Source organism: Ruegeria hyattellae (genome assembly GCF_041537925.1).
Taxonomy (GTDB): domain Bacteria; phylum Pseudomonadota; class Alphaproteobacteria; order Rhodobacterales; family Rhodobacteraceae; genus Ruegeria_C.
In genome coordinates this window covers 228,547-283,103 of the sequence record NZ_JBGOSH010000002.1, presented here as the reverse complement: position 1 = coordinate 283,103, position 54,557 = coordinate 228,547, and the positions used below count along the sequence as shown (strand labels likewise).

At 60.7% G+C, this 54,557-nt stretch carries 62 protein-coding genes (2 of these 62 only partly in view); 18 read left to right on the top strand and 44 right to left on the bottom strand.

The annotated features are described in order from the left end of the window. The 4 genes from AB1E33_RS05320 to AB1E33_RS05305 all read right to left on the bottom strand — a co-directional run. Window positions 1–691 carry the 5' portion of an FCSD flavin-binding domain-containing protein gene (locus AB1E33_RS05320; protein WP_372576221.1) on the bottom strand. The gene continues 578 nt to the left of window position 1, outside the view, so only the first 691 of its 1,269 coding nucleotides appear in the window; its start codon is at window positions 689–691; its stop codon lies beyond the left edge, outside the window. A 25-nt stretch (window positions 692–716) separates the two neighbouring features. Continuing rightward, the gene (locus AB1E33_RS05315) at window positions 717–1,058 is read right to left on the bottom strand and encodes a c-type cytochrome (protein ID WP_372576220.1); all 342 of its coding nucleotides are present in this window, start codon (window positions 1,056–1,058) and stop codon (window positions 717–719) included. Window positions 1,059–1,135: 77 nt separating this feature from the next. After that, window positions 1,136–1,465, bottom strand: a complete 330-nt coding sequence (soxZ, locus tag AB1E33_RS05310) for a thiosulfate oxidation carrier complex protein SoxZ (RefSeq protein ID WP_372576219.1) — start codon at window positions 1,463–1,465, stop codon at window positions 1,136–1,138. 15 nt (window positions 1,466–1,480) lie between these two features. Beyond that, entirely contained in the window at window positions 1,481–1,912 is a 432-nt protein-coding gene (locus AB1E33_RS05305) for a thiosulfate oxidation carrier protein SoxY (protein ID WP_372576218.1), read from the bottom strand. A 203-nt stretch (window positions 1,913–2,115) separates the two neighbouring features. On the opposite strand from AB1E33_RS05305, the gene pedB reads away from it, so the two are divergent. The 9 genes from pedB to pqqE all read left to right on the top strand — a co-directional run bounded on the left by pedB (window position 2,116) and on the right by pqqE (window position 9,217). Continuing rightward, window positions 2,116–2,862 carry a lanthanide ABC transporter ATP-binding protein PedB/LutE gene (gene pedB / locus AB1E33_RS05300; RefSeq protein WP_372576217.1) on the top strand — a complete coding sequence of 249 codons (747 nt, stop codon included), beginning with the start codon at window positions 2,116–2,118 and terminating at the stop codon, window positions 2,860–2,862. Next, entirely contained in the window at window positions 2,859–3,650 is a 792-nt protein-coding gene (pedC, locus tag AB1E33_RS05295; protein WP_372576216.1) for a lanthanide ABC transporter permease protein PedC, read from the top strand. The genes pedB and pedC overlap by 4 nt, the downstream gene beginning before the upstream one ends. Before the next feature lie 5 nt (window positions 3,651–3,655). Then, the gene (locus AB1E33_RS05290; RefSeq protein ID WP_372576215.1) at window positions 3,656–5,260 is read left to right on the top strand and encodes a sensor histidine kinase; all 1,605 of its coding nucleotides are present in this window, start codon (window positions 3,656–3,658) and stop codon (window positions 5,258–5,260) included. A 9-nt stretch (window positions 5,261–5,269) separates the two neighbouring features. After that, on the top strand, window positions 5,270–5,953 hold the full coding sequence (locus tag AB1E33_RS05285) for a response regulator transcription factor (protein ID WP_372576214.1): 684 nt from the start codon (window positions 5,270–5,272) through the stop codon (window positions 5,951–5,953). 104 nt (window positions 5,954–6,057) lie between these two features. Continuing rightward, the gene (gene pqqA / locus AB1E33_RS05280; RefSeq protein WP_372576213.1) at window positions 6,058–6,156 is read left to right on the top strand and encodes a pyrroloquinoline quinone precursor peptide PqqA; all 99 of its coding nucleotides are present in this window, start codon (window positions 6,058–6,060) and stop codon (window positions 6,154–6,156) included. A gap of 25 nt (window positions 6,157–6,181) precedes the next feature. Beyond that, window positions 6,182–7,078, top strand: a complete 897-nt coding sequence (gene pqqB, locus AB1E33_RS05275; RefSeq protein ID WP_372576212.1) for a pyrroloquinoline quinone biosynthesis protein PqqB — start codon at window positions 6,182–6,184, stop codon at window positions 7,076–7,078. Then, a complete protein-coding gene (gene pqqC, locus AB1E33_RS05270; protein ID WP_372576211.1) occupies window positions 7,075–7,836 on the top strand; it encodes a pyrroloquinoline-quinone synthase PqqC in 762 nt (253 codons plus the stop codon). The genes pqqB and pqqC overlap by 4 nt, the downstream gene beginning before the upstream one ends. Next, window positions 7,836–8,111: a pyrroloquinoline quinone biosynthesis peptide chaperone PqqD gene (pqqD, locus tag AB1E33_RS05265; RefSeq protein WP_372576619.1), complete on the top strand. Its 276-nt coding sequence runs from the start codon at window positions 7,836–7,838 to the stop codon at window positions 8,109–8,111. The genes pqqC and pqqD overlap by 1 nt, the downstream gene beginning before the upstream one ends. Beyond that, complete coding sequence (gene pqqE, locus AB1E33_RS05260) at window positions 8,108–9,217, top strand: pyrroloquinoline quinone biosynthesis protein PqqE (RefSeq protein ID WP_372576210.1); 1,110 nt, start codon at window positions 8,108–8,110, stop codon at window positions 9,215–9,217. The genes pqqD and pqqE overlap by 4 nt, the downstream gene beginning before the upstream one ends. 4 nt (window positions 9,218–9,221) lie before the next feature. Here pqqE and AB1E33_RS05255 read toward each other — a convergent pair whose 3' ends face one another. Genes AB1E33_RS05255 through pedA1 form a run of 7 tightly spaced genes read right to left on the bottom strand, consistent with a single transcriptional unit; the run spans window position 9,222 to window position 14,457 of the window. Beyond that, window positions 9,222–9,818, bottom strand: a complete 597-nt coding sequence (locus AB1E33_RS05255; RefSeq protein ID WP_372576209.1) for an ABC transporter ATP-binding protein — start codon at window positions 9,816–9,818, stop codon at window positions 9,222–9,224. Beyond that, a complete protein-coding gene (locus AB1E33_RS05250; protein ID WP_372576208.1) occupies window positions 9,815–10,564 on the bottom strand; it encodes an ABC transporter permease in 750 nt (249 codons plus the stop codon). The genes AB1E33_RS05255 and AB1E33_RS05250 overlap by 4 nt, the downstream gene beginning before the upstream one ends. A gap of 6 nt (window positions 10,565–10,570) precedes the next feature. After that, window positions 10,571–11,536 carry an ABC transporter substrate-binding protein gene (locus AB1E33_RS05245; RefSeq protein WP_372576207.1) on the bottom strand — a complete coding sequence of 322 codons (966 nt, stop codon included), beginning with the start codon at window positions 11,534–11,536 and terminating at the stop codon, window positions 10,571–10,573. A 26-nt stretch (window positions 11,537–11,562) separates the two neighbouring features. Continuing rightward, complete coding sequence (locus AB1E33_RS05240; RefSeq protein WP_372576206.1) at window positions 11,563–11,814, bottom strand: PepSY domain-containing protein; 252 nt, start codon at window positions 11,812–11,814, stop codon at window positions 11,563–11,565. Window positions 11,815–11,828: 14 nt separating this feature from the next. Further along, window positions 11,829–12,266, bottom strand: a complete 438-nt coding sequence (locus AB1E33_RS05235) for a cupredoxin domain-containing protein (RefSeq protein ID WP_372576205.1) — start codon at window positions 12,264–12,266, stop codon at window positions 11,829–11,831. 19 nt (window positions 12,267–12,285) lie between these two features. Beyond that, entirely contained in the window at window positions 12,286–13,257 is a 972-nt protein-coding gene (locus AB1E33_RS05230; protein WP_372576204.1) for a YVTN family beta-propeller repeat protein, read from the bottom strand. Window positions 13,258–13,269: 12 nt separating this feature from the next. Continuing rightward, a complete protein-coding gene (gene pedA1 / locus AB1E33_RS05225) occupies window positions 13,270–14,457 on the bottom strand; it encodes a lanthanide ABC transporter ABC transporter substrate-binding protein PedA1 (RefSeq protein WP_510762299.1) in 1,188 nt (395 codons plus the stop codon). 286 nt (window positions 14,458–14,743) lie between these two features. Here pedA1 and AB1E33_RS05220 point away from each other — a divergent pair, with 286 nt between their 5' ends. Genes AB1E33_RS05220 through AB1E33_RS05210 form a run of 3 tightly spaced genes read left to right on the top strand, consistent with a single transcriptional unit; the run spans window position 14,744 to window position 17,032 of the window. After that, window positions 14,744–15,286: an SRPBCC family protein gene (locus AB1E33_RS05220; RefSeq protein ID WP_372576203.1), complete on the top strand. Its 543-nt coding sequence runs from the start codon at window positions 14,744–14,746 to the stop codon at window positions 15,284–15,286. Then, a complete protein-coding gene (locus AB1E33_RS05215) occupies window positions 15,249–16,220 on the top strand; it encodes a YVTN family beta-propeller repeat protein (protein WP_372576202.1) in 972 nt (323 codons plus the stop codon). Before AB1E33_RS05220 ends, AB1E33_RS05215 begins: the two co-directional genes overlap by 38 nt. Next, a complete protein-coding gene (locus AB1E33_RS05210) occupies window positions 16,217–17,032 on the top strand; it encodes a quinoprotein dehydrogenase-associated SoxYZ-like carrier (protein ID WP_372576201.1) in 816 nt (271 codons plus the stop codon). Before AB1E33_RS05215 ends, AB1E33_RS05210 begins: the two co-directional genes overlap by 4 nt. A gap of 12 nt (window positions 17,033–17,044) precedes the next feature. Here the strand turns inward: AB1E33_RS05210 and AB1E33_RS05205 are convergent, their stop codons facing one another. The 7 genes from AB1E33_RS05205 to AB1E33_RS05175 form a co-directional block, all read right to left on the bottom strand. After that, a complete protein-coding gene (locus tag AB1E33_RS05205; RefSeq protein WP_372576200.1) occupies window positions 17,045–17,596 on the bottom strand; it encodes a PQQ-dependent catabolism-associated CXXCW motif protein in 552 nt (183 codons plus the stop codon). Further along, window positions 17,593–18,435 carry a substrate-binding domain-containing protein gene (locus tag AB1E33_RS05200; protein WP_372576199.1) on the bottom strand — a complete coding sequence of 281 codons (843 nt, stop codon included), beginning with the start codon at window positions 18,433–18,435 and terminating at the stop codon, window positions 17,593–17,595. Before AB1E33_RS05200 ends, AB1E33_RS05205 begins: the two co-directional genes overlap by 4 nt. After that, window positions 18,419–18,922, bottom strand: coding sequence for a c-type cytochrome, methanol metabolism-related (locus tag AB1E33_RS05195; RefSeq protein WP_372576198.1), 504 nt, complete (start codon window positions 18,920–18,922; stop codon window positions 18,419–18,421). The genes AB1E33_RS05200 and AB1E33_RS05195 overlap by 17 nt, the downstream gene beginning before the upstream one ends. 61 nt (window positions 18,923–18,983) lie before the next feature. Beyond that, window positions 18,984–20,786: a lanthanide-dependent methanol dehydrogenase XoxF5 gene (xoxF5, locus tag AB1E33_RS05190; protein WP_372576197.1), complete on the bottom strand. Its 1,803-nt coding sequence runs from the start codon at window positions 20,784–20,786 to the stop codon at window positions 18,984–18,986. 124 nt (window positions 20,787–20,910) lie between these two features. After that, window positions 20,911–21,312 carry a c-type cytochrome gene (locus AB1E33_RS05185; RefSeq protein ID WP_372576196.1) on the bottom strand — a complete coding sequence of 134 codons (402 nt, stop codon included), beginning with the start codon at window positions 21,310–21,312 and terminating at the stop codon, window positions 20,911–20,913. A 25-nt stretch (window positions 21,313–21,337) separates the two neighbouring features. After that, a complete protein-coding gene (gene fghA / locus AB1E33_RS05180) occupies window positions 21,338–22,168 on the bottom strand; it encodes an S-formylglutathione hydrolase (protein ID WP_372576195.1) in 831 nt (276 codons plus the stop codon). 2 nt (window positions 22,169–22,170) lie between these two features. After that, complete coding sequence (locus AB1E33_RS05175) at window positions 22,171–23,283, bottom strand: S-(hydroxymethyl)glutathione dehydrogenase/class III alcohol dehydrogenase (RefSeq protein WP_372576194.1); 1,113 nt, start codon at window positions 23,281–23,283, stop codon at window positions 22,171–22,173. 162 nt (window positions 23,284–23,445) lie between these two features. Here AB1E33_RS05175 and AB1E33_RS05170 point away from each other — a divergent pair, with 162 nt between their 5' ends. Both AB1E33_RS05170 and AB1E33_RS05165 read left to right on the top strand, forming a co-directional pair. Next, complete coding sequence (locus AB1E33_RS05170; RefSeq protein WP_372576193.1) at window positions 23,446–24,069, top strand: hypothetical protein; 624 nt, start codon at window positions 23,446–23,448, stop codon at window positions 24,067–24,069. Window positions 24,070–24,155: 86 nt separating this feature from the next. After that, window positions 24,156–24,947, top strand: a complete 792-nt coding sequence (locus AB1E33_RS05165; RefSeq protein ID WP_372576192.1) for a pentapeptide repeat-containing protein — start codon at window positions 24,156–24,158, stop codon at window positions 24,945–24,947. Window positions 24,948–24,951: 4 nt separating this feature from the next. On the opposite strand, the gene rpiB is transcribed toward AB1E33_RS05165, so the two are convergent. Both rpiB and AB1E33_RS05155 read right to left on the bottom strand, forming a co-directional pair. After that, window positions 24,952–25,401 carry a ribose 5-phosphate isomerase B gene (gene rpiB, locus AB1E33_RS05160; RefSeq protein ID WP_372576191.1) on the bottom strand — a complete coding sequence of 150 codons (450 nt, stop codon included), beginning with the start codon at window positions 25,399–25,401 and terminating at the stop codon, window positions 24,952–24,954. Window positions 25,402–25,557: 156 nt separating this feature from the next. Beyond that, window positions 25,558–26,595 carry a quinoprotein relay system zinc metallohydrolase 2 gene (locus AB1E33_RS05155; protein WP_372576190.1) on the bottom strand — a complete coding sequence of 346 codons (1,038 nt, stop codon included), beginning with the start codon at window positions 26,593–26,595 and terminating at the stop codon, window positions 25,558–25,560. Window positions 26,596–26,718: 123 nt separating this feature from the next. On the opposite strand from AB1E33_RS05155, the gene AB1E33_RS05150 reads away from it, so the two are divergent. Then, window positions 26,719–27,531 carry a quinoprotein dehydrogenase-associated SoxYZ-like carrier gene (locus AB1E33_RS05150; protein ID WP_372576189.1) on the top strand — a complete coding sequence of 271 codons (813 nt, stop codon included), beginning with the start codon at window positions 26,719–26,721 and terminating at the stop codon, window positions 27,529–27,531. A gap of 63 nt (window positions 27,532–27,594) precedes the next feature. Here the strand turns inward: AB1E33_RS05150 and AB1E33_RS05145 are convergent, their stop codons facing one another. From AB1E33_RS05145 to gap, 15 genes are all read right to left on the bottom strand, one after another. After that, a complete protein-coding gene (locus AB1E33_RS05145; protein WP_372576188.1) occupies window positions 27,595–27,948 on the bottom strand; it encodes a hypothetical protein in 354 nt (117 codons plus the stop codon). Next, on the bottom strand, window positions 27,945–28,619 hold the full coding sequence (locus tag AB1E33_RS05140) for a hypothetical protein (protein WP_372576187.1): 675 nt from the start codon (window positions 28,617–28,619) through the stop codon (window positions 27,945–27,947). The genes AB1E33_RS05145 and AB1E33_RS05140 overlap by 4 nt, the downstream gene beginning before the upstream one ends. 30 nt (window positions 28,620–28,649) lie before the next feature. Continuing rightward, the gene (locus tag AB1E33_RS05135) at window positions 28,650–30,929 is read right to left on the bottom strand and encodes a hybrid sensor histidine kinase/response regulator (RefSeq protein ID WP_372576186.1); all 2,280 of its coding nucleotides are present in this window, start codon (window positions 30,927–30,929) and stop codon (window positions 28,650–28,652) included. After that, complete coding sequence (locus AB1E33_RS05130; protein WP_372576185.1) at window positions 30,929–32,089, bottom strand: FIST N-terminal domain-containing protein; 1,161 nt, start codon at window positions 32,087–32,089, stop codon at window positions 30,929–30,931. The genes AB1E33_RS05135 and AB1E33_RS05130 overlap by 1 nt, the downstream gene beginning before the upstream one ends. A gap of 6 nt (window positions 32,090–32,095) precedes the next feature. Then, a complete protein-coding gene (locus AB1E33_RS05125) occupies window positions 32,096–32,815 on the bottom strand; it encodes a response regulator (RefSeq protein ID WP_372576184.1) in 720 nt (239 codons plus the stop codon). A gap of 132 nt (window positions 32,816–32,947) precedes the next feature. Then, window positions 32,948–34,171 carry a hypothetical protein gene (locus AB1E33_RS05120; protein ID WP_372576183.1) on the bottom strand — a complete coding sequence of 408 codons (1,224 nt, stop codon included), beginning with the start codon at window positions 34,169–34,171 and terminating at the stop codon, window positions 32,948–32,950. Further along, a complete protein-coding gene (locus tag AB1E33_RS05115) occupies window positions 34,168–34,842 on the bottom strand; it encodes a hypothetical protein (RefSeq protein ID WP_372576182.1) in 675 nt (224 codons plus the stop codon). The genes AB1E33_RS05120 and AB1E33_RS05115 overlap by 4 nt, the downstream gene beginning before the upstream one ends. Continuing rightward, window positions 34,839–35,738, bottom strand: coding sequence for a VWA domain-containing protein (locus AB1E33_RS05110; protein WP_372576181.1), 900 nt, complete (start codon window positions 35,736–35,738; stop codon window positions 34,839–34,841). The genes AB1E33_RS05115 and AB1E33_RS05110 overlap by 4 nt, the downstream gene beginning before the upstream one ends. After that, window positions 35,735–36,697, bottom strand: coding sequence for a VWA domain-containing protein (locus tag AB1E33_RS05105; protein WP_372576180.1), 963 nt, complete (start codon window positions 36,695–36,697; stop codon window positions 35,735–35,737). The genes AB1E33_RS05110 and AB1E33_RS05105 overlap by 4 nt, the downstream gene beginning before the upstream one ends. After that, window positions 36,690–37,061, bottom strand: coding sequence for a hypothetical protein (locus tag AB1E33_RS05100; protein ID WP_372576179.1), 372 nt, complete (start codon window positions 37,059–37,061; stop codon window positions 36,690–36,692). Before AB1E33_RS05100 ends, AB1E33_RS05105 begins: the two co-directional genes overlap by 8 nt. Further along, the gene (locus AB1E33_RS05095) at window positions 37,058–37,963 is read right to left on the bottom strand and encodes a DUF58 domain-containing protein (RefSeq protein ID WP_372576178.1); all 906 of its coding nucleotides are present in this window, start codon (window positions 37,961–37,963) and stop codon (window positions 37,058–37,060) included. The genes AB1E33_RS05100 and AB1E33_RS05095 overlap by 4 nt, the downstream gene beginning before the upstream one ends. Then, window positions 37,960–38,916 carry an AAA family ATPase gene (locus AB1E33_RS05090; protein ID WP_372576177.1) on the bottom strand — a complete coding sequence of 319 codons (957 nt, stop codon included), beginning with the start codon at window positions 38,914–38,916 and terminating at the stop codon, window positions 37,960–37,962. The genes AB1E33_RS05095 and AB1E33_RS05090 overlap by 4 nt, the downstream gene beginning before the upstream one ends. Before the next feature lie 103 nt (window positions 38,917–39,019). Continuing rightward, window positions 39,020–39,925: a hypothetical protein gene (locus AB1E33_RS05085; protein ID WP_372576176.1), complete on the bottom strand. Its 906-nt coding sequence runs from the start codon at window positions 39,923–39,925 to the stop codon at window positions 39,020–39,022. Between the two features lie 126 nt (window positions 39,926–40,051). After that, window positions 40,052–41,329, bottom strand: coding sequence for a phosphopyruvate hydratase (eno, locus tag AB1E33_RS05080; protein WP_372576175.1), 1,278 nt, complete (start codon window positions 41,327–41,329; stop codon window positions 40,052–40,054). A 10-nt stretch (window positions 41,330–41,339) separates the two neighbouring features. Next, a complete protein-coding gene (gap, locus tag AB1E33_RS05075; RefSeq protein ID WP_372576174.1) occupies window positions 41,340–42,341 on the bottom strand; it encodes a type I glyceraldehyde-3-phosphate dehydrogenase in 1,002 nt (333 codons plus the stop codon). Between the two features lie 252 nt (window positions 42,342–42,593). On the opposite strand from gap, the gene AB1E33_RS05070 reads away from it, so the two are divergent. From AB1E33_RS05070 to AB1E33_RS05060, 3 genes are all read left to right on the top strand, one after another. Continuing rightward, on the top strand, window positions 42,594–43,529 hold the full coding sequence (locus AB1E33_RS05070; RefSeq protein WP_372576173.1) for a LysR substrate-binding domain-containing protein: 936 nt from the start codon (window positions 42,594–42,596) through the stop codon (window positions 43,527–43,529). Window positions 43,530–43,593: 64 nt separating this feature from the next. Next, window positions 43,594–44,751, top strand: a complete 1,158-nt coding sequence (locus AB1E33_RS05065) for an aromatic ring-hydroxylating oxygenase subunit alpha (RefSeq protein WP_372576172.1) — start codon at window positions 43,594–43,596, stop codon at window positions 44,749–44,751. Next, window positions 44,748–44,987, top strand: a complete 240-nt coding sequence (locus tag AB1E33_RS05060; RefSeq protein WP_372576171.1) for a hypothetical protein — start codon at window positions 44,748–44,750, stop codon at window positions 44,985–44,987. Before AB1E33_RS05065 ends, AB1E33_RS05060 begins: the two co-directional genes overlap by 4 nt. Window positions 44,988–44,991: 4 nt before the next feature. On the opposite strand, the gene hpaH is transcribed toward AB1E33_RS05060, so the two are convergent. The 9 genes from hpaH to deoC form a co-directional block, all read right to left on the bottom strand. Next, window positions 44,992–45,789: a 2-oxo-hept-4-ene-1,7-dioate hydratase gene (gene hpaH / locus AB1E33_RS05055; protein WP_372576170.1), complete on the bottom strand. Its 798-nt coding sequence runs from the start codon at window positions 45,787–45,789 to the stop codon at window positions 44,992–44,994. Beyond that, window positions 45,786–46,637, bottom strand: coding sequence for a fumarylacetoacetate hydrolase family protein (locus tag AB1E33_RS05050; protein ID WP_372576169.1), 852 nt, complete (start codon window positions 46,635–46,637; stop codon window positions 45,786–45,788). Before AB1E33_RS05050 ends, hpaH begins: the two co-directional genes overlap by 4 nt. Further along, window positions 46,634–48,031: a pyridoxal phosphate-dependent decarboxylase family protein gene (locus AB1E33_RS05045; RefSeq protein WP_372576168.1), complete on the bottom strand. Its 1,398-nt coding sequence runs from the start codon at window positions 48,029–48,031 to the stop codon at window positions 46,634–46,636. The genes AB1E33_RS05050 and AB1E33_RS05045 overlap by 4 nt, the downstream gene beginning before the upstream one ends. A gap of 8 nt (window positions 48,032–48,039) precedes the next feature. Continuing rightward, complete coding sequence (gene hpaD / locus AB1E33_RS05040) at window positions 48,040–49,023, bottom strand: 3,4-dihydroxyphenylacetate 2,3-dioxygenase (RefSeq protein ID WP_372576167.1); 984 nt, start codon at window positions 49,021–49,023, stop codon at window positions 48,040–48,042. 12 nt (window positions 49,024–49,035) lie between these two features. After that, window positions 49,036–50,544: a 5-carboxymethyl-2-hydroxymuconate semialdehyde dehydrogenase gene (hpaE, locus tag AB1E33_RS05035; RefSeq protein ID WP_372576166.1), complete on the bottom strand. Its 1,509-nt coding sequence runs from the start codon at window positions 50,542–50,544 to the stop codon at window positions 49,036–49,038. Continuing rightward, window positions 50,541–50,930: a 5-carboxymethyl-2-hydroxymuconate isomerase gene (locus AB1E33_RS05030; protein ID WP_372576165.1), complete on the bottom strand. Its 390-nt coding sequence runs from the start codon at window positions 50,928–50,930 to the stop codon at window positions 50,541–50,543. Before AB1E33_RS05030 ends, hpaE begins: the two co-directional genes overlap by 4 nt. 86 nt (window positions 50,931–51,016) lie before the next feature. Then, window positions 51,017–52,024 carry an aldose epimerase family protein gene (locus AB1E33_RS05025; protein WP_372576164.1) on the bottom strand — a complete coding sequence of 336 codons (1,008 nt, stop codon included), beginning with the start codon at window positions 52,022–52,024 and terminating at the stop codon, window positions 51,017–51,019. After that, on the bottom strand, window positions 52,021–54,393 hold the full coding sequence (locus tag AB1E33_RS05020; RefSeq protein WP_372576163.1) for an aldehyde dehydrogenase family protein: 2,373 nt from the start codon (window positions 54,391–54,393) through the stop codon (window positions 52,021–52,023). The genes AB1E33_RS05025 and AB1E33_RS05020 overlap by 4 nt, the downstream gene beginning before the upstream one ends. A 10-nt stretch (window positions 54,394–54,403) precedes the next feature. After that, window positions 54,404–54,557 carry the 3' end of a deoxyribose-phosphate aldolase gene (gene deoC / locus AB1E33_RS05015; RefSeq protein WP_372576617.1) on the bottom strand. Its footprint extends 842 nt past the window's final position, so only the last 154 of its 996 coding nucleotides appear in the window; its start codon lies off the right edge, out of view; the stop codon is at window positions 54,404–54,406.

Here is a 54,557-nt window from a genome sequence, read left to right as displayed (position 1 = left end):
ACAATGCCATTTTCGAGAATTTGGGTTTTGGATCGGCGATGATGATCTTGGCGGCAGGATTCGACGCTTTCAGAACATGAGCCACCATCGAGACCCTCTCATACGGCCCCGGCGGGCAACGATACGGGTTCGGCGGGGCGACCATGGCATAGATGCCGCCTTCGGGCATCGCCGCAATCTGCGCCTTGAGCAGTTCCGATTGCGATCCCGCTTTGTAGGCATGAGGCATCTTGTTTTGAGCGGAGACATCCCAGCCTGTTACCGAACCCTCAACGAAATCAATGCCCGGTGCGAGGATCAACTTGTCAAAGGGCAGTACGGCCCCACCCGCGAGGGTGACGGTCTTGGCCGCGCCATCCACGCCCACCGCCCAGTCATGAACCACGTTGATCCCATGATTGGCAGCAAGTGTGCCATAGGTGTGGCCGATATCGTCGATCGTCCTAAAGCCGCCCAGATAGAGATTGGAAAAGAAGCAGCTGAAATAGGTGCGCGATGGCTCGACCAATGTCACGTCAATCGCGCCGTCACTGTCTTTGGCAATGTAGCGCGCCGCCGTTGCACCGCCTGCGCCGCCGCCGATCACCAGAACCCGTGGTTTTCCGCTGCCCTCGGCCAGCACATATGGCGCTGACAGTGCGCCTGTCGCAGCCGCGCTCGCGCCCAGAAAAGTTCTGCGATTCAGTGCCATGCTGTTTCCTCCCGCATAGTCCCCCTCAGTCGAGGGTATTGAAATAGGCGGCCAGCGCCGCGATTTCTTCTGCGCTCAGGCGCCCCGCCAGCATTTGCATAATGGGATGCACCCGCCGGTTCTGTTTATAGGCGTGCAGGGCCACCACGATATCCTCGGTGTCGCGGCCTGCGATCCTGGGAATGCCGCCCCCTGCATTTCGTGCGCTGTGGCAAGTCACACATTCCCCCGACAGGTATTCACCCCAGGCGACATCGCCCTCGATTGCTAGGATCTCCGGCGGCACCTCCGGTGCGTCCTCTGCCAACGCCATGGAAATCGGCAAGGCAACCGCAACAGCTATGATGGCAAATCCCTGTCTGGACATCCCCGTTCCACAGCAAACCTGCGCCCACTGTCCCCAATTAGCTGCGCGATCTGAACCCACACCTTGGTCGCGCTCCCTCAGATCACCGAGATGGCCCGGCTGTCGGTATAGATCGCGCCATCATCGTCATGCCAAGCAAAGGAAAAAACTCCGGGTCCCGGCACGCGGGCCTGAAACTCGAAAAACGGATTGGTCGAGATGCCGGGCCCGATCTCAAGATCGACAACGGTCTCACCCTCGAATGTGCAATGAAACCGATGAATGATGGCGCGCGGGATCGGGGCGCCCTGCGCATCCAGCCGCTGTCCGGATTCCATCCGATGCGTGATCAGTGTTTTGATCGTGACAACCTCGCCTGCCCGAACCTCCTTGGGCAGTTTGACCCGTGTTTTCACGCCAGCCGCCATGTTCACCTCCTCTGATCAGGCGCAGCCGCCGACAACAACCGATACTGCCCGCGCGACCTGTCCGACGGACCCGTCCGGCTTGCGAGCCAACACCAGAACATCCTGGGTCTGGGCCAAACGCATCCGGGTGGACAGTTTCTGCGACCCTGCCAGCGGCCCAAAGCGCACTTTCAGAACCGCCAGGACCGGGTTGCCCGGCGCGATCAGCATGGCCTCTTCGGCTTGGGGTGCATCGATTGCAACCGGCACTCGGTAGCCATCCTCTGCCACATCCGGCAAGATCAGCGACACGCCGCCCTCTGCAATCGGTGTGCCATCGGTAAAGGCAGCAATGACCTTGTCCAACGTCGCATCCTGCTGCACAGCAAGAAGCTGTTGCGCGCGCGCTGGTACGGTCAGAGCAACCAGTGCCCCGACACTCACCCGCATCGCATCGCGTCGCCGCATTGTGATGGCCGTTCCTCCGATACCGGGATCCTCCGATCTTCGCTCTTGGCCACAGTCTAACCGGCCCCTTGCAAGAGCAAGGCATAACAAATCGGTGAATGTCCGTATACTTAAGTCGCGGCCTCGTCACGCGCTGCGCGGTTGAGAAACCGGGGCCAAGCGGGCAAGCTGACCGAAATCTGGATACTCCGGTGGAGCAAATCGTGCCTGACACGCAAACTGCGGACGAGACAAAACAGGGCCTTACGGTGTGTGATCTGAGCTTTCGCTACGGGTCCAAGACGGCACTGGACGCGATCTCGTTCGAGGTGGCACCGGGCCGGTTCTGCGCGCTGCTCGGGCCAAATGGGGCGGGCAAATCCACGCTGGTGGCGCTGCTGACCCATCTTCTTGTTGCGCCTGAGGGTGATATTCGCATCGCCGGGCATGACCTGCGCCAGCATCCCAGACGCGCGCTGGCTGATCTTGGTGTGGTATTTCAGCAGCCGACGCTCGACCTGAGCCTAACAGTGCGACAGAACATGGCCTATTTCGCGGCCTTGCATGGCCTGCCGCGTCGGCAGACACAGGCACGCATCGATGCCGCGCTTGACCGGTTGGGCATGGGTGAACGGGCAGGCGAAAAGGTCAGGGCATTGAATGGCGGGCATCGAAGGCGGATGGAACTGGCCCGCGCGCTGCTGCATGAGCCCAAGGTTCTGCTGCTGGACGAGCCCACCGTTGGGCTTGATGCCGCTGCCCGCCAGTCGATCACCGACCATGTGCATGATCTGGCCAATCAGGGGCTCTGTGTGCTCTGGGCGACCCATCTGACCGACGAAGTCCGCGACGCCGATCAAATGCTTGTCCTGCATCGTGGCCAGATCCTGGCCACAGGTCAAACCGGCGATCTTCGGGGCGATAGGACCCTGTCTGACTGGTTCCTCACGCAAACCGAGGTGCCCACATGAACGGGTTCTGGGGTGCCGCCCGCGCGATCATGGGTCGCGAGTTTCTGCGCTTCATTCATCAGCGCGAGCGGTTTATCGCGGCCCTTGTGCGACCGATGGTGTGGCTGCTGATCTTTGCCGCAGGTTTTCGCGCCGCACTTGGCCTGTCGATCATCCCGCCCTACCAGACCTACATTACTTACGAGACCTATATCGTGCCGGGCCTTTGCGCGATGGTGTTGCTGTTCAACGGCATGCAAAGTTCGCTCAGCCTTGTCTATGACCGCGAGATGGGCTCGATGCGCCTGCTGCTGACCAGCCCATTTCCGCGCTGGTGGCTGCTCTTTTGCCGCTTGTTGGGCTCAACTGCGATCTCGATCCTGCAGGTCTATACCTTTCTGGCGTTGGCGGGGTTCTTCGGCATCACCATGCCGCCGCTTGGCTATGTGACGGTGCTGCCCGGGCTGGTCCTGGGCGGGCTGATGCTGGGCGCATTAGGCCTGGTTTTATCGAGCTTCATCAAGCAGTTGGAGAACTTCGCGGGCGTGATGAACTTTGTCATCTTCCCGATGTTCTTTCTGTCCTCGGCGCTTTACCCACTATGGAAAATGGCTGAAAGCTCGCCGCTCCTGCGCGATATCTGCGCGCTGAACCCGTTCACCCATGTGGTCGAGCTGATCCGTTTCCTGCTTTATCTGCAGATCAACTGGATCGCGCTTTTATGGGTCGTGATCTGGACAATCCTTCTCTGTGCCGCCGCCGTCTGGGGCTATGATCCCGCACGCGGGTTGATGAAGCGGAAGACCTGAGCGCGATGAAGGGCGATGGTTCAGAAACACCCAGGCGTACCGTTTCGCTGAAAGTCCGGCTGGGGCTCGGCGCGGTGGTCCTGGGTTTTGGGACGCTGCTTATCGCCGCCATTCTCTATCTTGGCATGCAGACCGTCGCCAGCCGGTTGGAGACTGCTCTGGCCTCTGAAACACGGATGGCGCGATATGCGGCCCTGTCGACGCAGGCAGCGACATTTCTGGTTATCGCAACCGAGTCGATACAAACCGACCAGCCACCAGACATCCGCACCGATCGACTGGCCTCCATCAGTGACCGGATACGCGCCACGTTCGGGCGGCTACGCGAGGATGTTGAACATGCCGTTGCGGCAGTCAGAACGCTCGGCCTCGACGAGCAGTCCCGATATGGCACGCAATCTCTGGGTCTGGCGCGGATGGAGGCTTTGCTGGACAATACCCTGCGCGGGCTTGCCAGCGATGAGACTGACCGCGCGCGCCTGCGGGCCCATATTGATGCCTTTGCTTCGGGCTTCGATCCGCTGCTCAGCCAGGCGGTCAATACCGAAATGCTGTTCCGCAACACGATCCTGTCGGGGATCGAAGAGCTGCGCCGCACACTGACTTGGGCTGCGCTGGGATTTGCTGGCTTGGCGGTTCTGACCACCAGCTGGTTCTATTTCGGCTTGATCCGCCCGCAATTCAGGCGGCTGGACCGACTGCACGACGCAGCCCTTCAGATCGGACAGGCCGATTTTGCAATCGCGCTGCCAACATCACGGAACGATGAGATCGGGCGGCTGTATCATGAAACAAACCGCATGGCGGGGGCGCTGTTGGACCGGCAGTCACAAGTAGAGGCAGAGTGGGCGCGATTGAACGAAACTATCGCGCAACGCACCGAGGAGCTGCGCGCTGCCAATAAGACGCTTGCCGAGATTGATGAAAACCGCCGCCGCTTCTTTGCCGATGTTAGCCACGAACTGCGCACACCGCTCACGGTGATCATGATGGAAGCGCAGATCGGTCGGCAGGACGCCCAGAACGCCTCGGACGCGTTTGCCACTATCGAGAGCAGCGCCGCCAAACTGAACCGACGGATCGACGACCTGCTCCGGGTGGCGAGATCTGATAGCGGGCAATTGGCACTGGAACCCGAGACCGTGGCGCTGCATGATCTGATCCGTGTAGTTACCGAAGAGGTGCAGGCCGAGGTCGACAATGCGGGCATGCGGCTGACAGTTGAGGACATTCCCAATATCACAATGCACTGCGACCCCAACTGGATCCGGCAGGTTCTGGCCAGTCTGATCCGAAATGCAATTCGCCATGCACGCGATGGCGTCGAGATCGCCCTGACCGCGCAGCGAAGCGAAGGCATAGTTGAGATATCGCTCACCGATAATGGCCCCGGTATTCCAGCCACCGATCAGGGCCCGATCTTTGACCGTTTTGTTCAAGGCGGTGGCGGAAATACCCAAGGCTTTGGCGTCGGACTTGCGCTGACTCGCTGGGTGATCGAGGCACATGAGGGCCAAATCACGCTGACCAGCCCGGTGCCGCGTGCCCTGGCTTTGGGCCGCGCAGCCGGGACAAATGTCGCCCTTCGCTTCCCCATTGCAGAGGCCTAGAGTGCGGATATGACAGCCCGGTTGCTAATCATCGATGACGACCCAAAGATCACCTCGGCGCTGGTGCGGGGCCTGACGCTGCATGGCTACTCGGCCGAGGCGGAAAACCGGGCAGACAAGGCGCTGGAACGGTTGCGACGTGAAGAATTTGCCGGAGCCATCGTGGATGTGATGCTGGGGGCCGATAGCGGGATTGAACTGGTCAGGGCGGCGCGGGCCAGTGGTGTTGTGCTGCCCATCCTTATGCTCTCGGCGCTCTCTGATGTGCATGATCGCGCCGCAGGATTGGAGGCGGGTGCAGACGACTATGTCGTCAAACCCTTCAGTTTCGACGAGCTGGTCGCGCGGCTGAGGGTGCAAGAACAGCGCGCCCTAACACAGCGGCCCGAACCGGCGCGCCTTGTGACGGAGTCCAGAACCGTCAGCACGGGCGATGTTAGCGTCACGCTCACCGAACGGGAGTTTGCGTTGTTGGCGCTCTTGACCAGCAAAGCCGGGCAACCAATCCCTAGAGGCGATATCTTTGACACGCTCTGGCTGGGCGAGGGCTCAAGTAACGAAAATGTTGTCGATGTCTATATCGGTTACCTGCGCAAGAAGCTCTCAGCAGACGATTTCGGGTTTGAAATCAAAACGCTGCGCAACAAGGGATTCTACCTTGAAGGCCGCGCCCCGGTTCACGACGCCGACTGAATGTAGACCAAAGTCTAAGCCGCTCTTATAAATTAAGATTCGCGTGAACACCCGATAGCTGCCAGTCTGATCGAGAAATTTATGTCAGTCAGGAGGAAACACAAATGGCATGGACTAAGCCGGTAATCCGCGAAATCGAGTGCGGAATGGAAATCAACATGTATGGCCCCGACAGCGACGAAGAGCGCGAAGGTCTGATCTGATCGCAGTTTCGGCGCCAAGTCTGACATGACCTTGCGCGCACGCATCCTTGGGGCCGCCGCCGGTGGTGGATTGCCCCAATGGAATTGCGGTTGCGACAATTGCAAATTGGCGCGCAGCGGAAAAATTCCGTCTCAGACGCAGTCTTCTCTGGCGGTATCCGCGGACGGCCTGAGCTGGGCCGTCTTGAACGCGTCTCCGGATATTCGTGTCCAATTGTCGGATGCCCCATCTCTCTTTCCATCTGGTCTGCGAGAACTTCCCCTGTCCTCGGTTCTTGTCACCAATGGTGATATCGACCATGTGGCGGGGCTGTTGACGCTCAGAGAGATGCAGGCCTTCAAGCTGTTCGCGACAGCAGGCATCCATGAGGTGCTGGCCCAGAACCCGATTTTCGAAGCTTTGAACAGTACGGTTGTAGATCGGGTCTCAATTGCTCTTGACCAGCCGTTTGAGTTGGTGCCCGGTCTGACCGCAACCCTGTTTCCGGTTCCGGGCAAAGTTCCGCTTTATCTGGAAGGCGAGACCGTGCAGACCGATATGATCGGCGAACAGACGGTCGGTGTGGCGCTGCAATCACTGGACAGTGTTGCCTACTACATCCCCGGATGTGCCGCTCTGACGCCGCACTTGCGGGACCGTCTTGAGGGGGCGGAACTGCTCTTTTTCGACGGCACGCTCTGGACAGATGACGAGATGGTACGCGCCGGGTTGAGCCAGAAGACCGGTAAGCGAATGGGTCATATGTCGATGGACGGCCCTGACGGATCAATCGCCGCCTTTGCGGATATCGATATCGCGCGGAAGGTCTTTGTTCACATGAACAACACCAACCCAGTCCTGCGACCCGACAGCGACGAAGGAGCACGGGCGCGTGACGCCGGATGGACCATCGGGCAGGACGGAATGGAGATCACGCTATGACCCAAGCCCAGCCTCTGAGCCGTGACGCATTCGAGGCCCTGCTGCGCCAGATCGGCGCAGAACGCTATCACGACCTGCACCCGTTCCATCACCGGCTGCATGGCGGCGGTTGCACACCTAACGAGGTCCGCGCCTGGGTCATCAATCGCTATTACTATCAACACTCCATCCCGATGAAGGACGCGGCCTTCATGTCACGGGTCGAAGACCCGGCGCTGCGCCGTCAGTGGCGCTCGCGCATCGAAGATCACGACGGCACCGCCGAAAACGAGGGTGGCATCCGGCGTTGGCTGCGTCTGGCCGAGGCGGTGGGTCTTGATCCCGACTATGTCGCCTCCTGCGAAGGCGTGCTGCCGGCGACAAAATTCGCCGTCGACGCCTATGTCCGCTTTGTGCGGGAAAAGACCCTGCTCGAAGCGGTGGCCGCCTCGCTGACCGAACTTTTTGCCCCCAAGATCCACGCCAACCGCATCGAAGGCTTGCTGCAGCATTACGACTTCGCCGATGACAGCTCGCTTTCCTATTTCAGGACCCGATTGAAAGAAGCGCCCAAGGACGTGGCCTTTGGATTGGCCTGGGTGCTGGACCATGCCGACACCACCGAGAAACAGGAGGCCGCCGCAAAGGCGCTGATCTTCAAGACCGATATTCTTTGGTCACAGCTCGATGCGCTTTGGGGGGCCTATGTGGAACCCGCGCGAATCCCGCCGGGTGCATGGCAGCCGGGGACCGGGTTGCTAATGAGGCAGGCCTCGTGATGCTGGTGCAAGAGGTTCCCGCCCTGCCCCGTGGCGTGAGGTTGCATTACGACAAGGTGCGCGAGAAATGGGTCCTGCTGGCGCCGGAACGCGCCGTGACGCTTGACCAGATCGGGCATGCGATCCTAAGTGAAGTGGACGGCGCGCGCAGTTTTGGCCAGATCACCCGCGCCCTCTCCGAGAAATTTGAAGCCCCTGCCGACCAGATCGCTGAGGACAGCTCCGGCTTCCTTGATGCCCTGCGCAACCGGCGGTTTCTGGACGTGACTACATGACGGAAGTTGCCCCTCCGATTGCGATGCTGGCCGAGCTGACCCATCGCTGTCCTCTATCCTGCCCTTACTGTTCCAACCCGATTGAAATGGCCCGCCAAGACGCCGAGTTGGACACAGATACATGGGTCCGTGTGTTCTACGAGGCCGCAGCGCTAGGGGTCTTGCAACTGCATTTGTCGGGAGGAGAACCTGCCGCGCGCCGCGATCTTGTGGCGCTGGTTCAGGCGGCGAGGGATGCCGAACTCTATACCAATCTGATTACCTCCGCCATTGGTCTGACCGAACGAAGACTAGCTGAGCTGGACGCGGCGGGGCTCGATCACGTGCAACTGTCCTTGCAGGGGACGGATGCTGAAATGGCCGACCGCGTAGGCGGCTATCGCGGCGGCTTCAAACGCAAGATGCAGACGGTTGAATGGATCAACCGGATCGGCTTTCCGCTGACCCTGAATTTCGTGCTGCACCGCCACAACGCTCATCAATTGGAGCGCGCGTTGGAGATGGCGCTGGAGATGGGCGCGCGGCGGATCGAAGTGGCAACCGTGCAATTCCACGGTTGGGCGTTAAAAAACCGCGACGCGCTGATGCCGACCCGCGCGCAGGCCCGCGAGGTTACCCGACAGGTCGAGGCCGCCCGCAAGACCCACAAGGGCACGCTGGTCATCGACTATGTTCCGGCGGATTATCACGACGACTATCCCAAACGCTGCATGGGCGGCTGGGGCACGACCGGGTTGAACGTGACCCCGGACGGGCAGGTTCTGCCGTGTCACGCAGCGCAATCCATCCCGCATCTGCGCTTTGATCGGGTGCAGGACAAACCTCTGGCCGAGATTTGGCATAGCAGCTCGGCCTTCAACGCCTATCGCGGTACCGACTGGATGGCTGAACCGTGCCGCAGTTGCGAGCGCAAAACGGTGGATTTCGGCGGTTGCCGGTGTCAGGCAATGGCGATCGTGGGCGATCCCAGCGCGACCGACCCGGTCTGCATCAAATCCCCACACCACAAGGCGCTACAGGCGCAGGCCGATGACCATGCTGCCCAAGGCGATGCTCCCTTTGTTCACCGAACCGCACCAGGCGCGGCGCGCGAACCCGCAGAATAAAACCCTACCCCAGAACCGCGCCCTCCGGTCCTGCGTTCAGACAGAGAATCCGGTCCGCCAGCCGCTCGGCCTCGGCTTGGGCATGGGTCACAAACAGTGTGGCCGGGCGGTGCCGCGCGATCAGGTTTTCGGTCAGAGACAGCATGGATTCAGCCGTGCCCTTGTCGAGCGAGACGAAGGGCTCATCCATGATCAGCAGCTCTGGCTGCCCCGCAAAGGCGCGTGCCAGTGACAACCGGCGTTGCTGGCCAAGCGAAAGCTGACCGGGAAAAAGCGCCTCTTTCCCCGCCAGTCCGACCCGGTCGAGCGCGGCGAGGGCGTCGCTCCGGCTGAGATTGGGATGAACGAGCAATAGATTGTCGAGCGTGGCGCGCCAGGGCAGCAGCGTGGGTTCCTGAAACACGATAGCCTGCCGGTCAGGTCGCGCGATCTGCCCTTCATACTCTGGGTCGATTCCGGCAATTAGACGCAGCAGCGTTGTTTTGCCAATCCCCGACGGGCCGACAAGCGCCACGGTCTCACCTGCGGCGATCTCAAACGCAACGTGGCCCAGTACTGGCGTCTGGCCAAACCGCTTGGCATGTATGTCCACGCTGATCATGCACGCCTCCATCGGCGCGCATGACGTTCCCAGGGCTGCAGGATCAACCACTCGATCAGCAACATCACGCAGATGAACGACAAGGCGTAGACCAGCACCATCGCGACATCAAAGAGCTGGAAATAGAGGTGTATCTGAAATCCAACGCCCGAGGATCGCCCGAGGAACTCGACCACCAGAACGATCTTCCAGATCAACGACAGACCGGATCGTGAAGCCGCAGCGATGAACGGGGCCAGTTGCGGCGCTATCACATGGCGCGCCCGCACCCACGAGGACAGCCGATAGACCTTTGCCATCGCATCCAGATCCGGGTCCAGTGCCCTGCCACCTTCGCGCAGGATGGTGGCCACATTGGGCACCTTGTTGAGGGTAACAGCGGTGATCGCCGCAGCTTCGGTCAACCCGATCCAGAGATAACAAAGCACGATCAGCACAAGCGCGGGCAGGTTTAGAAAGACCACTAGCCAGGGATCGAGCCATTGATTCACCCGCTCCGACCGGCCCATGGCCAGACCGGTCAGGGTGCCAAGCGTCATGGCAAGGACAAAGGCCCAGGCCACGCGGATCAGCGTCGCGCCCAGATTGTGCTGCAACTCGCCCGAGGCCAATTCCTGTCCGAACCTTGGGACAAGGTCCCAGGGCGGCGGCAGGATTTGCGCATCATCTGTCAGCAGCGCGGCAACAATCCAGAGTGACAGCAATCCCGCGATCGACAAGACAGGCGTGAGGCGCGAGTCCTGCATGCGCCCCTATTCCACGGTCGCAAACAGGCCCGTTGGCACAGATGTCGCGTCACCCACAAGATCGGGACCTCCCAATTCGGCCATCAGCGCCAGCATCTTGTCCGCAGCTGCCTGATCCACCGGTCCGCGTGACGGGATGCCCGCGATCCAGTCCGAGCGCAGTTGTTCGAACTGCGCATCAGTCTTGGCGTTCATCCGGGGGCGGATGGCCTCCCATGCCTCTGGTGAGTTGGCCAGCAACTCCTTGGCCTCGCGGCTGGCGTCAAAAAAGCTCTGGGCGAGGTCGGGATGATCGTTCAGGAAAATGTCCTTGAAGTAATAGCCCAATAGCGGAGTCTCCGCGTCCAGCCCAAGCGCGGCGCCCGCTTGCTCGACCGAGATCAGCTCCTTCATACCCGAGGCTTTCATCTTGGCCAGAAAGTGCCAGAAATTGATCGCCCCGGCATATTCGCCACCTTGCGCCGATTTGAAGATCAGTGGTGGCGCGCCAAAGACCTGTTCGGTGTCGGCCTTCAGATCCATTCCATATTCCTGCGCCGCATAGGCCCGTAGGATCAGCCAGGACTTGTCCAGCGGTCCGCCCGCAATGCCGATCTTGCCGCCGGCAAGGTCCCGCAGGTTGGTCGCGGGGCTGTCGCCGGGCACCACTACCCCACCAACCGCCTTGGAATAAGGGATGAATACATAGCCTTTGCCCGCCGATCTCTGCCGTGCGACCCAGATCCAGTCAGCCACGGCCATGTCGGCCTCACCACCCTCGACCGCAATACGGGTCGCACCATTATCGGCAAACGGTTGAACCTCAAGCGTGAAGCCGTGTTTTTTGTCCAGCCCGTTTTCGATGATCGTCGCCAGTTCCCAATTCACCGTCCCGATCTTCAGAACGGCGGCGCGGATCACCGGGTCACTTTGCCCGGCCACTGCCCCGGCCCAAAAGGCCAGAGCGGTGCAAAGGGCGATGAAGGTTTTCATAATGTCGACCCTGTTTCAGATTGCGCTTACTCTGCCCGTCGGCTCACCTCGTTGAGGTCCTTGTCCAGCTTGATGTCGAACTGATCGCCGCCCTTGCAGATGACATCATCCAGATCATAGCCACCCTCTTCGATCTCGATGTCATCGGGGTCCATCTGGCATTCGATCGAGGCAAGATAGGCCTCGATCTTGCCAACGGTTTCCGCATCCGGGCCGTCGCTTGCCAGAGTCGGAGACCCAACAAGGGCGGCAGTTGCCAGAACAATGATCTTTTTCATGATCTTCCCTTTCGTCATTGAATGCTGATGGTCACGCTTTGCGACGCGCCGGTTGAACCCGGAATGCGGATCTCATGGCGGCCGGGCTTGATCGCGATGAAGGATAGTTCCGCCACGCCGGCCTTGTCGAACTCGATACTGTCCACGGCCATTGGGCGAATTTCGATCTTGTTGATGACGATCTCGTTCATCCAGATCGCGCGGAAAAACGACGGGCCTTCAATGGCCAGTTCGGCCGAGCCGTCTGCCGTGATCTCAAGCTTGTAGTAGGCGCCTGACTCCAGCACCGCGTCTTCGCCCAGCGGCTGGCCCGAGGCCAGCGTCAGCTTGATCGACTCACCGCGGTTGCATTTGGCCAGCAGCCCGGCAAAGCCCAGATCGTCGCAAAGCGGCGCTGCTGCCACCGGTCCGCCAAGCATTGCGGCCAGCGCCGCGATCAACAGTCTCTTCATCGCTCTCTCTCCCGGTATATCATTCAATGGTCACCACGCCCCACGGCTGCTGGCCCACCTGCACCGATCTGATCGCCTTTTCGGCCGCCACATCGATCACGGTAATGTCGTTGGAATTGCCGTTAGTCGTCAGCAGGTATTTCTCATCCGGCGTGAAATCGAGCTGCCAGACCCGTTGCCCGACGAGGATATAGTCCAGCACCTCAAGGCTTTGCGCATCCACCACCGCTACCCGATTGGCCGGACCCAAAGCCACGAAAAGCCGCTTGCCGTCCGAGGTCACCTTGGCGCCCACGGGCTGCAGCCACTCAGGCTGCACGCCCGGCACCTCAAAGCTGATCTTACCTGCGACCGTGGGGGCGCCCGCATCGTCGATATCCATCGCTGTAACTGTGCCACCAATCTCGGACGTCACGAACAGACGCGAGCCGTCGGCGGTGTATTGGGCATAGCGGGGGCGCTGGTCGACCAGCACATTGTGTTTAATTTCGTAATCCTCGGTCGAGATGAAATGCGCCATATTTGTCGTCTCGGACGTGTTGACCACAAACTTCGCATCGGGGCTGATGCCCATACCCTCAGGCTCAACGCCCACCGGCACTTCGGCCAGAATTGTGCGGGTTTCGGTATCGGTTACCGTGACCAGATTGTCGTCTTCATTGGCGATGTATAGCCGATTGCCGGAGGGTTCGATCACGAACAACTCGGGGTCGGGACCCGAGGGTAGGCTGGGTAGTTCCTCATAAGTCGAGGTGTCAAAGACCTTCACGATATTGTCGTCAGAGGCGCAGACATAGAGCTTGGTTCCATCCGGGCTGACGGTGATCCCGCGCGGTCGGTTGCCACCGGGAAACTCGGTGATCACCTCCCATGTATCGGTATCGACTACGGTGATTGTGTTGCCGCGCTCGTTCGAGACAAAGGCTTTGCCCGCAAAGACCGGGCCAGTGATCAGCGCGGCCAGAGCGGAGGACAGGAACAGGAATTTCATACGCATCTCCACTTATTCAAAAGCCGTGCATTGGGACTCCGGGCGATCAAGGCCCATCGTGTCCAGCGGCGAAACTTGGTGCAGGAACCCTTCCTGGGGGCTGACGCTGACCGTGATCATCCCATCATAGAGCAGGATCGGTTGGCGCAACTGCCCGTTCCAGTCGCGAAAAGTCACCTTCTGGCCCTTGAAAGCCGCCAGTTCGAACGCATCCGACAGGGTGTAATCGCGCACGCCCTCGGGCTCGGCGGTGTTGGCGCGGATGACCGCCTCGCCGATCACGCGCAGGGCCAGCCAGACGTCGTAGTCTTCGGGCTGCACATAGCGCCCGGTCAGTTCCTCAAAGCGCGTCTGGTACTGCGTCGCGCCCCAGGCCTCATGCGCGCCGTGAAACGAGATGGGGCGCAGACCGCCTGCCCCCATGACCGGGCGCGGATCCCACAGGTGATAGGACAGGTAGCGGGCGAAGTAATCGCTTTCATCAGCGGCAATCACGACGTCGTGGTCGTCGGCATCCTGAGTATCCAGCGGCAATTGACGCTGCACCAGTACGTGACCTGAATCGGTCCGCCGCGATCCGCCGGTATCCTCAAACGTGCGGTCTTCGGTGATTTCTGCGCCAAACTTGGTGGCCGCCCGCCGGAACGCATCGGCCAGCGCGACATCATCAGGGTTCGATCCTGCGACCAAAAACCAGTCGCCCCATTTCTTCCAGACCGCAAACTGCGCCACAGCATCAGCATTCATTGCTCGCGACGGGGTGACATGCAGCAGATTGCGCCGGCATTGATCGTCGCGCAGCGCTATCTCGGGGGCCTGCGCGTTGAAGACCAACGCACCGACCTCGGCCGCTTTGTCCGACAGCCGCAACAGATCCTCGGCATTTGACAAAACAACGATCAACCGGGTGCCATCCGCCAATATCCGCTCCAGCGCCACGTCTGCCTCTTCCGGTGGCACGGCGATATGGGTGGTCTCGTATGTGTGGCCAAGAAAGCTGCCGGTGGTGCCATTGTCCTCATCTGCCAGCATCGCCCCGGCAAAGCCAAGATCCGCCGGTCGCAAGTCATAGCGCGAGATCGGCAGCAGTGTCGGGTAGTCGATCCGAAGCACAGCGGCTTTGACGTCGATTGCGGCGGCAGCGGCAACTGACGCACACCAAAACAGAACCGCAAAAAGCGGCATCAGGCGGTTGTGCACTATCTCCTCCCGTAGCCCGCTCGGAGGTTTGCGGGCTCTTCTTTCATGAGCGAAAGGCGCTCTGAAACGGAACCTATACTTTTGGCCGTGTTGTAAATGGAAGCGTAGCAGCTTCATGATTAAGCTCGATTCTTATTTTTTAAGAATGTGCTTATGCAACTGATCTTGCTTCTGTTTCTCGCGGCACCACTGGTCATCCGGACAAAGTGGCCTATCGGCGCGCCTATGCAAGTCATGGCGTCAGCCACCGTTCGAGCGGCCCAATCATCTTCAGGGAGGAGATAGAATGAAACGACGGACATTCCTTTCAGTGACCGGGCTTGCCCTGATCCCTGCAATAAGCTGGGCGCACGGACCCACCCGGCAAAAGGTCACCCTGACGACCGAGGTCGCGGCCAGCCCCGAAGAGGTCTGGGAGGGGATCGGAAACTTTCAGGACATGTCCTGGCACCCGGCGGTGTTTGCGACCAATGGCGAGGGCGGCAACGAGATCGATGCGACGCGGATTCTGACGCTCGGGCAGGAGGGCGGGCCCATCATTGCCGAAATCCTCTACAAACATAGCCCCGAGAAGATGAGCTATTCCTATCGCATCACCGAGGTTGCAGTCGAGGTACTGCCGGTGACGAACTATTCCTCGCACCTGACGGTCAAGCCCCGCGACGGTGGTGGCTCGATCATCGAATGGCGCGGGGCGTTTTATCGCGGCTATCCCAACAATGAACCGCCAGAGAACCTGAATGACGAAGCCGCGGTTGCGGCTGTTACCGGCGTCTACCAGGCCGGCCTGGATGCGCTTGCGGATCGATTTGGTGCGGCCGGTTCCTGACACCGCGCTTGGCTTGCTGATGTGTCTCGCACCGGTTTCGGTTGCGGGAGACATCGCTTTTGTGACCTGCCAAAACAGCGATGAGTTGAGCGTGATCGACCTTGAACGCGCCGCCGAGGTAGATCGCATCGCCCTGCCCGGCCAACCTGCCGGTGTGGCGGTTGGTGCAGCGGGAGATGTCTTTACCGTCTCGCCCGGCAGCAAGACGATCCGCCGCCTGTCGACGCAATCGCATGAGGTCCTTGCTGAGACCCAACTTGATGGCGGACCAACCGGGATCGCGCTGGACCCGCCGCACGGGCGGCTCTTTGTGTCGGACTGGTACAATGCCCGGCTCTGGGTTCTGGGCAGTGAAACGCTTGAGGTTCTCGGTGAGGTGCCGACGGGTGCCGCCCCTGCGGGTATTGCGATATCGGACGACGGGCGTTTTGTGGCATCCGCCGACAAGGATGCCGATCAGGTTTCGGTCTTTGACGCCACAACCTTTGAGCCGCTGCGCCAAATCACGGTCGGAACCCGCCCCTTTGGCCTGAACTTTGCCCCGGATGGTTTGCTCTTTGTGGGCAATGTGGGCAGCAACGATGTCAGCGTCCTGGATGTGGCAACGGGCAAGACCCGCGCCACGATCCCGGTCGGTGAACGTCCCTATGGGGTGGGTTTTGCGGCAGGGCGCGCCTTTGTGACCGATCAATATGCCAACACAGTAAGCGTCATTGATCTGGAGACGCTGACCCGTGAAGCAACCATAGGCGTGGGCGAATACCCCGAAGGCATCGATGTGACGCTCGACGGGCAATCGGTCGTGGTGGCCAACTGGTTCGACAACTCCGTCAGCGTGATAGACCCAAATGGGCTGTCTGTGCTAAACACGATAAACACCTGCGATGGGCCCAGGGCCTTTGGCAGGTTTCTTCTGGGAGGAGGAAATCAATGATAAAAACGGGCCTTATCGCCGCGATATTATGTGTCACGGCACTGCCTGTCATCGCCTCGAACGACGCCTGGGACAATATCCGAACCCAGCTTTTCGGGGATCGGGCGATGTTGAACGGGGAGGACGTGATAGCCATCGACGCGCCCTATCGGACGCCGGACGATGCGCGCGCAGAACTTGCCGCCCAGATCATTGCGCCCAGGGGCCTCCGGGTCGGCAAAGTCACGCTGGTGCTGGATGAAAACCCGATGCCGGTTTCGGCGGTGTTCGAGCTGGATGAGCCGCAGGTCAGTTTCTATTTCGACGTGACGATGCGGGTGAACGGCCCAACGCCGATGCATGTGATTGCCGAAACCACTGATGGGCGGCTTTGGGTGTCCGAGGCCTTTGTCAAAACCTCGGGCCTTGGCGCGTGTTCCGCCCCTCCGGGCGGCGACCCCGAGATGGCGCTGGCCTCACTGGGACAGATGGATGTTGAAATGGTCGGCAGCGCTCCAGCGCTCAGCACGATGGGCAAATTGTCGAACCTGACGGCACGGGCGAACAAGATGGATGTGGACATCTCGCACCCCTCGCATTCAGGCATGCAGATGGATCAGATCTCGCTGCTGTTCATCCCGATGCGCTATGTCGAGTCGGTGGATATCGATCTGGATGGTGCTGGCTATATCGAGATGACCGGCTCGATCTCGCTGTCAGAAAACCCGCGGGTCGGCATCTCGGTACCCAGCCGGTCGCAATCGGTAGATGTCACGATGACCGATACAGACGGAACGGTCAGCCATCTGCACAAGAAACTCGCCGGATTTTGAGCACGGGGCGGCTTAGCCGCCTTGAACCGGCTGTGGCTCTTGCGGTTTGACGCGCTCAAGCGGGTAGTCCCAGAGCGCCCAGCCATCGGTGCCTTCGGGAAACCAATAGACGCTTGTATAGCCCCATTCGATGGCGCGCCGGGCAGCGTTCCAACTCATCCAGCAATCTTCAAGGCAGAAAAACACCACAGCACGGCTTGTATCACCCTGCGTTGCCGACTCAAGACCGCGCTGGAAATATGCGGCCGTGACATCGGCAATCGCCCCATAGCCTACATTGGGCAGCCAGATCGCACCGGGAATGCTGTTGCGCGGTTTGTCGCGCCAGATCGTGCCTTCTGGAAGATTGGCGGGTTTGGGCGCCTGCGGCAGCACGTCGATGAAGTCCGCGCTGCCCTCCTGCCATAGCTCATGCGCCTCTTCGGGGCCGACCGTGGTGCCCCCGGTCAGCCCGTCGGGCACCGGCGCGCGATAATGGTCCATGCGGTAATCGGGGGGTTCCTGCACGGTCTGGGCCAGCACGGGTAAGGTGATCAGCATTGAGGCCACGAAGGCCCGGATCATTGCGTCGGTTCCAGCACCTCTGTGCCCAGATCATTGACCAGCGGCACACCCGCTTCAAAGAGCAGCGCGTTGATATCATCCTGATTGCGCCGGATCAGCGAGTTCAGTTTGCGCTGCCAGACCTTTTCACCCTGCCGCACACCCATCGTGATGCGAAAAAACAGGCGCGGCGGTAGTTCTTCATTGATCAGAGTGGTCACTTTCATTTCCGGGTAGTCAGCCTTCACAAGCGGCCCGCCGAGCGGCCCCCAGAGGATCGCGGCATCAATCTCGCCCGATTGCAGATCATTCAGCATGTCAACTGCCGGGCTTTCGACGCGCCGATCTACGACCAGGTTATAGGGTTTGGCCTTTCCGATCAGACCGTTGCGCGCCATATGTGCTGCGGGTGGCGTACCCGCCACGATCCCGATGCGCCGGTCCTTTAGCGCGGGATCCGACAAGGAATCCACGCCCGTCAGATCGCCATCTTCCTTCACGATCAGCGCATAGGCCGAGGTGTAGTAATGGTTTGTGTTCTGAACCAGTTCATGGCCCTGAGCATATCCCATAACGATGTCACAGCGCTTGGCCATCAGAGTGTTGCGGATGAAACCGGTGGCCTGCGGGAACCAGACATACTGGACTGGCAGGTCCAGCTCTGCGGCGATCAGTTCGGCCAGCTTGTTCTCATATCCGGTCCCGTCCCTGGTCGAGACCGGATCATTCGCCGGATCTGCGCACACGCGCAGCGCGTTTTGGGACACAAGATCAGAGGTTTGTGCACGACCGGCCTCTGGCAGGAAACCCCCGGCCAGAAATCCAATCAGCGCAAGAAAGGCTTTAGCCCATGCAGGCATCTTCATCCTCGCGGATCACATCCGACTTGGCTTCTTTCTTCGGCGGTCGGCCGCGTGGGATCGCCTCGGAGCCATGTGCCTTCAGATAGACGTAGATATCGTCGAGATAACACATCACGTTGGGGTTCTCGCCAAATCCCGGCATCACCGATTGCTCTGACGCGCTGACCTTCTCGCGGCCATTAGTCACGACATCGACGAAATCGTAATAGTCCATGTCGACGGCGGAATTCTTCAACGCCGGCGCGTAAGACGAGCCCTCGCCATCAGGCCCGTGACAGACATGACATTCCGCATGATAGCGACGGAAGCCCGAAAAGGTCAGCCAGTCGACCGTCCCATCCTCGGCGATGTTGTAGGTCGGAACGTCGTCGTCAGTGAAATAGCGGCCATCCTCGGAATAGGCGGCGGTCAGATTGTCTGCCGACGCTATGAAGGGAAGGCCAGCCAAAAGGCCAATTGCGAAAAGGCTTACTGGGTAGTTCATGAATGTCTCACCTGGTTGCGGATTGTCTGGCGCGACCCGAAGGCCGCGCCAGACTGTGTCATCAGTTCGGCAGTGCGAACACGGTCAACTGACCACCCAGAGCGGTGTAGTCGCTGAGCGCGGCATAACCGCCCACGGCGCCCAGACCGTCATTGGGGTTGGTCAATCCAGCCGCCAGACCAATCCCGGCCCAGCCACCGACACCCGACAGGATACCGATATACTGCTTTCCGCCCTGTTCATACGTCATCACGTTGCCGATGATGCCCGAAGGCGTCTTGAACTTATAGAGCTCCTCACCGGTTTCTGCATGCACGGCCTTCAGATAGCCTTCAAGCGTGCCGTAGAACACCACGTCACCAGCCGTCGCCAGAGCACCGGACCAGACCGAGAACTGCTCGGGCAGCGACCATTTGATCGAACCGTCAGTGTTGTCCCAGGCGATGAAGTTGCCCATGCCGCCATGGCTGCCCGGCGCCGGGTACATCGCCAGCGTCGCACCCACATAGGGCTGACCAGCGGTGTAGGACACGCGGAACGGCTCATAGTCCATGCAGACATGGTTGGTCGGCACATACATCAGCTGCGTTTTCGGCGAATAGGCCGCAGGCTGCTGGTCTTTGGTGCCCAGAGCCGCCGGGCAGATTCCGGTCGAGTTCACGTCCTCGCCATTCTGCTCGGTCGAGTACTGTGCGACCACTGCTGGACGACCATAGGTTTCGCTGTTGGGATCCATGTCGACGCCCGTGGTCCAGTTGACCACCGGATCGAACTTCTCTGCCACCAGCAGCTCACCAGTGACACGGTCCATGGTATAGCCCAGACCGTTCCGGTCGAAATGGGTCAGCAGCTTGCGCTCTGTGCCATCAATTTCCTGCTCCGTCAGGATCATTTCATTGATGCCGTCATAGTCCCATTCGTCATGTGGCGTCATCTGGTAGAACCATTTGGCCACACCAGTATCGATGTCACGCGCCATTACGGTCATGGACCAGCGATTGTCGCCAGGTCGCTGAGCGGGGTTCCAGGTCGACGGGTTCCCGGTGCCATAGTACATCAGGTTTTCGTCCAGATCAGCGGAATACCAGCCCCATGTGGTGCCGCCACCGATCTTCCACTGGTCGCCTTCCCAAGTATTGGTCCCGGAATCCGCGCCAACCGGTTTGCCCAGATGTGTGGTGTTTTCCGGATCAACCAGAATGTCCGAATCCGGACCCATGGAATAGGCGCGCCAGACTTGCTCGCCTGAGTTCATATCATAGGCTGTCACCGACCCGCGCACACCAAACTCACCACCCGAGATACCGACGATGATCTTGTCCTTGACCGGTAACACAGTGGCTGTGTTGGTCTCACCGATTGCCGGGTCACCGTTTTGTGCTTCCCAAGCAACATCGCCTGTCTTGGCGTCGAGCGCCACAACCTTGGTATCCGCCTGATGCAGGAATATCTTGCCTTCCGCGTAAGCCACACCGCGGTTGACGGTGTCACAGCACATGACCGGGATCACATCCGGGTCCTGCTTGGGCTCGTATTTCCAGACGATCTTGCCGTCATTCGCCAGATCCAGCGCATAGACGATGTTGGGGAATGGCGTATGCACATACATCATGTCGCCAATCACCAGCGGCGAGCCTTCATGCCCGCGCAGTACGCCGGTCGAGAAGGTCCAAGCCACCTGCAGATCGCCAACGTTATCTGCGTTGATCTGATCAAGCTGGGAATAGCGCTGGTTCTTGTAGTCACCCGTCTGGATTGCCCATTGTTTCGGGTTGTCCATCTGGGAAACAAGGTCGTCATTCGCGAAGGCCATACCGGCGACACAAACGGCGATCCCGGAAGTCAAAAGCGATAGCTTTCTCATTCGTTCTCCTCCCTTGAGTGCGGCATGAAAGCCGCTGTGATACACCTGACCCGTGATCAGGTCCGGTGTCCTTGCATGTCCGCCCGCTTTGTCTCTCCTTAGACCGGACGAACAATTTGGTGTCTTACGATCCCTCGTTCTCGAAGGTCGCAAGATATGCGATCACGTTCACACGCTCATCTTCCTTGCGCAGACCGGCAAAGGACATCTTGGTGCCCTTTGCGTAGTCGCGTGGCTTGGTCAGGAACGCCGCCAGTTCCTCGGGAGTCCAGACCAAGCCCCCATCGGACAGCGCAACCAGCGTGTCGGAATAGCTGAAACCGTCGACCGTGCCGACCTGGCGGCCCACGATCCCGTTCAGGACCGGCCCCACCTTGTTCTCGGCGCCCTCACCTACCGCATGGCAGGCTTTGCATTTGCGAAACACTTTTTCGCCCTTGGCCGTATCCCCGGGGACATCACCCTCGGCGGTTGCGATCACCGGCAGGGCCATCAGGCATATGGTCGAAATAACAGTTCTGAGCACGTTTGATTTTTCCTTGCTGTCTTGATTAGCTGAGTCGCGCGGCGTGCCAGGCCACATGGTCGCGCGCGAAGGTATTCACGAAGAAATAGGAATGGTCATATCCCCGCTGGATGCGCACCTGACCAGGTTGACGGCGTTTGGCCATCATATCGGCCAGAGCCTCTGGTTTGAGAAGATCCAGAAACTGGTCGCTCGCACCTTGATCCACCAGCAATTCCCCTTTCCAGCCATGTTCCTCAAGCAACAGCGTCGCATCATGCTCGACCCAGGCGCTTTCATCATCGCCCAGATAAGAGCTGAGCTGCTTGCGACCCCAATCGGATTGAGTAGGATGGGCGATCGGCGCAAAGGCCGACAGGGAATCGAACAGGTCGGAATTGCGGATTGCTATGGTGATCGCACCATGCCCGCCCATGGAATGGCCGGTGATACCATGGCGGTCCTGAACCGACAGGTTGTCCACTACGATCGAGCGCAGCTCGTTCACCACATAATCATACATGCGGAAGTTCGACCGCCAGGGATCGCGAGTGGCATTCACATAAAACCCGGCCCCTTGTCCCAGATCATAGGCTTCGTCATCGGCCACACCAGCGCCGCGCGGCGAGGTGTCGGGGAAGACAACCGCCAGACCGTGTTCGGCGGCATGTTCCTGAAACCCGCCCTTGGTCATCGCGTTTTCATGGGTGCAGGTCAGACCGGACAGGTACCATAGGACCGGCACCGGTCCGTTGGCGGCTTGCGGCGGCAGGTAGGTGGCAAAAGTCATCTCGCAGTTGCAGATTTGCGAATCGTGCGTAAAGACGGTCTGGGTTCCCCCAAAACACCGGTTTTCCGCGACGACCTTGAGATCCATGTTCAGTACTCCACCACCGCACGAATCGATTTGCCCTCGTGCATCAGGTCGAACCCGTGATTGATCTGGTCCAATGTCAACTTGTGGGTGATCATCGGATCGATCTCGATCTTGCCGTCCATGTACCAGTCGACGACCATCGGAACGTCGGTCCGCCCACGCGCACCGCCAAAGGCCGTGCCGCGCCAGCTACGCCCGGTAACCAGTTGGAAGGGGCGCGTCGATATTTCCGCCCCTGCTGGGGCAACACCGATGATGATGCTCTCGCCCCAGCCTTTGTGGGCACATTCCAGAGCAGTGCGCATGACGCTCACATTGCCGGTGGCATCAAAGGTGTAATCCGCGCCGCCGCCGGTCAACTCGACCAGATGCGCGACCATGTCGCCTTCAACCTTTGACGGGTTCACGAAATCGGTCATGCCGAACCGTGTTGCCATCTCGGCCTTGTTGTCATTCAAATCGACGCCGACGATCTGATCAGCCCCGGCCAGACGCAGCCCCTGAATCACATTCAGCCCGATGCCGCCAAGCCCGAACACTACGCCGCGCGAGCCAATCTCGACCTTGGCAGTGTTGATCACGGCGCCGATGCCGGTGGTGACGCCACAGCCGATATAGCAGACCTTGTCAAAAGGCGCGTCCTTGCGGATCTTGGCCAGCGCGATTTCCGGCACAACCGTGTGGTTGGCGAAGGTCGAGCAGCCCATATAGTGGTAGATCGGTGTGCCATCGAGCATCTTGAACCGGGTAGTTCCATCCGGCAGAAGCCCCGCACCCTGCGTCGCCCGCACCTTCTGGCACAGGTTGGTCTTGGGGTTCAGGCAATACTCGCATTCGCGACATTCGGGGGTGTAGAGCGGGATCACATGGTCACCAACCGAAAGGCTGGTCACCCCCTCGCCGACCTCGACAACAACACCGGCACCTTCGTGCCCCAGAATTGATGGGAAAATGCCTTCGGGATCCGCACCTGAGCGTGTGAACTCGTCAGTATGGCACAGCCCTGTCGCCTTGATCTCGACCAGAACCTCCCCTTCCTTGGGACCTTCAAGTTCAACCTCCATGACTTCCAGAGGTTGGCCCGCTGCCACAGCAACCGCCGCGCGTGTTCTCATATTCGACTTTCCTCCATTGCGCCGACCTCAGGCAGAAGCCGGGCTTTTACCGGAGTATGGAGGGGGGTCTGTGTTCGGAACAATTGAGACAATGGTGTGTATTGGGGCGAATAGACTTGGTGCGTCCCGTTCGACATAGTGAGACGCGTGGAGGAGTTGCCAATGTCGATCACCAACCCGTTTGCCTTTGCGCTTGCGCTGACCTCCGTGGCGGCATCTGTTCATGCGGCGGATTTTTCCGACCCGACCTGGCCCTGCGTGCAACGCAAAGTGGAGCAGCTCTCGCTGGGTTTGATGTGGCCACATCCGGTGGATACCACCCGCGTCGAGGATAATGACGCCTTGGGTCTTGAGGTGGCCGAACTTGCCGATGCTCTGGCGCTGCGGCGGGTCGAGTTGGATGATCTGCGCCCGCAGGTCGCGGCATTTGCGGACCGGCACAATGGTGATCCCATCGTGCTTGGGCTGGTCTTCGATCGCGTCTTCACCGGATTGTCCAAGCGCCGCACGAGAATAATCTCCGGGATCGGCGAGTTTTCACTGGGCCAGATCGGCCTGGCCGAACAGATCGACCGGGTTCGCGGTGAAATGGATGCGGCGCTCGCTGCCGAACCGCCAGATTACGACAAGGTCGACCAGCTGGAAGAACAGTTGGACTGGGACCAACTGATCTATTCCGACCGCCAGCGCTCGATCACCTATCTGTGCGAAACGCCGCAGATCATCGAACGCCGCCTGTTTGCCATCGCCCAGATGCTGCAAGAGGTGGTTCAGGATCAGGGCTGACCGCCCCGCCTGCGCCCAAGGTCTGAATTGTGACGCCTGCCCGCGGGGTCTATCCTTGCGGCTAAAGGGCCTGGGGGAGGGATCCTATGAGATCGATGTGGACCGCGCTTCTGGTGATGACATTGTCACTTGTGCCGGTGTTGGTGCAGGCGCAATCAGTGATGAGCGGCGTCGACATGTCACTGCCCAAGATGACCGAGGCGCAGATGACACGCGCCGAGGTGAAAATCCGGCTTGAAGCCGCGACAGAGGGCGCACCCGCAGATTTCACCCGGGTCTGGCTGAACGGTCTCGACCTTTCGGGGCTTGATTTTTCCGACGCGATCCTGCGCGCGGCTTCTCTGAACGGTGCCAACCTGTCGGGATCGACTTTCGATGGCGCGACGCTGAGCCAGGCCTGGATGATCGGTGCGGATCTGAGGGGCGCGTCACTGGTCGGATCTGAACTATTCCAGACCCAGCTCGGCCGTGCCAACTTGAGTGGTGCCGATTTCACGGATGCCAGAACCGCCGCCGACTTCACCAAGGCCGACCTGACCGGGGCGATCTTTCGCGGAGCGGATTTTTCCGCCGATATGCGCAACCAGTCGATGGGACTGATGCGCGGCGTGCTGACCTCGGCGCGCGGGACAGGTGTGGATTTCACTGGTGCGCAGATGTCGCGGGCTGATCTGGAATTTGCCAAGCTACCGGGTGCTAATTTCTCCGATGCTGATCTGTCGATGGCCACGCTGGGCGGCGCGGACCTGTCGGATGCGGAATTTGCAGGCGCGAACTTTAAGGATGCCGATCTGACATCGACCCGCCTGACGGGTGCGCGTGGGACCGATCAGACCAACTTGGATGCAGCCAAGAACCTCGACCGTGCCTTTCGTTAAGGACCTACGCTTCTAGCGCGTTGATCATTTCCACTCGTCTGGCATGGCGGCCGCCCTCAAAGCGGGTGTTCAGAAACGCATCCACGATATCCAGCGCGAGCCCTTCGCCCACCACGCGCGCGCCCAAGGACATCATGTTCGCGTCATTGTGCAGGCGGATCATGCGGGCTGAAAACGTGTCGAGGCAGACGCCGCACCTGGTGCCCTTTACCTTGTTTGCCGCCATCATGATGCCCTGACCGGTGCCACACAGGATGATGCCGAACCGGCAATCACCCGAAGCGACCTGTCGAGCCGCCGCTTCACCGTGCACGGGATAATGTGTGCTTTCCGGCGTTGTTGGCCCGATATCGACCACATCCCATCCCTGTCCCGCGATATGGTCTGCGATGGCCCGGCGGAGCGCAATGGCGGCATGATCGCTCGAGAGAACGATGCGGTTGTTGTCTGTCATGAAAAGGTCGTCCTGTTGCCAAGGAAATTTGTCGGTTTGGTCGTTTTGGATCATGTAATTCCGGCCTCGTCAATTTGCCCGTCATCAAATATCGGTAAAGACTGGTGAAACCTCTTGGCGAACCCGAGAGACAAGGATTGCGCCCCACGTCACTGGCTATTCCCACTCCAATTCGGTGAAAGCCACCGTCGCATTGCGCGGGTTATAGGCCTCGAACAGCTCCCAGTGTTCGGCCTCGCCTTCGGCGATCACCTCGACCGCGTCACCCAGCCTTGCGCCTGCATCAATGGCCTTCCTCGTATCTTGTTCGAGTACATCGAGATAGCGCTGCTGATCCGCCGCACCTCCGGGCCAGTCCAAAACCGGACCTCCATGACCGGGCACGACCTGTTTTGCCTCAATTTCCGCCATATCGGTCAGCACCGCTTGCCAGCCCAGCAACTTTCCATCCAGCGCGGGCGTGTGCCGATGAAACACCAAATCACCGGCAAAGAGCGTGCCCGAGCCGCGATCCAGTACGGTCAGATCATTGCCCGTATGTGCCGTTGGCCAAGCCCGCAGCTCCAGCATACGCCCACCAAGGTCGATCTGATGCGTGCTGTCGACCGCCAATTCAACCGGCACCGGCCCGACGCCCACCAACTCCTCCGACCCGATCAAAGTACCAAGGCTTTCGATATAATTGCCCATCCGGTCCACAAGAGCGCGTGTCAGGCCCGCGTGGCTCACGACCCGCGCCCCCGACGCCGCCAGAGGCGCCGTGCCGAACACATGATCGGGATGCATATGGGTGAGGATCACATGGCTGACTGGTTTGTCCGTTTGCGCCCGGATCGCCCGCCATATGCCCTCGCCCATCCAGGGCGCGCTGCCGGTGTCGATTACCGCCACACTGTCCGCTCCGATCACAAAACCGATGTTTGAGGTATCGCCGCGATTGGTCCGGTCCGGTTCTGCGATCTGGCCCAAATGGACAAAGACGCCCGGTGCGATCTCGTGAAATGTCAGACTGTCGCCAACCGGCCTGCAAACCGGCCCCTCCCGGACCATCAAACCCTCCGCCACATCAGGCGGTTTTGCGGTCAGCATCTCCTGACACAAGACCTCGGTCGCGGCCTCGTAGCCCGGCAGAAGCTGGTCGCGGCAGGGCCCGTCAGACAGGGTCAGACACACGGTTACAAAGGCTTCGAACATGGCGGCACCTCCGCCCCGAACTGTGCCACACGGTTTTGTGTAGACCACGCAGCCTTTAGTCGGAGTATATTTTTATGAGCTTTTATGCCATAAGACGCGGCACCGGTTGCCGGAGGAGACAACATGGCCTCACATTTCGTATGTGCATCTGCGATCGTTTCGATGCTGTCGCTGCCCGTTTTTGCGGGCGAGAGCGTCGAAAACCCGATGACCGCAAGCGAAACCTGGAAGGACCTGCAGTATGATGTCGTCGGGGAGGCCCAGATCGGTGCCGCCGACGCGCTTTTGTCGATGGATGCGCCCTATCGCGCCCATGACGCCGCCACCGTTCCGGTTGTGCTAAAACAGCTTGATCCCGACGCACGGATCACCGCCGCAACGGTGGTAATCGACGAAAATCCGGCACCCATCGCGGGAGTCTTCACCTTTTCACCGGCCATGGGTCAGCTGGATTTCGAGATGCGCGTGCGAGTGAACCAGTATTCCAACGTGCGGGTCATCGCGGAAACGCCAGACGGGCTGCATATGACCGGACGGTTTGTCAAAGCATCGGGCGGCTGTTCGGCGCCGGCCACCAAGGACCCCGAAGCGGCGCTGGCCTCGATGGGCAAGATGAAGCTGCGAATGTTCGGCGAGGCAGCACAGATTTCGACACCCCGCCGCGAGGCGCAGATCATGATCCGTCACCCGAACTACTCGGGCCTACAGCGCGATCAGATCACGCAGTTGTTCATCCCGGCGCATTTCATCGATCACCTCGAGGTTTGGCAGGGCGAGGAATTGCTCTTCACCATGGATGGCGGCATCTCGATCTCGGAAAACCCGGCCTTCCGGTTTTCCTATGATGACAACGGCACGACGACGCTGACGGTCAAGGCCACCGATACCGAAGGCAATAGCTTTGAGACCGAACTGCCAAAAGCCGCTTCTGGTTGAGGACTGTTGGAAAGCCGGTAAGCTATAAAGCCACACGGCGCTCTGGGCGCAGATTTTCTTGGGTCAGAAACAGACGACCTCGGCTTCGGCTTGCGCGCGGCGCAGTTTTGCTACCAGGTTTTCGGCCATGGCCGCGCTTTTGAAAAACGACATGCGCTCGCCGCCGACGCGCCGCATCGACAGCACTGTTTCGGCCTGCACATAGGTTTCATAGGGCAGAATGGACGCGATCAGATCGATCGAGCAGGAACACCTGTCCAGCACTTCGCGAGTCTGACCGTTGGTCACCATGCAGGCAAAGACATAATCGGCCCGCGCTGCAGTCGGATAATCGTTCAGCCGGTCGGCAACGCTCTGCGCGATGCCCGCTGCGGGCAGGCAGATGATCAGAAGCGCTGCAGCGGCAACCCGCATCATTGCGCGCCCTCCAGCCGGTCGAACACCATTTCCGATCGGTAGACAGCCTCGCCGCCAGACTTGGGCTGTGCCTCGGCCACCAGTTTCAGATACCACCCTGGCACGCCTTCCGAGACAGTCACGCTCAGCACCAAATCACCAAACCCGCGCATGCGGTCGCGGTTCGGGTCTCCTTCAAACGGGCGCAGCCGGACGGTTTGAGTGGTTACAGCCTCACCATCAATGATCGCCTCGCCAGTTTCCACCTCGGCGGGCTGAATCAGCGCGTCTTTCACGCGATTGCGGATGTAGAACGGGCTGCCACCCGCCGATTCCGCCATGTCTCGTACAGCGCTTTCGTAAAAGACCATGATCATCGGATTGCCAACGCTGGCAGGGAACATGCCCATGGAGCGGTGTTTCTGATCCTGACGAAACTCCAGATGCGCCATTTCGGAGGCCGCATCTCCGAATGTCAGTGCGATCTGCCCCGTATCACGCTCAGCCGCTTCGGGTTTGAGTTGGTTTGAGACCGTCCGCAGGTAGATCAGCGCCGAGTCGCGATCCACGCTGTCGAGCGTTCCGTCGCGAAACAGAAGATCATATGTTTCCTCGCCATCCATCGATGCAGAAAACGCCAGCCCGGCGCTCAACAAGACAGATAACAGCCCGGCCAGCAGCGTTTTGATCATTTTGGTCCTCCGTGGCAGAAGCTTATGGCGTCAGGCGGTCCTGTCACCGCCGACTTTTGTCGGTATCGCAGACTCCGCACGGCGTGTGGGGGGGCGCCAGCGGATTTTCCAGTCGATCAAGGGCCGCAAGCGCGACAGTTTCACCGGCTTGGTCATCACCGAGATATCCTGCCGCAGCGCGGATGCGCGCAAGCTGTCGCTGCGGTTGGCCGTGATCAGGATGGCCGGAACATGAGATTGCGTTATGCCCCTGATCCGGGTGATTGCTGCAATCCCGGTGTCGGCATTGTCAAGCTGGTAATCCGCAAGGATGATATCGGGCGGCATGCCAATATCGGTGATAAATCGCACGGCTTCATCAGTCGATTGCGCGGCCAGAACGCTGGCCCCGCATTGTTCCAGCCATCGCGTGGTGCCAAACAGCACATCCTCGTCATTTTCGATGACCAGCACGATATGATCAAGCGACATGTCCTCGGACTGCGGTAGCAGCTCGACCGGTTCAGGAGCACTGCGATCTGCGGCGCCCCGATCCATCTCGATGCTGAAGACCGACCCCACACCGGGTTTTGAACGCACCGACAGTTTATGTCCCAGCAGCCGGCAGGCTCGGTCGACAACCGAAAGGCCCAGCCCCATGCCCGAGCCAAATGGCACGTTATCAGCACGGGTAAATTCCTCGAACACGCGGGCCTGATCCTTACGCGCGATGCCGATCCCGGTGTCCCAGACCTGAAGGACAATCTTGTCGCCGCGCTTGCGGCAGCCCACCAGAACTCGGCCACCCGGGTCAGTGTACTGAATGGCATTCACCACCAGGTTTTGGATCGACCGCAGAAGATAGACCGGATCGGAATGCACGAACTCTTCGCAGGGCACCATGTCGAGTCGCACGTTCTTTTGTTCCGCAACCAGCGCCTGATCACCATGGATGCCCGCCATTACCGAGGCAAGGCTGACACTTCTGGGTGAAACGGTGTCGGGCTCAGCGCTTTCGAGTCGCGAGATGTCGAGCAGCGAATGCAGCAATTGCTCGGCCGAACCAAATGCACCGTCCAGACGCTCCATCATCAGATAGAGGTCGGTTTTGCGGCTGGTCTCTTTCAGCGTCGAAATCAGCAGTTTGGCGGCATTGATCGGCTGTAACAGGTCATGGCTGGCCGCGGCAAGGAAACGAGTTTTCGACGAAACCGCCGCCTCGGCGCGTTCCTTGGCCACGCGCAACGCCTCTTCTACCTGAGCCTTTTCCTCGTATTCACGGATCAGCTTTTCATTGGCCCGCGTCAGTTCGGCGGTGCGTTCCATAACCCGGTTTTCGAGCATCTCGGTCGTGCGCGCCTCTAGCGTGACATCCTTGAGTTCGACCAGAAAGCCACCATCGGGCAATTGGTTGGCATGAACATCCAGAACCCGGTCTGCGCCATCGCGCACCCGCTTGCGTAACCAGCCCCGGCTTTCAAGCTCACGCTGCCAGGTACCCACCTTCAATTCGTCATCCGCCTTGATAAGCCCACGCGCGCGCATCAGGTCCAGCAACTGCTGGACCGGCATCCCCGATTGCAACATCGCACTGGACAGCCCCAAAACCTCGCGGAACCGCGCATTGTGCATCATCACCTCAGCCTCAGCGGAAAAGGTGCAGATGCCAGAACTCATGTTCTGGAACACCGCCTGCAGGTAGTCTTCCTGACGGTCGATCAGGGTTTCTTTCTCGTCGCGGTTGCGCCGGACGACTGAGGTGATCTCGGTGAGCAGAATGACCACATTGTCATGCGAAGTGGACTGTGCGCTCATCTGATACCAGCGATCATTGCGCAGCTCGATGACCACACTAGTGATCATCCCGTTGTCGCGGCTGCGGTCCAAGGCTTGGGCCACCTGCGACATGCTGAGATCCGACGAAGCAAAATGCGCGCTGCCATAAACCAGCGTAAAAAACCGAACCATGCCAAGCCCCGGCATGACCTTGTCGGATATGTCGGGCAGCAACGCCTGAAACAGATCGTTGCACAGGTTCAGCTGGCCATCGGTGAACAGGGCAAACCCCTCTTCCATCGACGACAAAGCTTCGACAAGACTTTTACGGGTACGCTCGCGTTCGTAGCGGGCGCTTTCCAGCTCGGTTGTGGCGCGTTCCAGATCTCGGCTTTGCGCCATGACCTGCTGCTGAAGCTCGATAGCGGATTGAAACGCCCGAAAGGCCGAGGGTCCCACGTCTTTTTGTCTGTTGGCGCGGCGCATCAGCGCGTCGATGATCTTGGCCTGTTTGGCGACTTGCAGGTCGAGCGGGTCGTTGGGGTTCAGCATCATCAGGTCAGGACCCTGGTTTCGGGTTCAAAAAAAGCGACACCCACGAATGTCTGATTCATATGCACGCCGGATTGCTGTTCGCCATAGGTGTTGAACCCCAGAACCCGCCGGGCCTGCAATATATCTGAGACCTTGCTGCTCAGCTGGTTCTGCTCGATCTCGAGTTTGCGCAGGACGCAATCGAAGCCAAGGATAAAATCTGGCGCCCTGCCAACCCTATCGCGCACATCCAGACCGGTATCCAACGTTTCAAGGATCTCTTTGCCGCGCCCAAGTGTCAGGATCAGACCATCGTCGATTGCCGCCAGAAATGACAGCGCATGCCCTTCGGTCGCATCCCGGATCGCACGCACATAGTAGTTGAGGTTGTGCCGCAGCAGCATTGGATTTTCGGCAAAGACCTGCGGTGACAGCGCGTCGACCGGGCAGCCTACCAACCGCGCATATTCCAGTGCGGCAGGCGCGCCGTTGATCTCATAGACCAGCCGCTCGTCAGGGTCGGCATCGGTGATGATTAGCGGCGAGCCAACCGGCAGAAAATGGTCAAAACCCACGCCCTGAAATTGCAGGTTCGTTTCGATCAACAACAAGACCGCCGCATTGGTATGCGCCTGTCCTTTGTGCAGCACAAAGGTTTTTTCGAACTCCAGACCGTCGCCCGCCGAACCGCCAAAGATCGGCAGATCATCCAACACGGTTTCCAGCGTCGAGACCAGCACGTCCTCTTGTTTCGACAAGCCGTCCGAGAACATCAGCGCCAGCCGGTTCCAACCTGCCGTGTGGCGGAATTTCTCGGTTTGCCGCTGCGCCTGTGTCGCGATCTCAGTCGTGTTCAGCGGGTTGAGATCCTTGAACAGGATCGAGGAACAGCGGAAGTTTGCCTTTGGAAACCCCATCAACAACAGCGCATCGGCCTCATAGCCGTTTGCGGTAATCTGCCCTGCGGTTGTGCAGCCAAAAACCGGCACGCCCCCTAACCTTTCGCCAAGCTCACGCATGACTTCGTCCAGATCAAGCGTGTGCGGAATGAAGGCCAGCACAAAACACGCCGCGTCCGGATCAAGATCGGCGCAGGCCTCGCGGATGGCGGCCTTAGACTCCGACGCCGAAGACCGGCCAACGCGAATGAAAAAGGGTCCGTGGTCCAGGTCTCGCATCATCCACCTTCAATGCTGTAGAAACGCGCGTGCCTCCGGTTCGTTGCCGGTCTGGCGCGCCATCACGGAATCAACCAGCACCGCCGCCTGGGTGCGGTTGCGTACCCCCAGCCGGCGCAGCAAGGCAGTGATATGCGCCTTGACCGTGGCCTCGGCCAGCGACAGCTCATAAGCTATCTGCTTGTTGGGCTTGCCCACGCAGATCAGCTTGAGGATGCGGGTCTGCTGCGGTGTCAGGTTAGACAATTCCGGGCTGGATTGGAACGCGCAGCTATCCCGCGCCGGCACTTCGTCTAGCTGGCGGTATTCCTGTGGCACATAGCCCCGCCCTGCCGCAATCTCACTGATCGCGTGTTTCAGCGTGTTGGCGGACGCGTCCTTGGGCAGAAACCCCATCGCGCCGTTTTCGATCAGCGACTGCACCAACTCGCCCGAGGCCAGCGATGAGATCACAAGCACCCGCGCAGAGGGCCTTCGTTTTCTCAACTCCTGAAAGCCCGAAATGCCCGTCACGTCGGGCAGTTTCAGATCGAACATGATCAGGTCCGGATCAAATCCGCCCTCAAGCACTTCGAAGGTTTCCTGTAGCGTCCGCGCGCGTTGAATACCGCAGCCATCGAAGCTGAGTTCAATTGCGGCGGCAAGCGCGTCGCTGTAGAGCGGATGGTCGTCGACGATCAAGACATTGGACACAGGGCCCGCTGCCTGGGGGTAGCCTATCGTCTGCATTGGTTCTCCTCCCAAAGAGAAGGTAACGAAAGTGTAAATCAATTCAACTGTTTCGGCCTGCGACTCACCTTCAAATCCGCGATTACACCACTGCAATACCTACTTTGGGTGTAGAAACGACCTCTCCCGGTCTCAATACTGGTGCGGTCCGCTGGGATGTTCACTGTTGTGCGTGGCTGAACGCAGAAAACGGCGGGTGAATAAAGTCAGATCAGGCGCCGATGCGGCCGGATCAAAGAAGGCGTGGTCAAAGTCTCGCACCATCTGCACGCGTTCTTGCAACATTCCATCGCGCCGGAGCAGCGCGACAGCCACCCTGCGCGTTTCCGCAGCCCTGCCGGAGCGCGCCAGTCGACTCATTCGACGCGCGAGGGGATCGAAAATCGGAAACCTTTGCAACGCGCGCAGCCCGATCACGCGGCGCCCTGACAAACCCAATACAATGCCCGAAACAAAGATCAACAAAGCAACAACGGCAACAGGCCAGCCCGGCAAGCGTGCGGGCAGTACCGACGTTGATGGCGGAACGGCGGCGCGGTCTCCGGTCACGGACCCATAGGCGACACGTTGCGCCGATATCGTGACCTCGCGCATTTCGCGACCCACCGTGTCGAAGTAATCGAAACTCAACGGCTCAACGATGGTGGATGTGTCGTTGGAGGGACGAATGGTCCAGCGCCAGAACGCGTAGGTCACCGGCCCTTCGGGCGTCAATTCCACCAGACGCTTTTCGGGGTGCGGAAAGACCATGGCTGAAGGCGAGGCCAGATCGGGCATGGGTGGTAACATCTCGGGCGTCACACCCAGGGCTTCGATCCGAACCACCCGTAGCACGCCTTCACCCGGCACTAACTGGTCGGGCGCGTTCGACCATTGATCCGACACTTTTAGATTGCGCACCGGGAACCACCAGCCTTGCGATTGCGGCGCGGGGGCAACTTCGATGCTGAGCGGTTCGGACTGGATCTGATGTTCGAACCAGTCATCGCCTTCATCGGTCAATGTAAGTTTATGGGTGAACGGGCCAATGGTCAGTGTTCCCGACCGCACCGGGTAGATTGCCATGCGCCGGGTGAAGACCTTGAAATTGCGGCCACCGATCCGCTCTTCGCTCCAGCTATCGGGACCCAGCTGCGCCCAGCTGAAACCGTCGAAATCAGGCTGGAGCAGGTCCTCGCGCGTGATGTGACGCCGATAGACGCCCCGGATCGTCAGCAGGATCATCTCGCGCGTGAACGGCGTGCCGATATCCTCGTCGACCGAGATGCTCAACGACAACTCAGATGGCAACACGGTGCGCGACTGCGCCAGGGCAAAAGCAGGCCAGAACAGGCAGATCAGCAGCATCCACCTCATTCCGCACCCTCCGGTTCTGGCGGCGACAGGCCCAGCTTGACGCGGCGTTTATGTTCCTGCGCAATGCGCGCGGCCATGAACTCACCCGGAACATCCGACAGCTGGTTGAGCCAGCGCTCATCCGCCACCATGAACTTGTCGTCGAAAATGCGCCGCACCCCCAACTGCCCCCGGCTGTCCAGCTCGGCCAGACCTAGCATTGTGTTGGCATTGGTGACCTCGCTGCCCGTACCCGCAGCGCGCGCATCCCCGCGTGCGATGAAACTGTCCGCCTGCGGGCCCTCCTTGCGTTCCGGAAAAAGCCCCAAAGCTTCGGGGTCAATCTGCAAGCCGGCATAATAGGCGGCCACCACGTCGAAATTGGCTTGGGCATCCGGATCACCGCGTGTGATTGCAAGATCATAGACCTCCAGCGCCGCGGCGTATCGGCCGCTCCGCGCTTCGGCGTTGCCGAGATTGTAGAGCGCACCAGCCGCCTCAAACGCTTCTGCCGCGTCTTGAAAGTCACCAGCGCGATAAAGCGCCGCGCCCTGCCAACCGGGGTCATCGAAAATCAGCGCGGCAAGGTCGTGCATACCCAGCGCCATGACGACGCGGCCAAAAGGCGCCGTGTTGCCTATCGTGGCCGCCAAGGCCAGTAGAGCGACGGACAAGACCGCAAGCCACCTCATGCAGTCTCCCTCCGAAACAGCAAGAGCAGTGGAAACAGCGCCAGCACCAGCAGGTACCGCCCCATGTCGCGCCAGAACAGCACAGGATAATCGGCCTGTTCCAGCCGCATTCGCGCATCGCTGGTCAGCCAGTCTCGCAACGCATCGGTTTGCTCAAGCGTGAATACCACGCCGCCGCCGACGCTGGCATGTGTCTCCATCCCGGCTGCGGCATCGCCCAGCGACACAAGCGACAGCCTCGCGCCCGCCTCCGCCAAAGCTGCCGCTTCCTGCAACGAGGCAGGCCCCAGGCCCGCCCCGTCGGAAAAGAGTACGACATCGCCTGCCAGCACATCGGCTTCGCGTATCAACTGACCAGCCAGCGCCAAGGCGCGTTCCGGGCGCGAGCCTTTGTCGGGGATCGTCTGCGAGTTGATCAGGGAAAAGGTCTGACCCACCTGCCGGTGATCGGTGGTCATGTCGGTCGCGACATAGGCGTCGCCCGCATAGACGATGATGCCGCCGGGCCGCGCGCCGAGGGCGCTGACGCCAAAGCGGCCCATGGTCAGCATTTGCGGCCAGCGACGGTTATCGGTGACGCTGCTTGACGCATCCACCACGAACAGAACCCCGTCCAGGTTGCGAAAGGATTGTGCATCACGACGCTCGATCGCCGGACCAGCCAGCGCCAAAATAAAGATCGCCACTGCTACAAGTAGCGCGATCAGCGGCTTGCGGTTGGCGCTGCTATCGATCCGCCCAAGCGCGACCATAGCCCGCATTAACACCGGGTTTGCGGCCCGGTCCCATTCACCAAACCCACCGCTACGAGACCATAGCCACCAGCCGAAACCGCCCAGTACCGGTAAAAGCAGCAGCCAGAGCGGCCGCAACAGAGTGATGTCGTGGATACTCACGCCGCCTCCCTCCACAATGCGAAGCATCCCAGCACAACGGCCAGCGCGGCAGGCCAGGGCCAGAAATCGCGATAGATCTCGGCGGCCAGCCCGTCACTGTCGGTGGCCTCCAGCCGATCCAGCGCCTCGGCCACGGCGACCAGATCGTCGGTGGTTTTCACGCGAAAGCTCTCGCCGCCCGAAACCTGCGCAATTGCGCGCAATGTCGTGGCATCCACAACCCCACGCTCACCCGCTTCGGCACTGTCCAGATCTTTCGGCCCCAGAGCGATCGTATGCACCCGCACGCCCATCGCAGCGGCAAGTTCCGCCACCCCGCGCGGATTGGTGGCGCCGGCATTGTTGACCCCATCCGATAGCAGGATGACCACGCGCGACGCGGCTTCGCTGTCAGCCAATCGCTTCAGCGCCAGCCCCAACCCGTCCGAGATATTGGTGGCACGGCCGGAAATGCCGATGCTGGCCTCTTCGATGCGTCGCGCGACCGCTTCGATGTCAAAGGTGAACGGGGTTGCGAAATAGGCCTCGGAGCCGAAGACAATCAGCGCCACCCTGTCACCGCCCCGGCGTCGGGCAAAATCCGCACCCACGGTGGTCACCGCGTCAAGCCGGGTGACCTGGCGGTCATCGAGATAAAAATCGTCCCGCACCATTGAGCCCGACAGATCCAGCGCGATGGCCAGATCGCGGCCCGACACCTTGAGCGCGCTTACCGGTTCCAGATCGCGCGGGCCCGACAACGCCACAAGCGTCAATGCCCAGATCATCCAGAGCAGCGCCTGCCGCAGCGGGATTTGCCGTGCACCCACCTGCGCGCGGCCCGCCTGTAGCATCGCGCCGCCGATGTGATCGGGTACCAGAAGGGCGCGCCCCGAGACCGGTTGCGGGTTGAGCAGCCGCGCGACCAGCAAGGGCAATGGCAGCGCCAGCAACACCCAGGGTTCGGCCAGCTCAAACAAGATGCGCGACCTCCGCCTCCAGTACCTTCAGGTCGAGCCCCCCCTCACGCCGGTAGAGATCGCCCCGGATCGCGGCATATCGCTCTGGCGCATGGATCCGCATAAGGTGCAGCAGCGCGACCCGCCGTTCGGCCTCGGGTTTGTCAGCGAGCGCCGCCATCCGGTCAGTCGGCCCCGGCTCTTGCGCAACCGCGCGGCGATTGCTGAGCAGGCGCAAAAACCCAACAACCAGCACCGCGCCTAGCCCTGCCAGCCCGGCGGCAACGGCCAGTTCGGCGACCATTCCGCCCGGAGCATCGGGCGGCAATCGGATGTCTCGCAAGCTGGCCAGCATCGCCGTCTCGGAAAGCGCGGTGTCTTTCATGCTGCCAGCCTCGTGGGAAAGGAGGCCGAAATTCGGCGGGCGGTCTCTTCAACGCGGTCACTGGCATTCAGAACCAAAGCCGCGCGTTCAGCAACCTGCTGGTACATGCACTCCTCTTCCGCCTCGGCCCGCGCCAGATAAACCCGCTTCTGACGGCCATCTGACAGCCGGATGGGATACCAACCGCGCGGCATTTCGTGAGTCTTTGACTCGGTCATCAGAACCAGCCGCGGGCTGCGGCGATGGGCCAGACGATCCAGCCTGTCGGACAGATCGGGACCGGGGGCGTCGAACCCCGACGCAATGATTATCTCGGCACCGGTGGGGGCCAAGCGTTCTGCGCGGGTCAGCGCCTGGTCCAGTGTCAGAGCATCCTCTCGTCCGGCCAGAACAGCCTCAAATCCGTTGCGATGGGCCTGAACCAGCCCGCCGATCACGTCCAACATACCGCGCGTGCGTCCGCGTGGCGGCACGATCACCGGGGCATCCGGCGTGATCGCCAGCAGCGCCACGCGCCCACCGCTTTCCACCAGATGCCAGCCGATCATCACTAGCGCCTCGGCGGCGGCGACGGACAGAAACGCCCGGCGCAGACCCCAGAACATCGACGCCCGGAAATCCGCGACCAGCAGGCTGACCCGGTCTCGTTCCTCCTGAAACTGCCGCACATGCAGCCGCCCGGTGCGGGCGGTGGTGCCACGATCCAGATGGCGGATATCATCACCCGCCACATATTCGCGCACATCGACAACCTCGATCCCTTGCCCGCGCCGCCGCGTGACGAAGCCGCCCGGCAAGGCGGCCATGGGTGGCGCGGCATAAGAAGACAACGCCACGCGACGCAGGGCGATCAACGGACCCGAGGTCAGGCTGACACCCGCATCTGTCAGCGCTTCGCTCACAGCGGCTCGACCGATTTGAGGATATCGGCGACCACTTCGCGCGGTTTGCGCCCATCCGCCACCGCCCGCCAAGTCAGCACCATCCGATGCGCCAGAGCGTCTGGAGCAACTGCTACAACATCCTCGGGCAGGGCAAAGTCGCGCCCGCGCAAATACGCGCGCGCCCGTGCCGCCGAAGCCAGCGCTAGCGAACCACGGGGCGAGACCGCATGTTCTACGTCCCCAGCCAGATCGCCCTCGCGCGTGGCGGTCACCAGCCGTACGATGTAGTCCCGCAATTCCGGCGCCAGATGCACCGCCCGCACCTGCGCCCTCGCGCTGTCGAGATCCGCCAGCGTCATCTGCCGGGCGATGGGCGCGCCACCCTCGGTCTCCGCAATTACCAGATCCAGGATCTGGCGTTCGGTTTCGGGGTTGGGCAGGCGCAGGACCACATGCAGCAGGAACCGGTCAAGCTGCGCTTCGGGCAGCGGAAAGGTACCGTCATGTTCGATCGGGTTCTGCGTGGCCACCACCAGGAACGGATCGGGCAGCCTATGAGTCTCGTTGCCGACGGTCACCTGATGCTCGGCCATCGCCTCAAGCAGGGCCGACTGCACCTTTGGCGGCGCGCGGTTGATCTCGTCGACCAGAACCAGATTGTGAAAGACCGGGCCCGGCACGAACTCGAACGTGCCATCCTTCGGATGGTAAACCGGCGTGCCGGTTAGGTCCGATGGCATCAGATCAGGCGTGCACTGAATACGCGCGAAACTGCCCTCGACCGCATTTGACAGCCATTTGACCGCCCGCGTCTTTGCCAGGCCGGGCGGCCCCTCGACCAGAAGATGCCCCCCCTCGAGCAAGGCGATCAACAAGCATTCCACCAAATGCTCATGCCCAACCAGACCTTGCGACAGATAGGCAGATAAGTCCCCCATACCGCTTGGCGGGGTGTCGGGTCTGGTGTCCATATCGCCTCCCTGCGGCCTCGTCAGACCATCTTTTCAAGGATCAGGCTAACCGGACTCTTCGCCCTGTCAAACACAGCTTAAGGTATTACCCTGAACCCGCTGCCTAGGTGCATCCACCATCCAGGATCGCGGCAAAGCGGGGATCAGCCAGGGTTTCATCCGCCAGCGCGCGTAAACGGTCATAATGGACATCGATATAATCGATAAACCCCGGATCAACGGTCTGATCCACCGGGGCTCGCCCCACCGCGTGCATCATGAAGACATCAAAGGCGCACAGGCCACCGGGGTTCGATTGCAGCAGCGCGCGCATGAAGGCGTGTGACTCCCACGGAAACCTTTGCATGTTCACAGGCGTCTCCTGCAGTTTCGAAAGAAAACCGGCCCGCCGATCGTAGAGCAAGATATCCATGCCGAAGGTGAAGGTCTGAAACAACTCTTCGATCAGGATGGATTTGTAGAACGCCGCCTCCAGCCCGTCCGGCCGCGCATGCGCCGGCTGTTTGACCATGATATGGGTGCCTTGCCCGCGCCGACCGAAAAAGGTCTGTGCCATGGCGGGAGACGACGCGATATAGCCGCGTCCCGAGGGCAGCCCAAGCTGGTGCACTTCGTTCAGCCATTGCAGATCTGATGACAGCGCCCGGTTCGGCGGATGCCCGGAATAAAGCCGCAGAATTACGGTCCGCCCCGAGCCGCAATCCCGTGCAGAGGGACCGGCATAGCGCACAGGCGCGGGATATCCGAAACTGTGATGCAACAAGGCCCGGAATGTATCGAGCACAGCCTGGGATTGCGGATGCGGCCTTTCGCCCACCAGGCAGAGCGATGCGCCGGCCAGATCGCGCCCGTTGATATGCACCGGGATCGCCATATCGCGACCCACCATCGTGACCCGCAATTTATAGTTCCAACCGAGCCGGGCAAGATCCAGATAGGTGCCTTTGTCGGCCTGCACAGCGCTTGCCAGAATAAGGTTGGTAAGTAGTAGGGTGATGATCCGCCGCATGCAAAATCTCCTGCCATGAGACTCTACAGCGCCGATACCAAAGCGTCTACTTACGCGCAGGTCTTGAACTGAAATCGGACTGCCTTGGGTCCTTGGGACCATGGCTCTTTTGCCGGTGTTTCCCGTTCAGCCGCGCAGGATGGATGTTCCGGCGTATTTTGCGGTTTCGCCCAGCGTTTCCTCGATGCGGATCAGTTGGTTGTACTTGGCCAGCCGGTCGGAGCGCGCCAGTGAGCCGGTCTTGATCTGACCGCAATTGGTCGCCACCGCCAGATCGGCGATGGTGGCATCCTCGGTCTCGCCCGAACGGTGGCTCATCACATTGGTCATGCCGGCCCGGTGCGCCATGTCCACGGCCCGCAAGGTCTCGCTCAGCGTGCCGATCTGGTTCACCTTCACCAGCATCGAATTGGCGCAACCCCGTTCGATCCCCATCGCCAGACGCTCGGGGTTGGTCACGAACAGATCATCGCCCACAAGCTGCACACGATCGCCCAAAGATTCGGTTAACGCCGCCCAGCCGTCCCAGTCATCCTCGGACATGCCGTCCTCGATCGAGATGATCGGATAGTCGTTCACCAGCGCCTCGAGATAGGCGGCATTCTCCGCCGGGCTCAGGGTTTTGCCTTCGCCGGAAAGGATATATTTACCATCGCGGAAATATTCTGTCGCGGCGCAGTCCAATGCGAGGTAGATATCTTCACCGGGCCGATAGCCGGCCGTCTCGATCGACTTCAGAATGAAGTCCAGCGCGTCGCGGGTGCTAGAGAGATTGGGCGCAAAGCCGCCCTCATCGCCGATCCCGGTGGCCAGACCCGCCGCCGAAAGCTCTTTTTTTAGCGTGTGGAACACTTCGGACCCCATGCGCACCGCGTCGCGGATACTGTCCGCCGCGACCGGCATGATCATGAATTCCTGGATGTCGATCGGGTTGTCGGCATGTTCACCGCCATTGATGATGTTCATCATCGGCACCGGCAGCATCCGCGCCTGGGTGCCACCCACATAACGATAGAGCGGCTGGGTGGTGAAATCGGCCGCTGCCTTGGCCACGGCCAGGCTGACGCCGAGGATCGCATTGGCGCCCAGACGCGCCTTGTTGGGCGTGCCGTCCAGCTCGATCATCGTGGCGTCGAGGGCCTCCTGCTCGGTGGCATCAAAGCCGACCAGCGCCTCGGCGATCTCGCCATTGACGGCGGCCACCGCCTCCAGCACGCCCTTGCCCAGATAGCGCGCTGCGTCGCCATCGCGCTTCTCGACCGCCTCATAGGCCCCGGTCGAGGCCCCCGACGGCACCGCAGCCCGACCCATCGTGCCATCCTCGAGCACAACATCAACCTCAACCGTCGGATTGCCCCGGCTGTCCAATACCTCACGACCAAAGATGTCGATTATCGTGCTCATGACCCTGCCCTCAGATCAGCTTGCCCATGGCGACGGCGGTGTCCGCCATCCGCATGGAAAAGCCCCATTCATTGTCGTACCAGCTGAGCACGCGGCACATATTGCCGTCCATCACCTTGGTCTGATCGGTCGCAAAAATCGACGAATGCGGGTCATGGTTGAAATCCATCGAGACCAGCTTTTCGTCGGTCACGCCCAGAATGCCTTTCAACGGCCCGCTCGCCGCAGCGGAGATCGCGGCGTTGATTTCTTCGGCGCTGGTGTCGCGGTCCGCCTCGAAGGTCAGATCGACCACAGAGACATTCGGTGTTGGCACTCGGATTGCCACGCCGTCCAGCTTGCCGTTCAGTTCCGGCAGGACCAGCCCCACCGCCTTGGCCGCCCCGGTCGAGGTCGGGATCATGTTCATCGCCGCCGCGCGGGCGCGGTAGAGGTCCTTGTGCAGCGTATCCAGCGTCGGCTGATCGCCGGTGTAAGAGTGGATCGTAGTCATGAACCCGCGCTTGATGCCGACCGTGTCATTGAGAACCTTGGCTACAGGCGACAGGCAGTTGGTAGTGCAGGAGGCATTCGAGACAACCAGATCAGAACCGGTCAGCGAGCCGTCGTTCACTCCGTAAACGATTGTCTTGTCCGCATCCTTGCCGGGGGCAGAGATCAACACCCGCTTCGCGCCGGTCGAAAGATGCGCTTGGCAGGCTTCTTTCGAAGTGAAGATACCGGTGCATTCCAGTACCACATCCACATGGTCCCAAGGCAGATCGGCAGGATTACGGATGGCGGTCACTTCAATTGGGCCGCGGCCTGCGTCGATTGTGGTCTCGGTTGTGGTGACTTCGGAGGGGAAACGACCATGCACCGAATCGTAGCGCAGCAAATGCGCGTTGGTTTCGACCGGGCCCAAATCGTTGATGGCCACAACCTCGATATCGGTGCGCCCGGATTCAATGATCCCACGCAGCACATTGCGGCCAATCCGGCCAAATCCGTTGATTGCTACTGTTACGGCCACGGTTTTCTCCTCAGACCCTGAATGACGTCGAAATACTGATGTTGGATCGGCGACGCATCACAATGGCCAGAGCACCCTGACCGCGCCGCATGTGTTAGCGGTAACAAGCACAGGTTCTAACCGATTGTCAAGCAAATGCCGGCAAAGCGATGGCGGGTGAGTTCGTAGGCCCGAGGCTTGATTGAGACTGGTCTCAGGCGGTAAAGCCCGGCATAGTCGGGTTATGTCAATTCACCCATAGCGCGCCAGAAAATGTCACGTCGCCACTACAATCTACCCCCTTTCGCCACGCTGTCGGCCTTTGAGGCCGCCGCAAGGCATCAGAGCTTCAAAGATGCCGCGCAAGAGCTTTCAGTGACCCCAGGCGCAGTCAGTCACCAGATCAAGGCGCTGGAGCGCGAACTGGGCCTTGCCCTGTTTCAGCGTCGCCATCGCGGGGTTGAGTTGACCGAGGCCGGTCGAGACCTATTCCAAGGGCTGTCGACCTCGTTCAACCGGATGTCGCAGAGTCTTCAGGCGTTGCGCGACCGGTCCGAGGACAAGGTGGTAACCATCGGTTCGACTTCTGCCGTGGCAACACTGTGGTTGTCGCAGGCTGTTTTGAGGTTTTGGCGTGAGCAGCCTGATGTGAACGTAAACCAGATCGTACGGGATCGACCTTTTGACAACCCAAACGACCTCGATCTGTTTATCTGGTATGGTCCGTATCGTCACTCCGAGGTCAACCGAACAGTGCTTTATCGCGACCGGCTGATCCCGGTGGCGCAGCCGGAACTGGCGGCCTCTCTGCACGGCGCTGACCTTGCCACGCTGGCCAGCCAGCGGCTGATACACATGACCTCTGACAACACCAGCTGGACCGAATGGGGTGACTGGTTCCGGCAATTGGGTTACGACGGGCCCATCAATCCGGGCATAAAGGTGAACAACTACGCCATCGCGCTGCAGGCCGCACAGGATGGGGCTGGGCTGGCGCTGGGATGGGAGCGCCTGATCGCCCCACTGTTGAGCGGCGGCGCCTTGGTGGCAATCACACCGCATATGCTGCGCGCGCCACACCGGTTTTACATCCACGGCAAGCGGAATGCCGATCTTTCGGCCAGTGCGATGCAGTTGCGCGACTGGATCATCCGGGAAATCCGCACGGGTTCGCATGATTTGAATTCATCTGAAACGCAACTTTTCTGAGGTTGTGAGACGCTACCAAACCGCGTTCAATTCCGCTCCGACACCCAACTGCGGAGGACGCCAGATGAACAAACCGACACAGCTTGCCCCGGTCATGGCATCAGTGAATACCGCCAATGGCCTGCCCAACGCGCATTATGTCGACCCCGAGGTCTTCGCCGAAGAGCGCGCCGCCGTCCTGTTCGGAAACTGGGCCGGGGTTGGATTTGGCAAGGATATCCCGGAAACCGGCGATGCGAAGCCTATCGACTTTCTCGGCATGCCGCTGCTGCTGGTGCGCGACAAAGATGGCGAGGTCGGCGTGTTCCAGAATACCTGCCGTCACCGGGGCATGATCTTGGTGGATGCGCCAAAGAAGATCACAGGCGCGATCCGCTGCCCTTATCATAGCTGGTGCTACGATCTGAAAGGCCGTCTGCGCGCCACGCCGCATGTGGGCGGGCCGGGCCAGAACCGGCATGAGGATGTGAAGCTGGACGAGCTGGGGCTGGTGCGCATCCGGTCCCACGTCTGGAAGGACGTGATCTTCGTCAATATCGACGGCACGGCGCCCGCGTTCGAGGTGGCCCATGCCGACCTGCTGGAACGCTGGGCCGAGTTCGAACAGCCGCTCCATGCGGGCGGCGGCTCTTCGTCCTTCAAGCTTGAGGTCGCCACCAACTGGAAGCTCGCGGTCGAGAATTACTGCGAAAGCTACCACCTGCCCTGGGTGCATCCCGGCCTCAACAGCTATTCCCGGCTGGAGGACCACTACAATATCCAGAAACCCGGCGCCTATTCCGGGCAAGGCACACTGGTTTACCGGCAGCTCAAGAGTGAGGATGGCGCGGTCTTTCCTGATTTTGCCGGGCTCAGCGACAAATGGGATGAGGGCGCGGAGTATATCGCGGTCTATCCCAACGTGTTGCTAGGTGTGCAGCGCGACCATGCCTTTGCGATCGTTCTGGAACCGGTCGGCTGTGAACGCACCGTCGAGCATGTGGAGCTTTACTATGCCCGGTCCAGTACGGGCACGCCCGAGCTGGACGCGCTACGCGAGGCCAATGCGCAGCAATGGCGCGGTGTCTTCGAAGAGGACGTCTTTGTCGTCGAAGGCATGCAGCGGGGTCGCCACGGCATGTTGTTCGATGGCGGCCGGTTCTCGCCGGTGATGGATGGGCCGACGCATAACTTCCACCATTGGGTGGCAAGTCAGGTCGCGGGGCGACGGACCACAACGTGAGTGACTCAGAACTGGATCAGCAATTGCTGCAGGCCCATGCTGAGGGTGACAAAGCGGCGCTGGTGCGGCTCTATACTCGGGCGGCAGATCGCAGCGAAACAGGCGGTGATCTGGATGCCGCCTGTTTCTACCTGACCCATGCCTTTGTTTTCGCGCTGGAAATAGGCGCACCCGAAGCGCGGGAACTGAATGCGCGTTTGGTCGAGAAAGGCCGTGCGCACCTGTTGGAGCCCTGAGCCGTCAGGCGAAATTCACCGCGACCGAGCCGAAGGGGCCAAAATCCGAATGGATGCGCGCGCCGGTCGGGCACTCGATAGGACGGATGAAGCTGCCCGACAGAATGATCTGCCCCGGCTCGATGCTTTGGCCGTATTGTGCCATGCGGCGCGCCAGCCAAACGACGCTTTCCACCGGATCGTTCAGCACCCCTGCGCCCAGCCCAGTCTCTTCGATCTCATCGTTGCGGAAGGTTAACGCGCCGACCCAGCGCAGGTCGAAATCATCGACGCCATGCCGTTCCGCGCCCAGTACAACACCGGCATTGGCGGCGTTATCGCTGATCGTGTCGAAGACATTGCGCGCCCGGCCGCTCTCAGGGTCAGCGCGTAGGATCCTTGTATCTAGGATTTCGATGGCCGGGGACACATAATCGGTCGCCGCGCGAATATCCTCCGCCGCCACATCCCCGCCCACGGGGGATTTCATCACAAAGGCAATCTCGGTCTCGATCCGGGGCTGGATAAAGCGGCCCTGCGGCACGGTTGCCCCGGTCTTGAATGCCATATCGTCAAACAGAATGCCGCTATCTGGAATGTCGATCTTCAGTGCCGATTGCATCGCCTTCGAGGTCAACCCGATCTTCCACCCGATCACCCGGCGGCCCTGCGCCAGCTTATGCGCCATCAGTGCGGTCTGCACCGCATAGGCGTCATCCATGTCGATTTCGGGATGGCGCAAGCTCAGCAGCCCGATCTGTTGGCCGGTCTCTTCGGCACGCAGCAGGTCGGCGGCGGCCTGTGCATGGTTTTCGGGCGTCATGCCTCGTCCTCCACCCCGTTTCGCAGGATGCCGATCCCCTCGACCTCAACCTCGACCACATCACCCGGCACCAGATAGCGCGGCGGGTCGAACCGCGCGCCAGCACCAGTGGGGGTGCCGGTGATGATGATGTCGCCGGGTTCAAGCGTGGTGAAGGTCGAGATATAAGCGATCTCTTCGCGGATCGGGAACATCATCCGGTCGAGCGTATCCTCCTGCCGCACTTCGCCATTTACCCGCGTAGTGAGGCGCGCTGCGTCCAGTTGTGCGGCATCGGCGAAGGGCACCAGCCACGGCCCGATTGCCCCCGAGCGGTCCCAGTTCTTGCCCTGCGTGACATTGAATTTCGCATGTCGCACCCAGTCGCGAATGGTCCCTTCGTTGCAGAGCGTCAGCGCCGCGATGTGGTCATAGGCTTCGTCTGCCGCGATCCGGCGACCCCCTTTGCCGATCACCACCGCCACTTCGCCTTCGTAATCCAGCGTGTGGTTCTCGGGCGGGCGAATCAGCGGCTGGCCATGTCCGGTAAAGGACGAGGCGAAGCGGGGGAACAGCGACATGTATTTTGGCAGCGCGCTGCCATCCTTGTATTCGGCATTGCGGTCGGGAAAATTGACGCCCACGCAGATGATCTTGCCCGGGTTCGGCACCGGGATCTGATAGGTGACATCCCGATGCGTGACCGCCCCACCCTGCGCCGCCTCTGCCAGCACAGCCAAGCCCTGCCCCGCGATCACATCGCGCAGGGTCGGCCAGTGCGGAAACTGAGGGCTGAGCGCGATCATGCCCGCATCAGTCACCGCGCCGTAAAACGTCCCGCCCTCGGCGGAATAGGTGGCAAACCTCATGCGATCTCCTTCCAGACCTCGTCGATGACCTGCGCCGCCATCATAACATCCTCACGCGTGCAGTCGAACTGGCCGACCGAGACGCGGATGATCCTGCGCCCCTCATGCAAGCCTTGTGTCAGGTAAATCCGCCCATCATCGTTGAGCGCATCGACCAGCCTCTGTTGCGTCGCGTCATCACCAGGGCAGCGAAAGGAAAACAGGCTGAGGATCGGTTCGGTCACGATCTCGAATCCTTCCAGCACCCGAATGCGTTCGCAAAGCTCACCCGCCCAGGTGACATGGTTGCGAACACGCCCGCGCAGCCCATCGACGCCATAAGCACGCAGCAGGAACCAGATTTTCAGCGCCCGAAACCGGCGGCCCAGCGGGATGGTCCATTCAGAGTAATTGGTGACCTCAGCGCCGGAGGTTTTCAGATATTCCGGCTCGATCTTCAGCGTGTTGAGCTGCGCCTGCGGATCGCGCAGGAACTGGACCGAACAATCGAACTGCGCGCCTAGCCATTTATGCGGGTTGAAGACGATACTGTCGAACCCATCCACATCCGCCCAGAAATCATCGCGGAATTCCGGACAGATCATTGCCGCCCCGGCCCAGGCGGCATCCAGATGGGTATAGAGATCCTCGTCCCGCGCTACCTGCAGCACCGGGCCAAGCACATCACTTGCCCCGATCCCCGTCGCGCCGGTCACCGCGATGATTCCCGCCGGGATATGCCCCGCCGCGCGGTCGGTGGCGATGGCACGGCGCATCGTCTCTACGTCTACGCCATGACGTGGCCCTGAAGTGCCGATCTTGACCAGATTGTCCTGCCCGATCCCCGCCACCCAACAGGCCCGGTCGATTGAGGAGTGGACCTGATCGGAGCAGTAGATCCGCAAGGCCCCCTGCCCTGACAGCCCCTCGCGATTGCCGCGCCAGCCAGTGGCGCGCTCGCGCATGGTCAGAACCGCCGACAGCGTGGCCGACGAGGCACTGTCCTGAATGACGCCGCTATAACTCTCGGCTAGGCCAAGCGCCTGGCGCAGCCAGTCGACCATAACGCCCTCGACCTCGGTCGCGGCAGGAGAGGTCTGCCATAGCATGCATTGCGCCGCGATCGTTGTGACCAGCATCTCGGCCAGCATCGAGGGTGGCGCGGCATTGGCGGGGAAATAGGCAAAGAACCGGGGATGCTGCCAATGGGTGATGCCGGGCATCACGATCCGCTCGAAATCCGCCATGATGGCGTCCATTGCCTCAGCGCTTTCAGGCGGCTCGGCGGGCAATTGTGCCGCGATCTCACCGGGTGCGGTTTGGGCCCGCACCGGACGATCGCGCAGGGTCTTGTGATAGTCCGCCGCCCAGTCCGAGATATGCTTACCCCAATGGGCGAAGTCATCCCACTCCATATTCTCTCCTACGGTGCGATGATCGGGCTGGCATCCAGCTCGGGCTCGTTCACTTGAACGCCGACAAACGCAGTGCCATGTTCAAACCAGCTACGCGGTGCGGGTGCGCCCCAGAGCGTTTGCCGCTGAGGGTCCTTCAAGTCCCATTTGATCGGCTCGTGATCGGGATCGACGGTCTGGTAATCCGAGCTGTAGATTTCAATCCGGTGCCCGTCGGGATCGAGGATATAGAGAAAGAAGGCGTTGGAAATCCCATGCCGACCCGGCCCGCGTTCGATATTGCCGACATAGCCGGTGGTCGACATTACATCGAGCAGGTCGATGATATGCAGTGGATTGGCCACCCAGAAGGCCACGTGATGCATCCGCGGCCCCGTACCATTGGTGAAAGCCATATCATGCACCCCGCCCTTGCGGTGCAACCAGGCGGCCCAGAGACGGCTGGTCTCTTCATCCTCGGTGAACTCGGTCACTCGAAAGCCGAAATCGCTGTAGAAGGCGACGCTGTCATCCACATTGGTCGAAAAACAGTTGAAGTGATCGATCCGCAGCGGGCGCACCCCGTGATACCGCCCATACTCCTGATGGATGGGCGTCAGCCGGTCCATCCGGTGATAGAACTCCAGCGGGATGCCCATATTGTCCGAGGTCAGCAGCGTGCGGCCCTGATAGGGGCGCTGTACCCATTCAGTGGGTCGGCCTTTAGCCCGGAAATACGCATCGGCGCGGTCCAGATCGTCCTCGTCGAAGGTCTTGAACCCCATCACTTCGACCGTGCCGGGCTGGTCGGATTTCTGCAGGATCACCGAATGATGCCCGCGTTCCTCTAGCGCACGCAGGTAGATGTGGTTGTCATCCTCATCACTCACCTGCAGCCCGAACATATCAACATAGAAGGCGCGCGAGGCGGCCAAGTCCCTGACATTCAGGCACACATGGCTGAGGCGAATGGTGTTGAAATCGGGATAGAGATTGGGGGCGGGAACGGGCATGAGGTCTCTCCTTTACGCACCCAGACGCGGGATCTTGTGGGCACCGGTCGCGAAACCGATATGTTTCTGCTCCATGTAGAACTCGAAGGACCAGTCGCCGCCATCGCGCCCGATCCCACTGGATTTGACGCCGCCGAATGGCGTCGGCAGGTGGCGGACATTCTCGGAGTTTACCCAGATCATTCCCGCTTCCAGGCGGTCGGTAACGCGCAAAGCGCGGGTCAGGTCACTGGTCCAGACATAGCCGGTAAGCCCATAGGGCGTGTGATTGGCAAGCTGCAAAGCCTCTTCCTCGGTGGCAAACGTGATCGAGGTCAGGACCGGGCCAAAGATTTCCTCACGCGCGATGCGCATGTCGTTGTTGGCAGCGGTGAAGAGCGTCGGGCGCACGAAATAGCCCGAATCTCCGACCGTCTCACCCCCGGCGGCGATGGTGGCACCGTCCTGACGCGCGATGTCGAAATACGAAGTAACCTTGTTGAAATGCTCTTCGCTGATCAGCGGCCCGATCTCGGTCGCCGGGTCCAGCGGATGGCCGACCCTGATATTGTTCACCCGCTCGACCAGCTTGGCCTCGAATTCAGCGCGAATCGTGTCCTGCACCAACAACCGCGAGGAGGAGGTGCAGCGTTCGCCATTGACCGAGTAGATCATGAAGATCACCGCGTCCAACGCCCGATCCAGATCGGCATCGTCGAACACGATCACCGGGTTCTTGCCGCCCAGTTCCAAATGGTTGCGCTTGAGCGTATCGGCTCCCTGTTTGGTGATGAGGCTTCCAGTCCGGCTTTCACCCACAAAGGCAATCGCGCGGATCAACGGATGCTCACACAGCGCGCGGCCCGCATCCTCGCCAAATCCGTTCACCATGTTCAGAACGCCGGGCGGCAGCCCCGCCTCTTCAGCGATTTCGACCAGCAGTCGCGCTGTGAGCGGACTGGCCTCAGCCGGTTTGTGGACAACCGTGCAGCCCGCAGCCAGCGCTGGCGCGATCTTCCAAGTGCTCAGCATGAACGGCGTGTTCCAAGGCGTGATTACCCCGACCGGGCCGATCGGGACGCGGGTCGTGACATTCATCAATGTGGGCGATTTCAGGTGCTGCCCGTCGCGTGCCTGCACCACCTGATCGGCGAAATACCGGAAATTTTCAGCCCCACGTAGCGCCGCTTTGGACATGAAGCGCAGCGCCTGGCCGGTGTCCCAGCACTCGCACAGCGCGATTTCCTCGGCCCGCGCCTCGATGCCCGCCGCCACGTTGAGCAGGATCTTGCGCCGCTCGGTCGCGGGCTTGTCGCGCCAATCGGCAAAGGCGCCCGCCGCCGCCTGCGCCGCCGCGTCGATATCAGCAGCGTCTCCGCGCGCCACGTCACAGATCACGCTCTTGTCGACTGGTGAGATCGTCTGGAACACCCCAGCCGAACCGGCCCGGTCCTGCCCGGCGATGCGGTGCCGGATACCCTCGGTACGGAACCGGGTCAAGAAGCCGCCAAGTCCTTCGATATTCTGGGTCAGCGCTGTCATTGGGGGTCTCCAAGGTGATCGCGGATCGTGCCGGTTTTGGGCGACAGCTCAGGGTCAATGTCCCGCATCTCCAGCGACAGGGCCAGCGAATGCTGCGCCATGTAGGGTTTGAGAAATTCCTCCGCCGCGCGGAACAGCGCGTTCGCCGCCGCCTTGCGTACCGACATCGTGCGACCTGCGCGCAAACGGACCGAAATGTCGACAAAGCCATGTTTTTGATCGCCATCGGCAATGGCAAAATGATCGGCTCGCAAGGCGCGGACGCGCAGCCCGGCCAATGGAAACGCCTCGATACGCTCAGCGGCCTGCCGCAGATTTGCGCAAAGCCCAGAGATATCGACGCGATTCTCCAGATTTGCCGAATACTCGATCGACAGATGCGGCATTACTTTCTCTCCGACTCAATTAGTTATCATGTTAATTAAAATATGGCAAAAAGTCAACCGACCGGAGCGCCGATCTGGCGATCAGATCAGATATGGTGGCGAAACCTGAACTGGCTCTGGCTGCGATAGAGCGCATCAGGGGTCAGAATTGCAGTAGGAAAGCCTGGCTGATTCATCGCATCCGGCCAAAGCTGCGGCTCCAGCGCGACACCTGCAAAACGCCCATAGGGTCGGCCCTGCAAACCTGGCCGGTCGGGCTCGTTGAACTGGCTGTTGGTATAGACCTGCAGGCCGGGTTCCGTGGTGCCCAGCGTCATGCTCAAAGCCCCGCCGGGCGCGGTCAGCTGCGCCACCTCGCGCAGCGGAACCTGCTGTGCAGACAGGCATAAATTGTGATCATAGGGATGCGTGCCGACCTTCCGGGGCTGGCGGAAGTCGAATGGGGTTCCAGCAACGTCGCGCTTTTCGCCGGTGGGGATCAGATCGGCATCAACGGGCAGATACCGTTCGGCCTGAATGGTCAGGTCATGGGTGCTGATGTTGCCGCTGTCACCCAAGGCAAAATAGCCGTGCGGCGCGAACCCGCAGGGTGTGTTTTGATCGGTCTGTGCCTTGATTGTAATCTCAAGCGTGGCGTCGGGACGGATCGCATAAGTCACCGTCACTGACAAATTGCCGGGAAAGCCCATATGGCAGTCGGGCATCTGCAAAGCCAGCGTCACTCCGTCATCGGTCTGCTCGGTTATCATCCAAAGCATCTTGTCACTGCCCTGACCGCCGCCATGCAAGCAATGACGACCAAGGAAATTCCGGTCGGCCTGATGCCAGCGCCCACCCGCGCGAAACCGTCCCTGCGCGATCCGGTTGGCAAAGCGCCCGACAATGGCGCCGAAATAGGCACCGCTCTGCAGGTAGCCGTCAAGTGAGGGCCAACCCAGCACGAGAGGATGCGCAACACCGTCCAGCCGCAGGTCCTGTAGGGTCGCCCCATAGGTCAGCACATGCGCGCGCAACCCGTCGCGGGCGATGGTTGCGCGCTGCACCTGCTGGCCGTCGGGCAGCGATCCGAAGGGTGTGTTCCGCGCAGGGCTCATTCGCCGTAGGGAATCCAGACGTTTTTTACTTCGGTTGCGTGCCGCAGATATTCCTGGCCTTCGCTCTGAGCTGGGTCCATCCAGTCGATGGCCTTACCGTAATTCACCCAGGTCCGTTTTAGGTTGGCAGCCGCCGCGTGTTCCACCATCGTCGAGCCTTCAGCAGTGCCTTGGTACCAGACACCATCCACACCATAGTGATCGGCCAGGGTCTTGGTCAGCTCGTCGCGATCTCCGGTCACGATATTGACCACCCCACCCGGCAGGTCCGAAGTGTCGAAAACCTGATAGAGATCGGTGGCCGCAAGCGGATGCACCGGCGAGGGAACCGCCACGACAGTGTTGCCCATTGCAATCGCCGGGGCGACCAGCGACACGAATCCCAGCAAGGGTGCGTCATCAGGGCAGGCAATGCCTATCACACCAACCGGTTCCTTCATCGCCACGGTCACGCCGCGCACCGGCACCGAATGCACTTGCCCGTCATACTTGTCAGCCCAGGCTGCATAAGTGAACAACCGGTTGACGGCAGCGTCGACTTCTTGCGTGGCGGATTTGACCGTGACGCCGGTCATTGCGCTCAGACGGGTCTGAAACTCTTCCGCCCGCGCGGCGAGGTTTTCGGCGATATAATAGAGAATCTGCGCCTTGTTGTGCCCCGAGGCCTTGGCCCAGCCGCCCGACGCCACAGACGCTGCCTCAACCGCGTTGCGGATATCCTTGCGGGTGCCCATACCCACATGGCTGATCAGCTTGCCCTTGGGGGAGGTCACCGGCGTGCTATAGCCGCTGTCGGGCCGGGCCTGCTTGCCGCCGACATACATCTTGGCAGTGCGGTCGATCCCCTCGCTGCCGCCTTCGCTAAGCGCGTGGGGTTTGACCAGGGCGGCATCCTTGAGCGATTTCAGGTAGCTCGGTTTGACATATTCATACAGCCCCTCGCGCCCGCCCTCGCGCCCGAACCCGCTTTCGCGATAGCCGCCAAAACCTGCGGCTGCGTCGAACTGGTTGGTGCAATTGACCCAGATCACACCCGCCTTGATCTGTGGCGCGATCCCAAGGGCGAGGTTGATATTCTCGGTCCAGACACTCGCGGCGAGCCCGTAGCGGCTGTTGTTGGCCAGCTGCACCGCCTCGGCGGGCGTTCGGAAATTCATCGAGACCAGAACCGGCCCAAATATCTCTTCCTGCGCCAGCGTATCGCCCGCCTCGATCCCGGTCAGCAAGGTCGGCGCGTAATAGCAGCCATTCTCAGGCAACACGGTTTCGCTGCGGAACGCGGTTGCGCCTTCGGCCACGCCCTGTTCGACCATCTGGGTGATCTGCTTGTGTTGGACCGGATCAACGATGCAACCCACGTCGATGGACTTGTCCAGCGGGTCGCCCACGCGCAGGCTCTGCATCCGCAACCGCAGCCGGTCGTGAAAGGCTTCTGCGATGCTCTCCTGCACCAGCAGACGCGACCCGGCGCAGCAGACCTGCCCCTGATTGAACCAGATCGCATCCACGATCCCCTCGATCGCGCTGTCGATATCGGCGTCGTCGAAAACGATAAAGGGGGATTTGCCACCTAGCTCCAGCGTCAGCTTCTTGCCGGTCCCGGCGGTCTGTTCGCGCAGAATGCGGCCCACCCGGGTCGAACCGGTAAAGGCCACCTTGGCCACGTCCTTGTGTTCGGCAATCATCGCGCCGACGGGCCCGTGGCCAGTGACGATGTTCACCACACCCTCGGGCAAACCTGCCTCGATACAGATCTCTGCAAAGAGCAGCGCTGTGAGCGAGGTGTATTCCGCTGGTTTAAGCACCACGGCATTGCCCATCGCTAACGCCGGAGCGATCTTCCACGCCAGCATCAGGAAGGGGAAGTTCCACGGGATCACTTGTCCGGCAACGCCGATCGGCTCATACCCTTGCATCTCGCTTTCCATCAGCTGCGCCCAACCCGCGTGATGGTAGAAATGGCGCGCGGCCAGCGGGATATCCGCATCGCGGCTTTCGCGGATCGGTTTGCCATTGTCGAGGCTTTCCAGCACCGCAAACAGACGTGCGTGTTTCTGGATCAGCCGCGCCAGCGCATAGAGGTGCCGGGCCCGCCCGGCCCCGCCAAGCGCGGCCCAGCTTTTCTGCGCCTTCGAGGCGGCCTTCACGGCAGCGTCCACATCCTTGGCGGTGGCCTCGGTCAGTGCGGCAAGCACCTCGCCATTTGCGGGGTTCACGCTGTCGAAACACTCCTTGCCGGGCTTGGTGAAGGCACCATTCACGAACAGGCCGAAGGTACGGTCATGGCGGTCGAGCCAGGCCTGCGCCTCGGACGTGCTTTCGGGGGCGGTGCCGTATTCCATGGTCTTGAAGATCTCTGAAACTGTCATATCAGTCATCCTAGCTGATGCCGTGGCGGAACGTGGCCGAGTAGCGGCCCGTCACGAAATGTTCGAGTTGGCGTTCGATGTCGCCCAGAAGGCTGGAGGCCCCGAAGCGGAACAGGTCCGGTTCCAGCCAGTCATTGCCGCGCTCTTCCTTCATCATCGACATG

What these genes read in the sequence shown, in the direction of transcription:
- pqqB (WP_372576212.1), top strand. Translation starts at nt 6,182, where the DNA reads ATGACCTTGCGCGCACGCATCCTTGGGGCCGCCGCCGGTGGTGGATTG.
- AB1E33_RS05215 (WP_372576202.1), top strand. Translation starts at nt 15,249, where the DNA reads ATGCGCTTGCGGATCGATTTGGTGCGGCCGGTTCCTGACACCGCGCTT.
- AB1E33_RS05045 (WP_372576168.1), bottom strand. Translation starts at nt 48,031, where the DNA reads ATGGAGTGGGATGACTTCGCCCATTGGGGTAAGCATATCTCGGACTGG.
- AB1E33_RS05020 (WP_372576163.1), bottom strand. Translation starts at nt 54,393, where the DNA reads ATGACAGTTTCAGAGATCTTCAAGACCATGGAATACGGCACCGCCCCC.
- pedC (WP_372576216.1), top strand. Translation starts at nt 2,859, where the DNA reads ATGAACGGGTTCTGGGGTGCCGCCCGCGCGATCATGGGTCGCGAGTTT.
- AB1E33_RS05250 (WP_372576208.1), bottom strand. Translation starts at nt 10,564, where the DNA reads ATGCAGGACTCGCGCCTCACGCCTGTCTTGTCGATCGCGGGATTGCTG.
- AB1E33_RS05195 (WP_372576198.1), bottom strand. Translation starts at nt 18,922, where the DNA reads ATGAACTACCCAGTAAGCCTTTTCGCAATTGGCCTTTTGGCTGGCCTT.
- AB1E33_RS05120 (WP_372576183.1), bottom strand. Translation starts at nt 34,171, where the DNA reads ATGAGGTGGATGCTGCTGATCTGCCTGTTCTGGCCTGCTTTTGCCCTG.
- AB1E33_RS05090 (WP_372576177.1), bottom strand. Translation starts at nt 38,916, where the DNA reads ATGGACACCAGACCCGACACCCCGCCAAGCGGTATGGGGGACTTATCT.
- hpaD (WP_372576167.1), bottom strand. Translation starts at nt 49,023, where the DNA reads ATGCCCGTTCCCGCCCCCAATCTCTATCCCGATTTCAACACCATTCGC.
- AB1E33_RS05240 (WP_372576206.1), bottom strand. Translation starts at nt 11,814, where the DNA reads ATGAAAAAGATCATTGTTCTGGCAACTGCCGCCCTTGTTGGGTCTCCG.
- AB1E33_RS05255 (WP_372576209.1), bottom strand. Translation starts at nt 9,818, where the DNA reads ATGATCAGCGTGGACATACATGCCAAGCGGTTTGGCCAGACGCCAGTA.
- AB1E33_RS05065 (WP_372576172.1), top strand. Translation starts at nt 43,594, where the DNA reads ATGAACAAACCGACACAGCTTGCCCCGGTCATGGCATCAGTGAATACC.
- AB1E33_RS05175 (WP_372576194.1), bottom strand. Translation starts at nt 23,283, where the DNA reads ATGAGAACACGCGCGGCGGTTGCTGTGGCAGCGGGCCAACCTCTGGAA.
- pqqE (WP_372576210.1), top strand. Translation starts at nt 8,108, where the DNA reads ATGACGGAAGTTGCCCCTCCGATTGCGATGCTGGCCGAGCTGACCCAT.
- AB1E33_RS05205 (WP_372576200.1), bottom strand. Translation starts at nt 17,596, where the DNA reads ATGATCCGGGCCTTCGTGGCCTCAATGCTGATCACCTTACCCGTGCTG.
- pqqC (WP_372576211.1), top strand. Translation starts at nt 7,075, where the DNA reads ATGACCCAAGCCCAGCCTCTGAGCCGTGACGCATTCGAGGCCCTGCTG.
- AB1E33_RS05315 (WP_372576220.1), bottom strand. Translation starts at nt 1,058, where the DNA reads ATGTCCAGACAGGGATTTGCCATCATAGCTGTTGCGGTTGCCTTGCCG.
- AB1E33_RS05245 (WP_372576207.1), bottom strand. Translation starts at nt 11,536, where the DNA reads ATGAAAACCTTCATCGCCCTTTGCACCGCTCTGGCCTTTTGGGCCGGG.
- AB1E33_RS05125 (WP_372576184.1), bottom strand. Translation starts at nt 32,815, where the DNA reads ATGCAGACGATAGGCTACCCCCAGGCAGCGGGCCCTGTGTCCAATGTC.
- pqqA (WP_372576213.1), top strand. Translation starts at nt 6,058, where the DNA reads ATGGCATGGACTAAGCCGGTAATCCGCGAAATCGAGTGCGGAATGGAA.
- AB1E33_RS05145 (WP_372576188.1), bottom strand. Translation starts at nt 27,948, where the DNA reads ATGATGCGGGTTGCCGCTGCAGCGCTTCTGATCATCTGCCTGCCCGCA.
- AB1E33_RS05290 (WP_372576215.1), top strand. Translation starts at nt 3,656, where the DNA reads ATGAAGGGCGATGGTTCAGAAACACCCAGGCGTACCGTTTCGCTGAAA.
- AB1E33_RS05115 (WP_372576182.1), bottom strand. Translation starts at nt 34,842, where the DNA reads ATGAGGTGGCTTGCGGTCTTGTCCGTCGCTCTACTGGCCTTGGCGGCC.
- AB1E33_RS05130 (WP_372576185.1), bottom strand. Translation starts at nt 32,089, where the DNA reads ATGATGCGAGACCTGGACCACGGACCCTTTTTCATTCGCGTTGGCCGG.
- AB1E33_RS05305 (WP_372576218.1), bottom strand. Translation starts at nt 1,912, where the DNA reads ATGCGGCGACGCGATGCGATGCGGGTGAGTGTCGGGGCACTGGTTGCT.
- AB1E33_RS05085 (WP_372576176.1), bottom strand. Translation starts at nt 39,925, where the DNA reads ATGCGGCGGATCATCACCCTACTACTTACCAACCTTATTCTGGCAAGC.
- AB1E33_RS05155 (WP_372576190.1), bottom strand. Translation starts at nt 26,595, where the DNA reads ATGTTCGAAGCCTTTGTAACCGTGTGTCTGACCCTGTCTGACGGGCCC.
- AB1E33_RS05165 (WP_372576192.1), top strand. Translation starts at nt 24,156, where the DNA reads ATGAGATCGATGTGGACCGCGCTTCTGGTGATGACATTGTCACTTGTG.
- AB1E33_RS05220 (WP_372576203.1), top strand. Translation starts at nt 14,744, where the DNA reads ATGAAACGACGGACATTCCTTTCAGTGACCGGGCTTGCCCTGATCCCT.
- eno (WP_372576175.1), bottom strand. Translation starts at nt 41,329, where the DNA reads ATGAGCACGATAATCGACATCTTTGGTCGTGAGGTATTGGACAGCCGG.
- AB1E33_RS05170 (WP_372576193.1), top strand. Translation starts at nt 23,446, where the DNA reads ATGTCGATCACCAACCCGTTTGCCTTTGCGCTTGCGCTGACCTCCGTG.
- AB1E33_RS05030 (WP_372576165.1), bottom strand. Translation starts at nt 50,930, where the DNA reads ATGCCGCATCTGTCGATCGAGTATTCGGCAAATCTGGAGAATCGCGTC.
- AB1E33_RS05050 (WP_372576169.1), bottom strand. Translation starts at nt 46,637, where the DNA reads ATGAGGTTTGCCACCTATTCCGCCGAGGGCGGGACGTTTTACGGCGCG.
- AB1E33_RS05135 (WP_372576186.1), bottom strand. Translation starts at nt 30,929, where the DNA reads ATGATGCTGAACCCCAACGACCCGCTCGACCTGCAAGTCGCCAAACAG.
- soxZ (WP_372576219.1), bottom strand. Translation starts at nt 1,465, where the DNA reads ATGGCGGCTGGCGTGAAAACACGGGTCAAACTGCCCAAGGAGGTTCGG.
- AB1E33_RS05210 (WP_372576201.1), top strand. Translation starts at nt 16,217, where the DNA reads ATGATAAAAACGGGCCTTATCGCCGCGATATTATGTGTCACGGCACTG.
- fghA (WP_372576195.1), bottom strand. Translation starts at nt 22,168, where the DNA reads ATGGATCTCAAGGTCGTCGCGGAAAACCGGTGTTTTGGGGGAACCCAG.
- AB1E33_RS05200 (WP_372576199.1), bottom strand. Translation starts at nt 18,435, where the DNA reads ATGCCTGCATGGGCTAAAGCCTTTCTTGCGCTGATTGGATTTCTGGCC.
- AB1E33_RS05025 (WP_372576164.1), bottom strand. Translation starts at nt 52,024, where the DNA reads ATGAGCCCTGCGCGGAACACACCCTTCGGATCGCTGCCCGACGGCCAG.
- AB1E33_RS05230 (WP_372576204.1), bottom strand. Translation starts at nt 13,257, where the DNA reads ATGAAATTCCTGTTCCTGTCCTCCGCTCTGGCCGCGCTGATCACTGGC.
- hpaE (WP_372576166.1), bottom strand. Translation starts at nt 50,544, where the DNA reads ATGACAGCGCTGACCCAGAATATCGAAGGACTTGGCGGCTTCTTGACC.
- AB1E33_RS05235 (WP_372576205.1), bottom strand. Translation starts at nt 12,266, where the DNA reads ATGAAGAGACTGTTGATCGCGGCGCTGGCCGCAATGCTTGGCGGACCG.
- AB1E33_RS05100 (WP_372576179.1), bottom strand. Translation starts at nt 37,061, where the DNA reads ATGAAAGACACCGCGCTTTCCGAGACGGCGATGCTGGCCAGCTTGCGA.
- AB1E33_RS05285 (WP_372576214.1), top strand. Translation starts at nt 5,270, where the DNA reads ATGACAGCCCGGTTGCTAATCATCGATGACGACCCAAAGATCACCTCG.
- AB1E33_RS05070 (WP_372576173.1), top strand. Translation starts at nt 42,594, where the DNA reads ATGTCACGTCGCCACTACAATCTACCCCCTTTCGCCACGCTGTCGGCC.
- hpaH (WP_372576170.1), bottom strand. Translation starts at nt 45,789, where the DNA reads ATGACGCCCGAAAACCATGCACAGGCCGCCGCCGACCTGCTGCGTGCC.
- rpiB (WP_372576191.1), bottom strand. Translation starts at nt 25,401, where the DNA reads ATGACAGACAACAACCGCATCGTTCTCTCGAGCGATCATGCCGCCATT.
- AB1E33_RS05150 (WP_372576189.1), top strand. Translation starts at nt 26,719, where the DNA reads ATGGCCTCACATTTCGTATGTGCATCTGCGATCGTTTCGATGCTGTCG.
- xoxF5 (WP_372576197.1), bottom strand. Translation starts at nt 20,786, where the DNA reads ATGAGAAAGCTATCGCTTTTGACTTCCGGGATCGCCGTTTGTGTCGCC.
- pqqD (WP_372576619.1), top strand. Translation starts at nt 7,836, where the DNA reads ATGCTGGTGCAAGAGGTTCCCGCCCTGCCCCGTGGCGTGAGGTTGCAT.
- AB1E33_RS05140 (WP_372576187.1), bottom strand. Translation starts at nt 28,619, where the DNA reads ATGATCAAAACGCTGCTGGCCGGGCTGTTATCTGTCTTGTTGAGCGCC.